The sequence below is a fragment of the Rhodovulum steppense genome, from assembly GCF_004339675.1.
Taxonomy (GTDB): domain Bacteria; phylum Pseudomonadota; class Alphaproteobacteria; order Rhodobacterales; family Rhodobacteraceae; genus Rhodovulum; species Rhodovulum steppense.
In genome coordinates this window covers 1-53,895 of record NZ_SLVM01000001.1, presented here as the reverse complement: position 1 = coordinate 53,895, position 53,895 = coordinate 1, and the positions used below count along the sequence as shown (strand labels likewise).

Sequence of the window (53,895 nt, the reverse complement as noted above, 5' to 3'; positions counted from 1 at the left end):
GCCTGACAGGACGGCCCCGGCGGCGGCGACGCTGCGTCAGATGCAGGCTTGCCATTGCATCCCCGCCCCGGCGGGGATCACATGCACCGGACCCGGCCGACAGGAGTGCCCGCGACATGCTCAGCCTCGATCACCTCGCCATCTCGGCCGAGACGCTTGAGGCGGGCATGGCCGCCGTCGAGGAACGCCTGGAGGTGCGGCTTTCGCCCGGGGGGCGGCATGCCGCGATGGGCACCCATAACCGGCTGTTGCGGCTCGGCCCCGGCCTCTATCTCGAAGTCATCGCCATCGACCCCGCGGCGCCCGCGCCCGGTCGCCCGCGCTGGTTCGACCTGGACCGTTTCGCCGGGCCGCCGCGGCTGACCAACTGGATCGCGCGCTGCGACGATCTGGATGCGGCGCTTGCCCGCGCGCCCTCGGGCAGCGGCAGGCCGATCGAGCTTGCCCGCGGCGACCTGCGCTGGCGCATGGCCGTGCCCGAGGATGGGCGGCTGCCCTTTGACGGGCTGTTCCCCGCGCTGATCGACTGGCAGGGGGCGGCGCATCCCGCCGGGCTTCTGCCCGAAACGGGTTGCCGTCTGGCCGCGCTGGAACTGCACCATCCGCGCGCCGACGACCTGCGCCTTGCGCTGCGCGGCCTGATCGACGACCCGCGGATCGCGCTGCACCAGGCGCCCGCGCCCGCGCTGCGCGCGCTGATCGACACGCCGTCCGGGCGGCGCGCGCTGGAATGACGATCCGCCCGGCCACGGCCCGGGATGCCGCCGCGCTTGTCGCGATCTGGAACCCGATCATCCGCGACACGACGATCATCTTTCATTCCGCCCGGAAGACGCCCGAAGGCGTTGCCGAGATGATCGAGACCCGCACCGCTGCGGGCCAGGGCTTTTTCGTCGCCGACGAGGGGGGCGCGATCCTCGGGCTGGCCACCTATGGCCCGTTCCGCCCCGGCGACGGCTATGCCCGCACGATGGAGCACACGATCCTCCTGGCGCCGGGCGGGCAGGGCAGGGGGCTTGGCCGGGCGCTGATGGGCGCGCTGGAAACCCATGCCGCCGATGCGGGGGTGCATGCGATGATCGCGGCTGTCAGCGCCGACAACCCCGGCGGCATCGCCTTTCACGCCGCGCTGGGCTATGCCGAGGTCGGCCGCCTGCCCCAGGTGGGGGTCAAGGCCGGGCGCTTTCTCGATCTTGTGCTGATGCAGAAGATGCTTTCGGTCGCACCTGACACTGGCCCCGCCACGGGGTAATCTCGCGGCCATGTCGCTGTGGTCCCGCATCTCTGCCGCCGTCTCTGCGCTTGCCAAGGGGGAAAGCCTTGCCACGGTCTTCGACCGCCTGCGCACCCCGCCCGAACGGACGGTGGCCTTCACCATCGCGGTGATCGCGCTGGGCGCCAAGATGGCCAAGGCCGACGGGCAGGTGACGCGCCGCGAGGTCGCGGCCTTCCGCGAGGTCTTTACCATCCCGCCGTCCGAGGAGGCCAATGCCGCGCGCGTCTTTGACCTGGCCCGTCAGGACGTGGCCGGGTTCGAGGAATATGCCCGCCGCATCCGCCGCATGTTCCGCGGCCGCAAGGAACCGCTTTGCGACCTGATGGAGGGGCTGTTCTTCATCGCGCTGGCCGATGGCGAGTATCATCCTGCCGAGGATGCGTTCCTTGCCCGCGTCGCCGCCGCCTTCGGCCTCAGCGAGGGGCAGTTCCGCACGCTGCGCGCCCGCTTCGTGCCGGATGCCGCGCCCGATCCCTATACCGTGCTGGGCGTCGATCCCGGCGACGATCTTGAAGCCATCCGCAAGGTCTGGCGCAAGGAGGTGCGCGAGACCCATCCCGACCGGATGCATGCCCGCGGCGTGCCCGAAGAGGCGATCCACCTTGCCGAGCGGCGGCTGATCGCGGTCAACGCCGCCTGGGAACAGATCCTTCAGGACCGCGCGGCGTGAGGATCGCCACCTATAACGTCGAATGGTTCAATGCCCTGTTCGACGATCTCGGTAATCTTCTGGACGATGACCAGCCCTCCGCCCGCACGGGCGTCACCCGTCATCAGCAGATCGAGGCGCTGGGCATCGTCTTTACCGCGCTGGACGCCGATGCGGTTCTGGTGGTCGAGGCGCCCGACGATACCGGCCGCCGCTCGACCGTCACGGCGCTTGAGAATTTCGCGCAGGTGATGGGCTTGCGCGCGCGGCGCGTGCTGATCGGCTTCACCTCCGACAGCCAGCAGGAAATCGCGCTGCTCTACGATCCCGACCGGATCGGCGCGCGCCATGACCCGCGGGGCGATCCGACCGGCAAGAAGGGTTCGGCCGAGGCGCCGCGCTTTGACGGCGTGTTCCGCTGGGATCTGGACGTGGATGCCGCGGCCGAGCTGATCCGCTTTTCCAAGCCGCCGCTGGAACTGGCGGTGCGAAGTGCGGCGGGTTTTACCTTTCGGATGATCGGGGTGCATGTGAAATCCAAGGCCCCCTATGGCGCCTCGACCCCCGATGAGGTGATGCGCATCTCGATCCAGAACCGGCGCAAGCAGCAGGCGCAGTGTATCTGGCTGCGCCAGCGGATCGAGGCGCATCTGGCGGCGGGGGAGTCGCTGATCGTGCTGGGCGATTTCAACGATGGTCCGGGGCTCGACGAATACGAAAAGCTGTTCGGCCGGTCCGGGGTCGAGATCGTGATGGGGCTGGACGTGCCGCGCGAGATGCGGCTTTACGATCCCCATGCGCGACAGGCGCAACAGGGCCGATCCGCCGCCCAGCCCGCCACAGCACGGTTCTACATCCATTCCGAGCGGCACTTTCTCTCGGCGCTGCTGGACTATGTGATGATCTCGTCCGACCTGCGCGCGCGCCGCCCGGCCTGGCGGATCTGGCACCCGTTCGACGACCCGGACCTCTACCGCGTGCCCGAACTGCGTGAGGCTCTGCTGGCGGCCTCTGACCATTTCCCGGTCAGCCTCGACATCGAGCTTTGACCCGCCCTTGCCCGCGCCTATACTCAGCCCATGAGCCGGATCGCCGCCCTGTGCCTTGGAATGCTGCTCGCGTTCGGTCCTGCCGCCGCGCAGGAGGCCGAACCCTTGCCGGACGCGAAGATGCGCGAGGGGATGGACCTGCTTGGTCAGGGCATGAGGCTGTTGTTCAAGGGGCTCGGGGACGAGCTGGAACCCGCGCTTCGCGATCTGGCCGAGACGATGCAGCCCGCGCTGCGTCGACTGGTCGAGATCGTGGACGATTTCGACGCCTACCAGATGCCCGAGCGGCTGCCCAATGGCGACATCCTGATCCGCCGCAAGCCCGACGCGCCGCCCTTGCCCCCACCCGACGATATCGAGATCTAGGCCCTAGGCCCGACGGATCCGCACGCCCGTCTCGACCCCCAGCGCCTTGGCCAGCGAGGCGAACCGCGCCTCGGCCACTTCGCCGAACAGCGGCTCGGCGCGGGCGTCCAGCACCAGTTCCAGCCGCTTCTTCTTGGGGAAATGGCGCAGTTCGGCCAGCGTGTCGGGCGTGTCCGACGAAAACATCGCGCCAAAGCGCAGCGCCTTGCCCAGGACTTCGGCCTGTTGCATCTGGATCGGGTCCAGCAGGCCGAACAGCGGTTCGAACCGGCTGCCTGCGCGGCTGTTCTTGTAGCGGTGCAGCAGCGACACGCCGAGGAACACCCGCTCCCAATGCTCCAGCCCGCCCAGATTGGCCTGGGTCGCGGTGTCGAAACAGACCTCGTGGCGATAGTCGGGATGCGCGCGCCAGGCGGTGTCATGCAGGTGGCAGGCCGCCTTGATCAGCCGCCGCTTCTCGGGTCCCGCCGCGCCGAACAGCGGCAACACGAAATTGTAGAGCCGCTTGCCGAAGCCGGGGAAGCGGGCGGAACTCGCCTCGACGAAACGGCAGGCCTCGACCAGCGGATCGCGGGCGCGCAGCTCGGCCGGCATCTGTTCGTACAAGAGTCCCTCGCGGATGCCATAGCCCGACACGGCGATCTCGCGCGGCTTCAGACGGGCGACCAGCCGTTTCAGCACCTGCACCGCGATCGGCACCAGCGAGAGCCGCTCGATCGAGATGCCGGTGCGGGCGCGCAGCGCGTCGACCCCGGTGATCTCGATCCAGTCGATCGTGGCGGCCAGCGATTTCCGCGTCATCCGGTATTCGTGCAGCACCGTCAGCGGATAGCCGCGCCGCTCCATGTCGAGCCGGGCGATCGCGCGCCACGACCCGCCCACCAGGAACAACCGGCCCCGCGAACAATCCATGCCGCGGGCCAGCGTCTCGACCTCCTGGGCGATGAACTGGGTCAGCCCCTTCTTGCCGCCCTTGACGTCCTGCAGTTTCAGCGGACCCAGCGGCGAGGTGCGCCGCTTGCCGACCCGGCCGCCGTCCAGTTCGGCCAGTTCGACCGACGAGCCGCCCATGTCGCAGACGATCCCCTCGGCGCCGGGCCAGCCCAGCAGCACGCCCTGCGCCGACAGCCGCGCCTCCTCGGCGCCGTCGATCACCCAGGGCCTCAGCCCGGTCTCGCGCTCGATCTGGCGGCGGAAATCGGGGCCGTCCTCGGCATCGCGCATCGCGGCCGTGGCAACCACCGTCAGGGGGGCCGCCCCCATCGCCTCACCCAGAAGGGCGAACCGCTTCAGCGCCGCCAGCGCGCGCCGACGCCCCTCGGGCGACAGCCGCCCGGTCTGGCCCAGACCCGCGCCCAGCCCGCACATCACCTTTTCGTTGAAGAAATAGGCCGGGCTGCGGGCCGCGCCGTCGAACACGACCATCCGCACCGAGTTCGACCCGATATCCACGACCCCCACGCGAGAAAGCGCCCGCGCCTCGGGGCCGCCGAACAGGGGGCGGCCAAAGGGTTCCCATGCTTCTGGGCGGTCGTCGCCGCTGCCGTCCATCTGCTGCCTTTCGCCCCTGGCGTGCCGGGACTCTGCCAAGCCCGTCCGCCGTCGTCAATCGGCGACGTTCGCCAGCCGGGGCACATCGGCCGCCCCCGCGGTGCCGCGGCCCGACAGCGACGGGTTTTCCATGAAGAACCTGTGGCAGTTGAACGCGTCCGGTCCCGCCTTGGCCCGCACGAAGCTGCCATCGGGCTGCATGACCCAGCTTTGCGCCTCGTCGGCCAGATTCGCGGACATGACCTGGTCCACGATCTGCGCCTTGACCGTGGGGTTGGTGCATTCGACCAGCGTTTCCACCCGGCGGTTCAGGTTGCGGCCCATCCAGTCGGCCGACGAGATATAGACCCGCGCCCTGGGCGAGGGCAGGCCATAGCCGTTGCCGAAGCAGACGATGCGGGAATGTTCCAGGAAGCGGCCGATGATCGACTTGACGCGGATATTCTCGGACAGCCCCTTGATGCCGGGCCGGATGCCGCAGATCCCGCGCACGACAAGGTCGATCTTCACCCCCGCATTGGACGCGGCATAGAGCGCGTCGATCACGTCGGGCTCGATCAGCGAGTTCATCTTGGCCCAGATCCGCGCGGGCCGCCCGGCGCGGGCATGCCCAGCCTCTTCGGCGATGCGCTGCAACAGCGTGGATTTCAGCGACAGGGGCGAGATCGACAGGTTCTCCAGCCCGTCGGGCTCGGCATAGCCGCCGATATAGTTGAACACCTTGGTCGCATCCCGTCCCAGCGCCGCGTCGCAGGTGAACAGCGACAGGTCGGTATAGATGCGCGCGGTGATCGGGTGGTAGTTGCCGGTGCCGAAATGGGTATAGGTCACCAGGTTCTCGCCCTCGCGGCGGACCACGGTGCTGATCTTGGCATGGGTCTTGTAGTTGATGAAACCATAGACCACATGCGCGCCCGAGCGTTCGAGCCGCCGCGACTGGCGGATATTGGCGGCCTCGTCGAAGCGGGCCTTGAGTTCCACCAGCGCGGTGACCGACTTGCCATCCTCGGCCGCCTCGCACAGCGCCTCGACGATGGGCGAGTTCTTGGAGGTGCGGTAGAGCGTCTGCTTGATCGCGACCACATCGGGATCGCGCGCGGCCTGCTGCACGAACCGCACCACCATGTCGAAGGTCTCGTAGGGGTGGTGCAGCAGCATGTCCTTGTGCCGGATCGCGGCGAACATGTCGCCCTCATGGTCCTGCACCCGTTCCGGCACGCGGGGGGTGAAGCTTTTCCACAGCAGGTCCGGGCGGTCGTCGATCACCAGTTCCGACAGGTCCGCCAGCCCGATCAGGCCGCGCACCTCGATCGCGTCCTCCTCGGTGATGTGCAATTCGCGGATGATGACGGAACGCAATTCCTCGGGCGCGCCCGAGGACATCTTCATGCGCACCACCTCGCCCCGGCGGCGGCGCTTCAGCGCGACCTCGAATTCGCGCACCAGATCCTCGGCCTCTTCTTCCACCTCCAGATCGCTGTCGCGCAGCACCCGGAAGGTGCAACTGCCCACCGCCCGATAGCCCGGGAACAGCAGGTGCAGATGCATCAGCAACGATTCCTCAAGCGGCAGGAACCGCGCCTGCCCCTCGCGGGCGGGCAGGCGGATGAAGCGGTTGATCTGGTGCGGGATCGGCAGCAGCGCCTGCAAGGGTTGGCCGTCCTTCTCGCGTTCCAGCTGCAAGGCCAGGCAGAAGCCGGTATTCGGGATGAAGGGGAAGGGATGCGCCGGGTCGATCGCCAGAGGCGAGAGCACGGGAAACACCTGTTGCAGGAAATGCTCGCCCAGATGCACCCGGTCGGCCTTGGTCAGGCGCGAGCGGGTCAGCAGGTGGATCTCCGCCTCTTCCATCAATTTCTTCAGCCGGTTCCAGCTTGCCTGCTGCGCCTGCAGCAGCCGCCGCGCATCGCGGTCGATCAGCACCAGCTGTTCGGCCGACGTCAGGCCATCATCGGCGGGTGTGGTATTGCCCTTCCTCGCCAGTTCGCGCAGGCCCGCCACGCGGACGGTGTAGAACTCGTCCAGGTTGGTGGCCGAGATCGACACGAAGCGCACCCGCTCCAGCAGCGGCACGCGCGGATTGTCGGCCTCTTCCAGGACGCGCCAGTTGAAGCCCAGCCAGCTGAGTTCGCGGTTGAAGAACCGCTTCGGCCCCGTGCGCTGGGCCTCGGGTATCTCGACGGGCGCGGGAAAGGGGGCTTTGAGAAAGTCGGCCTGGGTCATGCTTGTGCTTATGATTTCAGGGTGTGACGGCTGAGTGACAGTTATCGGGCCTCGGGCAGGGTCTTGTCCAGCACCGTGCGGGCCAGGCGGATGCCCGGCCGGTGGCCGGTGGCCAGCGCCTCGCGGTCGATGGCGGCGACCGTTTCTGCGGCGGCGGCGAAGGAGCGTTCCATCCGGTCCACGAGATAGCCGATCAGATCGGGCTTCACCGCCAGTTGACGGTCGGCGAACAGCTTCACCAGCACCGCGGCCAGCAGCGCGTCGTCGGGCGGGTTCAGATGCGCCGTTGCGGCGGCCTGCATCCGGCTGGCCAGATCGGGCAGCCCCAGCCCCCAGTCCCGCGCCGGGCCGCGCGCGGTGACCAGCAGCGCGCCGCCCGATGCGGCCAGCAGGTTGTGCAGGTGAAACAGCGCCGTCTCGGCTGCCCGGTCGCCGCCGATCCGTTCGGCATCCTCGACGGCCACAGCACCCGTTCCGGCCAGCGCGGGCAGATCCGCGACCGCGAGATCGGCGGCATAACGGACGGGGGCGCTGGTCAGTTCCGCCCAGACATGGACAAGATGGGTCTTGCCCGATCCCTCCGGGCCGATCAGCACCAGCTTGCCGCCCGGCCAGCCGCGCCAATCCTCGATCTGCGCCACGGCGATCTCGTTCGCGGGCGCCACGAAGAAGGCCGCGCGCCCCCGCGCTGGCCGCACGGGCAGGTCAAGGATCAACTGGCGGGCCATGTCAGGCGGCGTCCTCGTCCTTCCCGGATCCGTCGCGCGCGTCTTCCAGGGCCGCAAGGCCGCGGTAAAGGCGACTCTCCTTGTATCGCGCGATCCCGAAACGCGCCATCACCCCCAGAACCGCCGCCACCGGCACCGCGACCAACATGCCGACAAAGCCGAAGACCGAGCCGAAGGCCGCCAGCGCGAAGATCAGCCAGACCGGGTGCAGCCCGACCGACCCGCCCACCAGCTTGGGCGTCAGCACATTGCCCTCGATCATCTGGCCCGCCACGAAGATCGCCGCCGCGCCCGCGATGAACCACCATTCGCCCCAGAACTGGAACAACGCCAGCCCGATCGCCAGCGCGCCGCCCACGATGGCGCCGACATAGGGAATGAACGAGATGATCCCCGCGGTGAATCCCACGACCAGCCCGTATTTCAGCCCCAGCAGGCTCAGCGCCGCGGCGTAGTAGATGCCGAGGATCAGGCAGACCGTGCCCTGGCCGCGGATGAAGCCTGCCAGCGTGCGGTCGATCTCGCCGGCCAGTCGGCGCACCTGCGGCGCGTGGTCCAGCGGCAGCAGCCGGTCCACCTGGGCCACCATCCGGTCCCAGTCCAGCAGCAGGTAGAAGGTGATCACCGGCACCAGCACCAGCAGGACGACCACGTTCACGATGCTGGCCAGAGAGGCGATCACCCCGTTCAGCACCTCGCCGCCCTTCGATTGCACCGTGTCGCCGATTCCGGCCAGTGTCCGGGAGATCGGCGAGCCGTTGTCGTTCAGCGTGGGAAAGCGCTCGACCAGGAAGGCCTGGACCTGGCGCGCGATCTCGGGGGCGGCATTGACCAGGCTGATCGCCTGCTGGATCAGCGTGGGCAGCACCAGCAGCGCCACCGCCACGAAAATCACCACCGCGCCCGCCGTGATCGCCACCGTCGCCCCCGCCCGCGACAGCCCCAGCCGTTCCAGCCGGTCGGCCACGGGATCGAGGAAATAGGCCACCGCCATGCCGATCACGAAGGGGGTGATCACATTGCCGAGAAACCACAACAGCCCCAGGAAGACCGCCGCCGCGATCCCCCAATAGGTCACCTGTTCGCGCACCGGCAATGCCATCCAACCCTCCTGACTGCGCACCCATTCCGACGGCCCCGACATGTCGCGCCCGCATGCGCGGCGCTTGTCTGGTCCTGCGCGATGACATAAGGGGTCGGGGACGCGAATTCACGAGGAAAAGGTCGAAAATGCGCCTGTCCCGCTACTTCCTGCCGGTGCTCAAGGAAACCCCCGCCGAGGCGCAGATCGCCAGCCACCGCCTGATGTTGCGCGCGGGCATGATCAAGCAGGCCTCCGCGGGCATCTACTCGTGGCTTCCCATGGGCTTCAAGGTGCTGAAACGGATCGAGCAGATCGTCCACGAGGAACAGATCCGCGCGGGCCATATCCCGATGCTGATGCCGACCCTGCAATCGGCCGATCTGTGGCGCGAGTCGGGCCGCTACGACGATTACGGCGAGGAGATGCTGCGCATCAAGGACCGCCATGGCCGCGACATGCTTTACGGCCCGACCAACGAGGAACTCATCACCGACATCTTTCGCGCCCATGTCGGCAGCTACAAGGACCTGCCGCTGACGCTCTACCATATCCAGTGGAAGTTCCGCGACGAGATCCGCCCCCGTTTCGGCGTGATGCGCGGCCGCGAGTTCTACATGAAGGACGGCTACAATTTCGACATCGACTACGATGCGGCCATCCACGCCTACAACCGCCACATGGTCAGCTACCTGCGCACCTACGAACGGATGGGGCTGAAGGCGATCCCGATGCGCGCCGATAGCGGGCCCATCGGCGGCGAGGATACCCACGAATTCCTCGTGCTGGCCGAGACCGGCGAGTCCGAGGTGTTCTATGACAGCGCGATCCTCGATCTGACGCTGGGCGACCGGGCCGTGAACTACGACGACCGCGCGGAATGCGCGGCCATCGTGCGCGAATGGACCACGCCCTATGCCCGCACCGACGAAACCCATGACGCAGCGATCTATGGCCAGATCCCCGAGGCGCGGCGCAAATCCTCGCGCGGGATCGAGGTCGGCCAGATCTTCTATTTCGGCACCAAGTATTCCGAGCCGATGGGCGCGGTGGTGACCAACGACCGGGGCGAGCGGGTGCCCGTCCACATGGGCAGCCACGGCATCGGCGTGTCGCGTCTGGTCGGCGCGCTGATCGAGGCGAACCACGACGAGAACGGCATCATCTGGCCCGAGGGCGTGACCCCCTTCCATTGCGGCATCGTCAACCTGAAACAGGGCGATGCCGAGGCCGACGCCGCCTGCGCCGGGCTTTACAAGGCGCTGGCCGAAAAGGGGCTGGAGCCGCTCTATGACGACCGCGAGGAACGCGCGGGCGCGAAATTCGCCACGATGGACCTGATCGGCCTGCCCTGGCGGATCACCGTCGGGCCGCGGGGCCTGAAATCGGGCGTGGTCGAACTGACCTGCCGCCGCACCGGCACCAGCGAGGAGATGTCCCCCGAGGCGGCCGTGGCGCGCGTGGCCGAGATCTACGCCCCCCACACCGCCCCCCATTGGGAGCCGATGGCGAAATCCAGTTTCCACACCTGGCTCTGAGCGGCGCTTCTGCCTTCTTCTGGCCGGAAATATCCCGGGGGTCCGGGGGCAGCGCCCCCGGCCCTGCCTTTCGGCGTCACCCGCGCCGATGTCGGCCCGGCCCGCGATCTTGCCCATTGATTTTCGTCCGCGTTGCTTCACTCTCGCCTGTTGCGCGCGCCGCCACGCGCTGACGCAAGTCACCTTCGACATCCCGGCTGGCGGCCCGGCCCTTCAGAAGGAAACAGGCGCATGATGACAGTGCGCTGCTACCTCGCCCCGTCCGAGATCGAAGGACTCGGCGTCTTCTGCCGTGACGACATACGCAAGGGTCAGAATGTCTGGCGCTTCGACCCTGTGCTGGACATCCGATATCCCGCAAGCATCCTCGACAGCGTCGAGCCGCATGTGCGCGAGTTCCTCGAACGCTATTCCTATCCCGACTGGACCGACCCGACCCGGATCATCCTCGAATGCGACGAGGGGCGGTTCATGAACCATGCCGACGACCCGAACCTGGATTTCTCCGATCAGGTTCACGGCTTCGCGCGCTGGGACATTCCGGCGGGCACCGAACTGACCTGTCATTACGCGACCTTCACGCTGGGCGAGATCCAGATGCAGCCGCCGCGCCATCAGGTCCGGGCCTCGGCCAGCGCGGCCTGACCCGCCAGACACGACCTCGGCCGCCGGGACCCGCTGGCGGCCGATGCGCGGCGAGGGGGACCGTTTTGCCGCTTGACGCTGCCGCGACGGCCGACCACTGTCCGCCCGCGCAACCGACAGGATACCCCCCTTGGCCAACGGCACCGCCCCCTTCGCCCCCTTCGAATGGATGATCGCCTGGCGCTACCTGCGCGCCCGCCGCGCCGAGGGCGGCGTGTCCGTGATGACCTGGATCAGCCTGATCGGCATCACGCTGGCCGTCTTTGCGCTGATCGCCACGCTGGCGGTCCGTGCGGGCTTTCGCGCCGAGTTCGTCGACACGATCCTGGGCGCGAATGCCCATGTGACCGTCTATTCCTCGACCCGCGTGGACGAGCAGGGCGTGGCCAGCCGCACCATCCCCGATTACGAGGCGATGGCCGAACGGCTGCGCGCGGTGCCCGGCGTGACCCGCGTGGCGCCGCTGGTCCGCGGGCAGGTCATGGCGGCCTCCGGGTCGGGCAATTCCGGGGTCGAGGTCTATGGCATCGCGCCCGAAGACCTTGCCACGATCCCGCGCATCGCCGATCCCGAAACCGCGCTGGGCGACATCGCGCGCTTCCCCGAGGGCATCGCCATCGGCACGGGCGTCGCGCGCGAACTGGGCGTGGGCGTGGGCGACCGGATCCGGCTGATCTCGCCCGAGGGGGTCAAGACCCCCTTCGGCACCAGCCCCCGCGTGAATGCCTATGAAATCGTCTATGTCTTCTCGGCGGGCCGCTACGACATCGACCGCAGCCGCGTCTACATGCCCTTCGCCGAGGCGCAGGGCTATTTCAACCGCGAGGGCGTGGCCGACGAACTGGAAGTCATGGTCGCCGATCCCGAAAGGATCGACGAACTGACCCTGCCCTTGCTGCGTGCAGGGGGCGAGCGGGTTCTGCTCTGGACCTGGCGCGACGCCTCGGGGGCGTTCCTGCGCGCGCTCGATATCGAGGACAACGTGATGTTCATCATCCTGTCGATCCTCGTTCTGATCGCGGCGATGAACATCGTTTCGGGGCTGATCATGCTGGTCAAGAACAAGGGGCGCGACATCGGCATCCTGCGCACCATGGGCCTGACCGAAGGCGCGGTGCTGCGCGTCTTCTTCATCTGCGGCGCCTTCGTGGGGCTGATCGGCACCTTCTTCGGGGTGATCCTCGGCTGCCTGTTCGCGATCTGGATCGACCCGATCTTTTCGGCGGTGAACTATGTCGCGGGGGGCGGGGTCTGGGATCCCTCGATCCGCGGCATCTACGAACTGCCCGCCAAGCTTCAGGCCCGCGACGTCGCCTCGGCGGTGATCCTGTCGCTGGGCCTGTCCTTCGTCGTCACGATCTTCCCCGCCCGCCGCGCGGCGCGCATGAACCCGGTGGAGGCGCTGCGCTATGAGTGATCCGGCGCTGGCGCTTGATGGCGTCGAGAAAAGCTACAATCCCGGCAGCCCCGGCGAGGTGCGGGTGCTGTCGGGGGCCTCGCTTTCCGTCGCGCCGGGCGAGGTGGTGGCGCTTGTCGCCCCTTCGGGCGCGGGCAAGTCCACCTTGCTGCATATCGCGGGGCTTCTGGACACGCCCGATGCGGGCGCGGTGCGGATCGCCGGGCAGGACATGGCGCGCGCCTCGGATCGAAAGCGCACCGCCGCGCGGCGTGCCGATATCGGCTTCGTCTACCAGTTCCACCACCTGCTGCCCGAATTCACCGCGGCCGAGAACGTGGTGCTGCCCCAACTCGCCGCCGGCCGCCCCCGCGCCGAGGCCGAGGCCCGGGCGCAGGAGCTTCTGGACCGGATGGGGGTGGGCGCGCGCGCCGATCACCGCCCCGCGGCGCTGTCAGGGGGTGAACAGCAGCGCGTCGCGGTCTGCCGGGCGCTGGCCAACCGCCCGCGGCTGTTGCTGGCGGACGAGCCGACGGGAAATCTCGACCCCGCCACCTCGGACCGGGTCTTTGCCGCGCTGATGGACCTGGTGCGCGGCACTGGACTGGCGGCGCTGATCGCGACCCACAACCTTGAACTTGCCGCGCGCATGGACCGCGTGTTGCACCTGCAGGAGGGGCGTCTGGTCTGAGCCCCGGCCCGCAACCCCCGCCGGGTCATGGGGTTGATCCCGGTCAAGGCGTCGCGGCCGGTGCGGGGCTTAGGCTGACCATCGACGCCAAGGAGGCCGCCCATGCGCATTCCGACCGCCGCGCTTGCCCTTTGCCTGGCCGCTGCGCCGCTCCGGGCCGAACCGCTTTCGGGGGGTGCCCTGTTCCGTGCCCATTGCGCGACCTGCCACGGGCTGGGGGCGCGTGGCGACGGGCCGATGGCCTCGATCCTGACGGTGGCGATGCCCGATCTGACCCTGCTGGCCGCGGGCGCAGGGAATGCCTTTCCGCTGGCACGGGTGATCGCCGTCATCGACGGGCGGACCGAACTTGCCGCCCATGGCGGGCCGATGCCGATCTTCGGCTTCTCGATGCGGGGCCAGGCGGTCGCGCTGACCGCCCCCACGGGCGAGGAGATCCGCACCAGCGCCGAGATCGCCGCCATCGCGCGCTGGCTGGACAGCATCCAGCGCTAGGCCGCCGCGGGGCCGGCCACCTGCCGCCGGATCGCCGGGCTCATCGCGACCAGCACCAGCGCGATCGAGAACAGGCACCACACGGCGGGCATCTCGTTGGGATTGTCGGTCAGCAGGTTCGCAAGAACCGGCCCGAACAGCGCGTGAAAGATCACGAAGCGCCACGAGCCATAGATCAGCGGCAAGACGAAGGCGGCGAACAGGTAGGTCGGGAAATTCGCCGAAAAGCCCAGCCAGTCCGACAGCGGCGTGAACAGCCCGTTCAGCGGCACCTGCCAGCCGATATGCCAATTGCCCGAGATCGTGCACAGCCCCGGCCCGCACAGCACCTCGCCCGGTCTGCATTGCCCCAGCGCCTCGACCGGCACCAACTGGAACACCATCACCGCCGCCGAGGCCGCGCAGATCGCCCAGACCGCGCGGCGGGTGCGCGCGGGCACCGCATGGGCCACCAGCGCCATCGCGAAGGCATTGATGAAAAAGGGCTGGATCGCAATATGCAGATAGGACAGCAGCGTTACCGTCCGGTTCGCCGGGTCGCCGCACTGGTCGACCACCCCGTAGCCTACGGCCTGCAACCCCTCCATCGCGGTGAAGAAGCCCAGCGTCGCCCAGATCGCCGTGGGCTCGCCCCGCCGCGCCGCGATCACCGTGGCCGCGGCCCCGATCCCCACCATCGCGACGGTCACTCCGGCATTCCAGCACATGCGCGCCCCCTGGCATTTTGCCGGAGTTTGAGCGTGCGAAAGGCCGTTTGGCAAGGGAAAGCAGGACCGCGCGGGGTCGTGCAGCCGCCGTGCCGGTGCCCTGCCGCTGCGCGGTTTCAGGTCACCGGCGGGGCAAAGCCGCCATCCCGGCGATCAGCCGGAATGGCAGCAAGGACGCATCACGTCTCGTCGTCGTCATCCGCGGACATGTCGGTCAGATCGTCCAGCGACACGCTGTCGTCATCGTCGTCCAGCACATCATCGCCCAGATCGACATCGGTGGACTCGTCGTCGTCGTCGATCACGGCATCATCGGCTTCGAGATCGTCATCGACAACGGCCTTGGCCGGGGTCGCCTTCTCGGCCAGCAGCGTCCGGCTCTTGCCTGCCATAAGGCTTTCCAGCGAGAAGCTGTTGGCGCAGGCGGGGCAAGTCATCGGATTGCGCTGAAGGTCGTAGAAGCGGGTCGCGCAACTCGGGCAAACGCGCTTTACGCCCCATTCATCCTTTGGCATGGAGGTCCTCTCGGGGGTGATGTCTTTGCGGTTGCAGCCACCTGCCACAAGTCCCCCGACGTGTCAAAGCCCTTTTGGGATGGTATTGAAGCGGGAAATCGGACGAGGCAGAGATGGACAGCACGCGCCTTCCCGGCGATCCTCCGCTCGAGGTCGCGCTGCGCCGGTCGGCGCGGGCGCGGCGCTATTCGCTGCGCGTCTCGCAGCTTGACGGGCGGGTGACGCTGACCCTGCCCCGGCGCGCGCCGATCGCCGAGGGGCTGGCCTTCCTGCGCGAGAAGGAGGGCTGGATCCGCGGCCACCTGGCGGCGCGGCCCGAGGATCATGCCGTTGCGCTTGGCGGAACCGTGCCGTTCCGTGGCCGCGCCCTGCCCATCGTCGCCGGAACCGGCCGCGCGCCGCGGCTGATCGACGAGGCGCTGGCCGTGCCCGGCCCCGCGGCGGGCGTGGCGGGCCGGGTGCAGGCCTTCCTGCGGAGCGAGGCGCGCGCGGCGCTGGTCGAGGCGGTCGCGCGCCATGCCGCGGCGCTGGGACGGCCTCATGGGCGGATCACGCTGCGCGACACCCGCTCGCGCTGGGGATCCTGCACGTCGCGGGGGGATCTGATGTTTTCCTGGCGGCTTATCATGGCGCCGGCGCAGGTGCTGGATTACGTCGCCGCGCATGAGGTCGCGCATCTGGCCGAGATGAATCATTCCCCGGCCTACTGGGCCGTGGTGCGTCGGCTGATGCCCGACTATGCCGCGCCGCGGTCCTGGCTGCGCGCGAACGGGGCGGCGCTGCATCGGGTGCGCTTCGGCGATTGACGTTTGACGCGCCCGTGATCACAGTCGGTCCATGCTGATCCAGACCCGGCCGGGCGAGACGGGCACCGCGGCCCATGACCGGCTCTACCGCACGCTCAGAACCCAGATCATGCACGGGGAACTGACCCCGGGGGCCGCGCTGACCTTGCGCGGCATCGGGCGGCAATTCGGCGTCTCGATGACGCCTGCGCGCGAGGCGGTGCGCCGACTGGTGGCCGAGGGGGCGCTGACGCTGTCCTCCTCGGGGCGGGTCGCGACGCCGGAACTGTCGAACGAGCGGATCGAGGAACTGGCCGCCCTGCGCGCCCTGCTGGAGCCGGAACTGGCCAGCCGCGCCCTGCCGCGCGCGCATATGGCACTGATCGAGCGGATGCAGAAGATCAATGCCGAGATCGGCGAGGTGGTGGCGCGCGGCGATGCGGTGGGATTCATCCGCACCAATCTGGAGTTTCACCGCGCGCTCTATCTGCGTGCGCAGGCGCCCGCCATGCTGGCCATGGCCGAAACCGTCTGGCTGCAACTCGGCCCCACCATGCGCGCGCTTTACGGGCGGCTCGGCCGGACCGAGCCGCCGCAGCACCACCGGATGATCCTGGCGGCGCTGCGGGCGGGCGATGAACCCGCGCTACGGCTGGCGATCCGGACCGATGTGACCCAGGGGCTGCGGATGCTGGCCGCCTGAGCGCGGCCTAGCTGTGGATCGCCCCGTCGCCGCAGGCCAGCGCCGCCTCGCGCACCGCTTCGGAACAGGTGGGGTGGGCGTGGCAGGTGCGGGCGAGGTCTTCGGCGGAGGCGCCGAATTCCATCGCGACGCAGATCTCGTGGATCAGGTCGCCCGCATTGGGGCCGAGGATATGGGCGCCGAGGATGCGGTCGGTTTCCGCATCCGCCAGGATCTTCACGAAGCCGTCGGCGGCGAACATCGCCTTGGCCCGGCCATTGCCCATGAAGGAGAACTTGCCGACCTTGTAGGCGCGGCCTGCTTCCTTCAGGCTTTCCTCGGTCGCGCCGACCGCCGCCACCTCGGGCGCGGTATAGATCACGCCGGGGATAACCCCATAATTCACATGGCCTTTCTGGCCCGCAAGGATCTCGGCCACGGCCATCCCCTCATCCTCGGCCTTGTGGGCGAGCATGGGGCCCTCGATCGCGTCGCCGATGGCGTAAAGGCCACTCACCGAGGTCTTGTACTGGCCATCCGTCGCGATCTGTCCGTGTTGGGTCAGCGCCACCCCCAGCGCGTCGAGGCCGAGGCCCTGGGTGAAGGGTTTGCGCCCCGTCGCGACGAGGACCACATCGGCATCCAGCTGGTGTTCGCTGTCATCCTTGCGGAGCCTGTAGGTCACCTTGGCCTTGGTCTTCAGCGCCTCGGCGGACTGGACAGCGGCGCCGGTGATGATCTCAAGCCCTTGTTTCTTCAGGATGGATCGGAAGCTGCGGGCGATCTCGGCATCCAGGCCGGGGGTGATCTGGTCGAGATATTCCAGCACCGTCACCTGCGTGCCGAGACGGGCATAGACGGAGCCCAGTTCCAGCCCGATCACGCCTGCGCCGATCACGACCAGTTTCTTCGGGATCTTCGGCAAGCTGAGCGCGCCGGTCGAGGAGACGATGATCTTTTCGTCGATCTCGATCCCCGGAAGGGTGGCGGGTTCGGAACCCGTTGCGATCACGATGTTTTTCGCCTTGTGGGTCTCGTCGCCGACCTGCACGAGGCCGGGTTCGGGGATCGTGGCCCAGCCCTTGATCCAGTCGATCTTGTTCTTCTTGAACAGGAATTCGATGCCCTTGGTGTTCTGGGCGATGACCTCGTCCTTGTAGGCGAGCATCTGGGTCCAGTCCACCTTGGGGGCCGCGCCCTTCAGCCCCATCTTCTCGAAATTGTGTTGGGATTCATGGAGTTGGTGGGAGGCGTGCAGCAGCGCCTTGGAGGGGATGCAGCCCACGTTGAGGCAGGTGCCGCCCAAGGTCTCGCGGCCTTCGACGCAGGCGGTTTTCAGGCCCAGTTGGGCGCAGCGGATGGCGCAGACATAGCCGCCGGGGCCGGCGCCGATGATGATCACGTCATAGCTTGCCATTGGGGTCTCCCTTGCCGGATCTGGCTATCTGAATTCCATATGAAACCCATATGAAACCCATATGAATTCCATATGGTCTTTTGCGGGCCGGGGCAGGGGGGCTGTCTGCCCCCCGCCGCGCCTGCGGCGCGGCCCCCCCCGAGGGTATTTCCGCCAAGAAGAAGTTCACAGCAGCGCCGCGAGCGTCATCAGGAGCGTGGCGAAGAACCCCACGGCCCAGAGGATCGACCGGCCGGGCACCCAGCCCCGGATATAGGCCGGGACATAGAGGAGGCGGGCGCCGAGATAGGTGAAGGCGCAGATCGCGGTGAAGAGCGAGGACTGGCCCGAGAGCGTGACCAGCGCGGTGGCGGCGGTGAAGAGGATCAGCGCCTCGAAATGGTTGTTCAGCGCGCGTTGCAGCCGGGCGGTGCGCGGCGAGAGCGGCCGTTCGGGCGGCGTGTCGCGCGGGCCCGCGGTGTAGTTGGCGCCCAGCTCCATATTGGCGGGGATCGCCAGAAGGACGAGCTGGACGGCCTGGAGCAGGATGGCGAGGGCGAGGGCGGTGAGTTCGGGGGTCATTCCGTCGCGTCCCGGGCTTGACCCGGGACCTCTTGGGGTTGGGTGCGGGCGAGGCCCCGGATCAGGTCCGGGGCGGGGTTGGGGTTGAGAGAGTTCAAATCAAAGATTACCCGCCGAGTTTGGCCCGCAATGCGGCTAGCTCATCAAGTATGGCCTTGTCTGGCTTGCTCGCTATCCAGATCAGGGAGAAATAATTGACCACGGGAATGAGAAGCAAAACGACGTATGTATTTGCCAGCCCTTTCCGCCTAAGCATTGGCCACCCGAAGGCAACAAAAATGACAGTTAATAGGATTATAGGTAGGAATGAGGCGAACGTTTCCATTATTTTACTCCCCTTTTTACAAATCCATCAACAGCCTTCTCGGATCCTCCAGCGCCTCCTTCACGCGCACGAGGAAGGTCACCGCGCCCTTGCCGTCCACGATGCGGTGGTCGTAGCTGAGCGCGAGATACATCATCGGGCGGATGACGATCTGGCCTGCGACGACCACGGGGCGGTCCTGGATCTTGTGCATGCCGAGGATGCCCGATTGCGGCGGGTTCAGGATCGGCGAGGACATCAGCGAGCCGTATACCCCGCCATTCGAGATGGTGAAGGTGCCGCCCTGCATCTCGGCCATGGACAGTTTCCCGTCGCGGGCGCGGATGCCGAGTTCGGCGATGCGTTTCTCGATCTCGGCGAAGCCCATGGCGTGGGCATTGCGCAGCACCGGCACGACGAGGCCCGAGGGTGTGCCGACGGCGATGCCCATATGGACGAATTGCTTGTAGACGATGTCGGTGCCGTCGATCTCGGCATTGACCTCGGGCACTTCGGCGAGCGCGTGGCAGCAGGCCTTGGTGAAGAAGGACATGAAGCCGAGTTTGACGCCGTGCTTCTTTTCGAAGAGATCCTTGTATTCCTTGCGCAGCGCCATGACGCCGGACATGTCGATCTCGTTATAGGTGGTCAGCATCGCCGCGCTGTTCTGCGCGTCCTTGAGACGGCGCGCGATGGTCTGGCGCAGGCGGGTCATGCGCACCCGTTCCTCGCGCGCGGCATCCTCGGCCGGGATGGGGGCGCGGGCGGCGTCGGGGGCGGGTTTGGGCGGTTCGGCGGCGGGGCGGGGCGCGGGTTTCGGGGCCTCGGCGGCGCGCATGACATCCTCTTTCATGATGCGGCCGTCGCGGCCGGAGCCGGTCACGGCATCGGGGGAGAGGCCCTTTTCGGCCATCAGTTTCTTTGCCGAGGGGGCGTGTTCGATATCCTTGCCGGTCGTCGGGGCGGGCGCCGCGGCGGGTTTGGGCGTGGGGGATGCGGCGACGCCTTCGCCCGCGACCAGCGTGGCCAGCTGGCCGCCCGCGGCGACCGTGGTGCCCTCGGCGGCGAGGATCGCGCCAAGGGTTCCGGCGGCAGGCGCGGGCACCTCGACCGAGACCTTGTCGGTTTCCAGCTCGCACAGGATCTCGTCGCGCTCGACATGGTCGCCCTGGGCCTTGAACCAGGTCGAGACGGTCGCCTCGGCCACGCTTTCGCCGAGGGTGGGGACCATGACGGCGATGTCCTGCGCGGCCTGGGGGGCGGCGTCGGGCCGGGCGGCCTTGGCCTTGCCCGCGGCGGGTTTCGCGGCGCCCTCGGTGATGGTGGCGAGCAGCGCGTCGACCGAGACGGTCTCGCCCTCGGGGGCGACGATCTCGCCCAGCGTTCCGGCGGCGGGGGCGGGCACCTCGACCGTCACCTTGTCGGTTTCCAGCTCGCACAGCATCTCGTCGGCGGCGACGGTGTCGCCGGGCTGCTTGAACCAGGTGGCGACGGTGGCTTCGGTGACGCTTTCGCCCAGGGTGGGCACGCGGACTTCGGTGGACATGGGATCACCCTTCGATGGTGAGCGCGTCGTTGACGAGCGCGGCTTGTTGGGCCTTGTGCTGGCTGGCGAGCCCGGTGGCGGGCGAGGCGGCGGCGGGGCGGCCGACATAATGCGGGCGGTGGTGGCGGGCGTTGATGCGGGTCAGCACCCATTCGAGATTGGGCTCGATGAAGGACCAGGCGCCCTGGTTCTTGGGCTCTTCCTGGCACCAGACCACTTCGGCGTCGTGGAAGCGTTCAAGCTCCTTCACCAGGCTGAGGGCCGGGAAGGGGTAGAACTGTTCGATCCGCAGCAGGTAGACATCGTCCAGCCCGCGGGCGTCGCGTTCTTCCAGAAGGTCGTAATAGACCTTGCCGGAGCAGAGCACGACGCGGCGGATCTCGGCGTCGGGTTTCAGCTTGAAGTCCGAGGCGCGGTGGGTTTCGGCGTCGTCCCAGAGCACCCGGTGGAAGGAGGAGCCGGTCAGGAAGGCCTTGGCCTCGGACACGGCCAGCCGGTGGCGCAAAAGCGATTTCGGCGTCATCAGGATCAGCGGCTTGCGGAAGCTGCGGTGCAACTGGCGGCGCAGGATGTGGAAATAGTTGGCGGGCGTCGAGCAATTGGCGACGATCCAGTTGTCCTCGGCCGACATCTGCAGGAAGCGTTCGAGGCGGGCGGAACTGTGTTCCGGGCCCTGACCCTCGAAGCCATGGGGCAGCAGGACGACAAGGCCCGACATGCGCAGCCACTTGCGTTCGCCCGAGGAAATGAACTGGTCGAACATGATCTGCGCGCCATTGGCGAAATCGCCGAATTGCGCCTCCCACATGACCAGGGCGTTGGGTTCGGCGAGGCTGTAGCCGTATTCGAAGCCCAGCACGGCATATTCCGACAGCATCGAGTCGATGACGTCGTATTTCGCCTGGCCCTTGCGGATATGGTTCAGCGGGAAATAGCGTTCCTCGGTGTTCTGGTCGATCAGCGCGGAATGGCGCTGGGAAAAGGTGCCGCGGATCGAGTCCTGGCCTGCCAGACGCACGGGGTAGCCCTCGGTCAGCAGGCTGCCGAAGGCCAGCGCCTCGGCGGTGGCCCAGTCGAAGCCCTTGCCGGAGCTGAACATCTCGCGCTTGGCGTCGAGCAACCGGCCGACCGTCTTGTGCAGGTCGACGCCCTCGGGCACGGTGGTCAGGCCCTGGCCGATCTCCTGCATCGTCTCTTCGGAGATCGCGGTCTCGCCGCGCTGGTAATCGTCGCCGCCGCCGCGCTTGATATGGGACCAGCGGCCGTCCAGCCAGTCGGCCTTGTTCGGCTTGTACTCCTTGCCGGCCTCGAATTCCTCGTTCAGATGCGACTGGAATGCGGCCTTCATGTCCTCGATCTCGCCCTCGGGGATCAGCCCGTCGGCGACCAGACGTTCGGTATAGAGTTGCAGCGTCGTCTTGTGCTTCTTGATCTTCTGATACATCAGGGGGTTGGTGAACATCGGTTCATCCCCCTCGTTATGGCCGAAGCGGCGATAGCAGAACATGTCGATCACCACGTCCTTGCCGAATTTCTGGCGGAACTCGATGGCGACCTTGGCGGCATGGGTCACCGCCTCGGGGTCGTCGCCATTGACGTGGAAGATCGGCGCCTCGACCATCAGCGCGATATCGGTGGGATAGGGGCTGGACCGGCTGAAATGCGGCGCGGTGGTAAAGCCGATCTGGTTGTTCACGACGATATGGATCGTGCCGCCGGTGCGATGGCCGACCAGACCCGACATGCCGAAACATTCCGCCACGACGCCCTGACCGGCAAAGGCCGCATCGCCATGCAGCAGCAGCGGCAGGACGGTCTTGCGTTCGCGGTCATTCGCCTGTTCCTGCTTGGCGCGCGTCTTGCCCAGCACCACGGGGTTCACGGCCTCCAGGTGGCTGGGATTCGCGGTCAGCGACAGGTGCACCACGTTGCCGTCGAATTCCCGGTCGCTTGACGCGCCAAGGTGGTATTTCACGTCGCCCGAACCGTCCACATCCTCGGGCTTGAAGCTGCCGCCCTGGAATTCGTGGAAGATCGCGCGATAGGGTTTGCCCATCACATTGGCCAGAACCGACAGGCGGCCCCGGTGCGGCATGCCGATGGCGATTTCCCGGACCCCCAGCGCGCCGCCGCGCTTGATGATCTGTTCCATCGCCGGGATCAGCGCCTCGCCGCCGTCAAGGCCGAACCGCTTGGTGCCCATGTATTTCACATGCAGGAACTTCTCGAAGCCCTCGGCCTCGACCAGCTTGTTCAGGATCGCGCGGCGGCCTTCGCGGGTGAACTTGATTTCCTTGCCGTAGCCCTCGATCCGTTCCTTGAGCCAGGCGGATTGCTCGGGGTCGGAGATGTGCATGTATTGCAGCGCGAAGGTGCCGCAATAGGTGCGTTTCACGATGGCGAGGATCTCGCGCAGCGCGGCGACCTGAAGCCCCAGCACGTTGTCGATGAAGATGGGCCGGTCCATGTCGGCATCGGTGAAGCCGTAGGAGGCGGGGTCAAGCTCGGGATGGGGGGTGTCGTTCCTGAGGCCCAGCGGGTCCAGATCGGCGACCAGATGGCCGCGGATCCGGTAGGCCCGGATCAGCATCAGCGCCCGGATCGAGTCGAGCACCGCGCGCTTGATCTCGTCATCGGTGACCTTGACGCCCTGTGCCTCGGCCTTTTCGCGGATCTTGTCCTCGGCGGCGCGGGCCTCGCTGACCGGGGGCAGGCCGGGCCATTGGCCATCCAGCGCGGCGGTCAGGTCGTCATTGGGCGCGGGCGGCCAGTCGCGGCGCGCCCAGCTTGGCCCCGCCGCCTCGCGCTTGACCGAGACCTCGTCATCGCCCAGGTCCGCGAAGAAGCGGCGCCATTGCTCGTCGACAGTGTCGGGGTCGTTGGCGTAGCGGGCGTAAAGCTGTTCCACATACTCGGCATTATGCCCTTGCAGGAAGGACGAGGCGTGGAAGGTCGAATTGGGGCTCTGCTCGGTCATGGGGTCCTCCCTCGGGGGTCGTGCGGCGTCTGGCCGGGGGGTTCCCGCCCCGCGGCCGGACGCAGGTCGTCAGATCATGCCTTCATGGCGGCCAGCACCGCCTCGCCAAGGCGGGCGGGGCTGTCGGCCACGATGACACCGGCGGATTTCATCGCGTCGATCTTGTCCTCGGCGCCGCCCTTGCCGCCGGCGACGATGGCGCCGGCATGGCCCATCCGCCGACCCGGAGGCGCGGTGCGGCCCGCGATGAAGCCCGCGACGGGTTTCCTGCGGCCCTTCTTTGCCTCGTCGCGCAGGAACTGGGCGGCTTCTTCCTCGGCCGAGCCGCCGATCTCGCCGATCATGATGATCGCTTGGGTTTCGTCATCGGCGAGGAACCATTCGAGGACGTCGATATGCTCGGTCCCCTTGATCGGGTCGCCGCCGATGCCGACGCAGGTGGACTGGCCGAGGCCCACATCGGTGGTCTGCTTGACCGCCTCGTAGGTCAGCGTGCCCGAGCGCGAGACGACGCCGACGGAGCCGCGGCGGTGGATATGGCCGGGCATGATGCCGATCTTGCAGGCCTCGGGCGTGATGACGCCGGGGCAGTTCGGCCCGATCAGCACCGAATCCGACCCTTCGAGCGCGCGCTTGACGGTCATCATGTCCAGCACGGGGATGCCCTCGGTGATGCAGACGATCAGCGGGATCCTGGCGTCGATGGCTTCGAGGATCGAGTCGGCGGCGAAGGGCGGCGGGACGTAGATCACCGTGGCATTCGCCCCGGTCTTGGCCACCGCCTCGTGGCAGGAATCGAAGACCGGCAGGTCGAGATGCTTCTGCCCGCCCTTGCCCGGCGTGACGCCGCCGACCATCCGCGTGCCATAGGCGATCGCCTGTTCGGAGTGGAAGGTGCCCTGCGAGCCGGTGAAGCCCTGGCAGATCACCTTGGTGTTTTCGTCGACGAGAACGGCCATCTTTGTTCCTTCGTTGTCAAGTTGGGCCGGACACGGTCATCCGGGCGGTGCCATCCTCGACACAGGCGCCCGGCTGGTCGGCGCTGTCGAAGCTGAGCCACATGGCGCTGTGTTCGGAAAACGGCATGAGATATCCCGCGCAGGGATTGTCGGGGTTGTGGGTGTCGCGCTCGAATCCGCCGGGACCGGCGTAGCGTTGCGTGACGAAGGCGCCCACGAAGGGGATCGCTTCGTTCAGGCCCATGTGGCGGGTCTGTGCGATGCAACTGCCGGATCCGAACCGTTCATCGTGGATTTCCGTCACCACCGTATCGGCCGGCGCAAGAAAGATCGGGACGGGGCCATATTCGGGATGCACCCGTTGCGAGGGGATGAACCCGGCGGTCTGGAAGGCGGCGGCCCATTCAAGCGCATCGCTGCCCTGGATGCAGATCTCCAGCACCAGCGCCAGATTGGCGCGCACGGCCTCCTCATAGCTTTGCGCCACGGCCGGAGAGCCGACCAGGGCCGCCGCCAGAAGTGCGGCGCAAGGCGAAACCTGACTGCCCCGGCCCCGCATCGGTCTAGACTCCGGCCATCGCGATCACCGGGGCGGTGAGGAGTGGGGGGATGAGTTTGGTGTTTTCGTCGATGAGAATGGCCATCCGCCTTACCCCTTCACCGCCTTCACGATCTTCTCGGCCGCATCCGACAGGTCGTCCGCCGCGATCACGTCGAGGCCGGAGCTGTTGAGGATCTCCTTGCCCTTCTCGACATTGGTGCCTTCGAGGCGGACCACCAGCGGCACTTTCAGGCCGACCTCGCGGACGGCTTCGACCACGCCTTCGGCGATCACGTCGCAGCGCATGATGCCGCCGAAGATGTTCACGAGGATCCCCTTCACGTTCGGGTCGGAGGTGATGATCTTGAACGCCTCGGTCACCTTTTCCTTGGTCGCGCCGCCGCCCACGTCGAGGAAATTGGCGGGCTCCGCGCCGTAGAGCTTGATGATGTCCATGGTCGCCATCGCCAGCCCGGCGCCATTGACCATGCAGCCGATCTCGCCATCGAGCGCGATGTAGTTCAGGTCGTATTTCGAGGCGGCGAGTTCCTTGGGGTCCTCCTCGGTCTCGTCGCGGAGCGACAGGACGTCCTCCTGCCGGTAGAGCGCGTTGGAATCGAAGGCGAACTTGGCGTCGAGGCATTTCAGGTCGCCGGTATCGGTGACGATCAGGGGGTTGATCTCGATCATCTCGCAGTCGCGTTCCAGGAACAGCTTGTAAAGCTGGCCCAGCAGCGTCGAGCATTGCCGGATCTGCTTGCCTTCGAGGCCGAGGGCAAAGGCGACGCGGCGGCCATGCCAGGGCTGGTAGCCGGTCACGGGGTCGATGGTGAAGGACAGGATGCGGTCGGGGGTCCTGGCCGCCACCTCCTCGATATCCATGCCGCCCTCGGTCGAGCAGACGAAGGCGATGCGCGAGGATTGCCGGTCGATCAGCATGGCGAGATAGAGTTCGCGCGCGATGTCCGAACCCGCCTCGATATAGACGCGGCTGACCTGCTTGCCCGCGGGGCCGGTCTGGTGGGTGACCAGCGTGCGGCCCAGCATCTTGCGGGCCTCTTCCGCGGCCTCGCCGACCGAGCGGGCCAGCCGGACGCCGCCCTTTTCGCCCGCCTCGGGTTCGAGGAAATGGCCCTTGCCGCGGCCACCCGCGTGGATCTGCGCCTTGACCACCCAGAGCGGGCCGTCAACCTCGCCCGCGATGGTCTTGGCCTCTTCGGCGCGGGTGACGACATGGCCCTTGGACACCGGCGCGCCATAGCTGCGCAGGAGGGCCTTGGCCTGATATTCGTGGATGTTCATCACGCTGTCCCATGCTTGTCGATTTCCAGATCTCTAAGCATGGAACAGGGTGCGACGAAATGGTTTTCGGCCGGGATCGGCGGGATTTCGCGAAGTTTTCGGTGTTTGTGATCACACCTTGGAAAGGTGTGATCACAAACCGTTTTCCGCCCGGCCGTCAGGCCAGCGTGGGGTCGATTCCCTGGCAGGCCTCGACCAGTCCGCGCACCGCGGCGACCGAGTTGTCGAACATCTCCTGTTCGGCCTTGTCCAGCCGGATGTCCACGATCCGCTCGATGCCGTCCGCGCCGATGATCGTGGGCACGCCGACATACATCCCCTTGAGCCCATAGGCGCCATTGACCCAAGCCGCGCAGGGCAGCAGGCGCTTCTGGTCCTTGAGATAGGCCTCGGCCATCTCGATGGCGGAGGTGGCGGGGGCGTAATAGGCCGAGCCGGTCTTGAGCAGGCCGACGATCTCGGCGCCGCCGTCGCGGGTGCGCTGCACGATCGCGTCCAGCTTCTCTTTCGTGGTCCAGCCCATGTCCACCAGATCGGGCAGCGGCACCCCGCCGACGGTGGAATAGCGCACCAGCGGCACCATCGTGTCGCCATGGCCGCCCAGCACGAAGGCGGTGACATCCTTCATGCTGACGTCGAATTCCAGGCTGAGGAAATGGCGGAAGCGCGCGCTGTCCAGAACGCCGGCCATGCCCACGACCTTTTCGTGCGGCAGGCCGGAATATTCGCGCAGCGCCCAGACCATCGCGTCCAGCGGGTTGGTGATGCAGATCACGAAGGCGTCGGGGGCGTTGTCGCGGATGCCCTCGCCCACGGCTTTCATCACCTTGAGGTTGATCCCCAGCAGGTCGTCCCGGCTCATCCCCGGCTTGCGCGGAACGCCCGCAGTGACGATGCAGACATCGGCGCCTGCGATGTCGGCATAGTCATTGGTGCCCTTGAGCCGCGCATCGAACCCTTCGGAGGGGCCGGATTCGGCGATGTCGAGCGCCTTGCCCTGCGGCACGCCCTCGGCGATATCGAAAAGCACGACGTCGCCCAGTTCCTTGATCGCGGCGAGATGGGCGAGCGTGCCCCCGATCTGCCCCGCACCGATCAATGCGATCTTGGGTCTGGCCATGTGTCTGTTCCCCGTCTGTTGGTTTCGGCGCGATGGGTAAGCCTTTGCCGTCCATCGCGCAAGGCCGCCGCGGCGCGGCGCACCGGGCGGGCAGGGGGCGGATGGGGGAAAGGGTGCTGCGCCAAGGCGTTGCGGGCGGGGAGTGCGCCCTGCGGGGCGGGGCCTGCGGCGGCGTGCCGGGGCTGTCCGGCGGGGGGCGCGACCCCCGGACGGGGCCGCGCGCGCTGATTCTGGGGCTCAGGCGCCTTCGCCCTGGATCAGGCTTTCGGCCAGCGCCTGCCAGGCCTCGCCGCTGGCGATCAGGCAGCTCACGCCCGAGGGCAGGGTGCCGGTGATCGTCCAGCTGCCGGTCTCGGGATTGGCGAAGATCTCGACCACCGCGTTGTTGGCGGCCAGTCCCAGGGCCTGGCGCGACTCGCCGTAGCGGTCGGCCAGAAGCGCGATCAGCGCCTCGCGTGGGGCGCATTGGCGGGCATTTTCGGCCTGGGCCTGAAGCGGGAGGGGCAGGGCGAGCAGAAGCGCGGCAAGCGCGAGGGGGCGGGTCATGGCGAAGGCTCCGTTCGGGGTGGCTGTCGCGCCGAGCCTGAAGGGGAATGCGCAACAAAGCCTGATGGCAGCGCGCGCTGCTCTGCGTCGCAGCGCAAGATTTTTCTGCGATGCGGCATGAAAGGGGTTGCGGAATATGTCCCGCCTATGGTGATTGGCGCAACAAAATGACCCAAGGGGAGAATCAATGGACCCGCGTGCCCGCCCGTTCCGTTCCGTTCTCTATATTCCGGCCTCCAAGGCGCGGGCGCTGGACAAGGCCCGGACGCTGCCCGCCGATGCGATCATCTTCGATCTGGAGGATGCCGTCGCCCCCGAGGAAAAGCGCGCCGCGCGCGACCTGCTGGCCGCGGCGCTGCGCGAGGGCGGCTTCGGGCCGCGCTTCCTGATCGTGCGGGTCAACGGGCTGGATACCGAATGGGGCGCCGATGACGTGACCGCGATGCGCGGGACCGGCGCGCAGGCGATGCTGCTGCCCAAGGTCGAGACCACGGCGCAACTGGATGCGCTGGGCGATGCGATCCCAGGGGTGGAGGTCTGGGCGATGATGGAGACCCCGCGCGGCGTGCTGAACGCGGATGCGCTGGCCACGCATCCCCGGGTCGGGGGCTTCGTGATGGGCACCAACGACCTGATCAAGGAATTGCGCTGCCGCCCGCGCGCCGACCGCCTGCCGCTGGTCACCAGCCTCAGCCAGTGCCTGCTGGCGGCGCGCGCGCATGGGATCGTCGCCATCGACGGGGTCTACAACGCCTTTCAGGATGAGGAGGGTCTGCGCGCGGAATGCGCGCAGGGCCGCGACCTGGGCTTTGACGGCAAGAGCCTGATCCACCCCGGACAGATCGCCGCGGCCAATGCGGTCTTTGCGCCGACCATGGCCGAGATCGAACTGTCGCGCCGCCATATCGCCGCCTTCGACGAGGCGCGGCGCAACGGGATGGGGATCGCCGTTGTGGATGGCCGCATCGTCGAGAATCTGCATATCGTCACGGCACGACAAACGCTCGCCAAGGCGGCGGCGATCGCGCAACTGGAGGCCGTGACATGACCCTGCTTATCCTCGGTGTTCTGCTCTGGAGCTTTGCCCATCTGTTCAAGCGGCTGTTCCCCGGCCCGCGCGCGGCGCTGGACGACCGCTTCGGCGCGGCGTCCAAGGCGTTCTTTGCGGTGCCGCTGGTGCTGTCGGTGGTGCTGATGGTGATGGGCTATCGCGGCAATACCGCGCCCGAGATCTACCAGACGCCCGGGTTCATGGTGCATCTGAACAACACGCTGATGCTGCTGGCGGTGGTGTTCTTTGGCCTTGGCAATTCCAAGAGCCGGGCGCGGCAGCTTTTCCGCCACCCGATGCTTTACGGCGTGATGACCTGGTCGGTGGCGCATCTGCTGGTGAATGGCGATCTGGCGTCCATCGTGCTGTTCGGCGGGTTGCTGCTCTGGGCGATTGCCGAAGTGGTGCTGATCAACGCGAAGGAGCCGGTGACGACCTGGCGGGGCGGCAGCCTGGCGGGGGACATCAAGCTGGGGGTGATTTCCGTGGTGCTGTATCTGGTGATCCTTGGCGTTCACATGTGGCTGGGCGTCTGGCCCCTGCCGGCGCCGGGTGCGGCCTGATGCGGGCCTATCGTCTGCTGACCGACGAGGATACCGCCGCCTTCTGCCACAAGGTCACCGAGGCGCTGGCCAGGGGGTGGGAACTGTATGGCTCGCCCGCTTATGCGCATGACCCCGCAACGGGCAGGATGCGCTGCGCGCAGGCGGTGGTGAAGGATGTGCCGGGGCTTTACGCCCCGGACCTGAAGCTGGGAGAGTTGTAAGGTCATGGTGAAGACCAACCCGGGGCGTTTCTTCGAGGATTACCATGTCGGGCAGGTGATCGCGCATGCGGTGCCGCGCACCCTGTCGGGCGGCGAGCGGGCGCTTTACCACGCGCTGTATCCTGCGCGGCACGCGGTTTATTCCTCGGACGCCTTCGCGCAATCCTGCGGGCTGCCGGGCGCGCCGATGGATGACCTGATCGCGTTCCATACCGTGTTCGGCAAGACCGTGCCCGATATCAGCCTGAACGCCATCGCCAATCTGGGCTATGCCGAGGGGCGCTGGCACCGGCCGGTCTGGCCCGGCGACACGCTGCGGTCCGAATCCGAGGTGATCGGGCTGAAGGAGAACTCGAACGGCAAGTCGGGTGTCGTCTGGGTGCGCACGCGGGGGCTGAACCAGCGCGGCGAACTGGTCATGGACTATGTGCGCTGGGTGATGGTCCGCAAGCGCGATGCCGCGGCGCCCGCGCCCGAAACCGTGGTGCCCGCGCTGGCCGACAGCGTGGCGCCGCGCGATCTGGTGCTGCCCGAGGGGCTGGATTTCACGCGCTACGATTTCACGCTGGCGGGCGAGCCGCATCGCTGGGGCGATTACGCGGTGGGCGAGGTGATCGACCATGTCGACCGCGTGACGGTCGAGGAGGCCGAGCACATGCTGGCCACGCGGCTGTGGCAGAACACCTCCAAGGTGCATTTCGACGCCACCCTGCGCGAGGATGGTCGGCGGCTGATCTATGGCGGCCATGTCATCAGCCTGGCGCGCACGCTGTCCTTCAACGGGCTGGCGAATGCGCAGATGATCGTCGGGCTGAACGCGGGCGCGCATGCCAATCCCTGTTTCGCGGGCGATACGGTTTCGGCCTGGTCCGAGGTGCTGGACAAGGCCGAGACGGCCGCGCCCGGGGTCGGCGCGCTGCGGCTGCGGCTGGTGGCGGTCAAGCCGGGGGCGGTGCCGGGTGCGCTGCGCGGCGAGGACGGGAAATATCGGGGCGATGTGCTGCTGGACCTCGACTACTGGGCGCTGATCCCGCTGTAAGACGGTCCGCCGGGTTGTGATCACATGCCGCGCTGGCGTGATCACAAAACCCGGTTTTTTCGTCCGGCCGACGAAAAATCACGCCCGAAGCGCGGCGCAAGCCGTGACAAGAGCGCAGAAACCGTTATCAGATCGGGCGATAGCTGCGCCCAGACAAGAGGCTCGCCATGGCTCATTTCAACCGCGGTAACCGGCCGCTTTCGCCGCATCTTCAGGTCTATCGCCCGCAGATCACGTCCGTCACCTCGATCCTGACCCGGGTCACGGGGAATGCGCTGATCGTGGCGGTGATCCTGATCGTCTGGTGGTTCCTGGCCGCGGCCAACGGTCCCGAGGCCTTTGCCCGCGCCGATTGGGTGCTGACCTCGTGGTTCGGCGATCTGGTGCTGACCCTGTCGCTCTGGGCGCTGTGGTATCACACGCTGGCGGGCCTGCGGCACCTGCTGTGGGATACCGGCCGCGGGCTGGAGCTGAAGACGGCCGAGGCGCTGGGCTGGGCGGTGATCGGCGGCTCGGCGGTGCTGACGCTGCTGACCGTGCTGGTCGTCTGAGGGGGGAAGCCATGCGTTATCTGACCGACCGCAAGCGCGCGCTGGGCCTTGGCGCCGCCAAGAGCGGGACCGAACATCACTGGATCCTGATCGTGACCGGCGTGGCGCTGGCGGGGCTGATCCCGGCCTTCGTACTGGTCTTCGGCCGCACGCTGGGCGGCAGCCATGAAGAGGTGGTCGCCACCTTCTCGCGCCCGTTTCCGGCGCTGGTGGCGCTGTTGACCTTGTGGGTGGGGATCTACCATTTCCGCAAGGGCGCGCAGACGGCCATCGAGGATTACACCCGCGGCATCCGCCGCACGGTGCTGCTGATCGCGATGATCTGCGTCAGCTACACGGCCATGGCGGCCGGTCTTTACGCGGTCATCCGCATCGCGCTGTAAGTTCTTCGAGGGACCAAGATGGCCGCTTACGAATACGAGACGCATGAATATGACGTTGTGGTGGTCGGCGCCGGTGGCGCGGGGCTGCGCGCGACGCTGGGCATGGCCGAACAGGGCTTGCGCACGGCCTGCATCACCAAGGTCTTTCCGACCCGCTCGCACACGGTGGCAGCCCAGGGCGGCATCGCGGCCAGCCTTGGCAACATGGGGCCGGACCATTGGCAGTGGCACATGTATGACACGGTCAAGGGGTCGGACTGGCTGGGCGACACGGATGCCATGGAATACCTCGCGCGCGAGGCGCCCAAGGCGGTCTACGAGCTGGAACATTACGGCGTGCCGTTTTCCCGCACCGAGAAGGGCCGCATCTACCAGCGCCCCTTCGGCGGCCACACCACCGAGTTCGGCGAGGGCCCGCCGGTGCAGCGCACCTGTGCCGCGGCGGACCGCACGGGTCACGCGATCCTGCACACGCTTTATGGCCAGTCGCTGAAACAGAAGGCGGAATTCTTCATCGAGTATTTCGCCATCGACCTGATCATGTCCGAGGACGGGCAGTGCCAGGGCGTCGTGGCGTGGAAGCTCGACGACGGCACGATCCATGTCTTCGCCGCCAAGATGGTGGTGCTGGCCACGGGCGGCTATGGCCGGGCCTATTTCAGCGCGACCTCGGCGCATACCTGCACCGGCGATGGCGGCGGCATGGTGGCGCGCGCGGGGCTGCCGCTTCAGGACATGGAATTCGTGCAGTTCCACCCCACCGGCATCTATGGCGCGGGCTGTCTCATCACCGAGGGCGCGCGCGGCGAGGGCGGCTATCTGACCAATTCGGAAGGCGAGCGGTTCATGGAACGCTATGCGCCGACCTACAAGGATCTGGCCTCACGCGACGTGGTCAGCCGCTGCATGACCATCGAGATCCGCGAGGGCCGTGGCGTCGGGCCGAACAAGGACCATATCCACCTGAACCTGTCCCACCTGCCGCCCGAGGTTCTGGCCGAACGCCTGCCCGGCATTTCCGAAAGCGCCAAGATCTTTGCCGGTGTCGACGTGACGCGCGAGCCGATCCCGGTTCTGCCGACCGTGCATTACAACATGGGCGGCATCCCCACGAACTATTGGGGCGAGGTGCTGAACCCGACCGCGGACAATCCCGACAACATCGCGCCCGGCCTGATGGCGGTGGGCGAGGCGGGCTGTGCCTCGGTGCATGGGGCGAACCGGCTGGGCTCCAACTCGCTGATCGACCTGGTGGTGTTCGGCCGCGCCGCCGCGATCCGGGCCAGGGACGTGGTCGATCCGAACACGGCGGTGCCCAGCCCGAACGGGGCCTCGATCGACGCGGCGCTCTCCCGCTTCGACGGGCTGCGCCATGCCAGGGGCAACCTGACCACTGCCGAATTGCGGCTGGAGATGCAGAAGACGATGCAGGCCGATGCCGCGGTCTTCCGCACCGACAGGACGCTGGCCGAGGGCTGCGAAAAGATGGCCGCCGTCGCGGGCAAGATGGACGACATCAAGGTCACCGACCGGTCGCTGATCTGGAACTCGGACCTGATGGAGACGCTGGAACTGACCAACCTGATGCCCAACGCGCTGGCCACCGTGGTCGCCGCCGAGGCGCGCAAGGAAAGCCGCGGCGCGCATGCCCACGAGGATTACCCCGACCGCGACGACACCAACTGGCGCAAGCATTCGCTGGCCTGGGTCGAGGGGCCGACCGTGCGCCTGGCCTATCGCCCGGTCAAGCTGGAGCCGCTGACCACCCTCGACGAGGGCGGCATCGACCCGAAGAAGATCGCGCCCAAGGCGCGGGTCTATTGAGGAGACGGAGATGGTTGAACTGACGCTCCCCAAGAACTCGGTGATCCGCAGCGGCAAGACCTGGCCGAAACCGGCGGCGGCCACCAATCTGCGCGAGTTCCGCATCTATCGCTGGGATCCCGACAGCGGCGAGAACCCGCGCGTGGATACCTATTTCGTCGATCTCGATACCTGCGGGCCGATGGTGCTGGACGCGCTGATCAAGATCAAGAACGAGATCGACCCGACGCTGACCTTCCGCCGCTCCTGCCGCGAGGGGATCTGCGGCTCTTGTGCCATGAATATCGACGGGATCAACACGCTGGCCTGCACCTACGGCATGGACGAGATCAAGGGCGTGGTGAAGATCTACCCGCTGCCGCACATGCCGGTGGTCAAGGATCTGGTCCCGGACCTGACCCATTTCTACGCCCAGCATGCCTCGATCATGCCCTGGCTGGAGACCGAGACCAACGAGCCGGTCAAGGAATGGCGCCAGTCGCCCGCGGACCGCAGGAAGCTGGACGGGCTTTACGAATGCATCATGTGCGCGTCCTGCTCGACCGCCTGTCCGTCCTACTGGTGGAACGGCGACAAGTATCTGGGACCGGCCGCGCTGCTGCATGCCTATCGCTGGATCATCGACAGTCGCGACGAGGCCACGGGCGAGCGGCTGGACCAGCTTGAGGATCCGTTCAAGCTCTATCGTTGCCACACGATCATGAACTGCACCAAGACCTGCCCCAAGGGCCTGAACCCGGCCAAGGCGATTGCCGAGATCAAGAAGATGATGGTCGAGCGCGCGATCTGAGGCGACGCGCCTCAGTCCAGCGCCGTTGCCGCCAGCGTCGCGTAGTCGATCGACCAGCGCTGCGCGCGGCTGGGGCAGCAACGCGGATCGTCCGGGCCGGGCATCGAGGTGGTCAGTTCCATCCGCTCGGCATGGAAGACCGGCGCGCGCGGCTCGGTGCCGAAAAGCCCCGAGACCGGCCCGGCATAGCGCAACCCCTCCGCGTCGCGGGCATAAAGCCCGGCATGGATCGTGAAGCCGCTGGCCGAGCCGGAGATATGGGCATAGAGCACCGCCAGCGCGCGGGTCGCCTCTGCCGGATCGGCATGGTCGGGCATCCAGTAGCTGCCGAGGCTCTCGCCGCCGGGGGCCAGGTCGCGGATCAGGGCACTGTCCAGATCGCCCCAGTCCTGCGCGCAGGCGGGACCGGCCAATGCGATCAGGCAGCAGGCAAGCAGGGTCTTCATGGCCGCGCTCCTCCGGTGTTAGGAAAAGGGTGTCGGCGCGACCGCGCCCTGTCAAGCCTTGCCCCGGAGGACCGATGCCCGAAACGCCCCCCGATGCCGCCGCCCGCCGCGCCGCGCCCCCGGTGATCTGCTACCCGCCCGACACGCTGCCCGCGCCCGATCTGGCGCTTTACGCCCGCGCGCGCGACGGCGCGGCAAAGACCGCCGAATTGCTGGTGCCCCCGCGCGCGGCGCGCTGTTTCCGGGTGGCGGCGGGGCAGGTCCTGCGCATCTCCTGCCCGGACGGGTCGCAGGTGGGCGATCTGAACCTGTGGGCGGCGGACGATCTGTCCGAACGGTTCTATTCGGGCAAGACCCGGGCGCTGCATGGCACGCATCTGGGCGTGGGCGACCGGCTGTGGTCCTGCCTGCCCTTCCTGCGGCCGATGGCGACGATCATCGCCGACAGCCTGGGCTGGTACGGGGTCGATGCCGACGGGGCGGGGGTGCATGACGTGATCGGCACGCGCTGCGATCCCTATACGAACGCGCTGCTGACCGGCGGGCAGTATCACCACCATTGCCATTCCAACCTGGTCCGCGCGCTGGCCGCCGAAACCGGCCTGACCCCGGATGCGGCCGAGCCGCATGTCCATGACGTGCTGAACCTGTTCATGTGCACGGGATTCACCCGCGACAGCCAACGCTATTTCACCAAGGCCAGCCCCGCGCGCGCGGGCGATCATGTCGAGGTCTTCGCCGAGATCGACCTTCTGGGCGCGCTCTCGGCCTGCCCCTGGGGCGATTGCGGCACCAACAGCCCCATGACCGCCACCTGCCACCCGCTGCTGGTCGAGATCCTCGCGCCCGCCCCCGGCGCGCTGGCGGGATGGCGCCCGCCCGAACCCGCCCCCTATGACCGCAGTCACGGGCTCTGACATTCGGGGTTTCTTCTTGGCAAAAATACCCATGTCGCGCGGTCTCAACAGGCGCTGCGCTCAGGCGAAGGCGGCCTCCAGCGCAATCTCGACCATGTCCGCGAAACCCTGTTCGCGGGCCTCGGGCGGCAGGGCGGCGCCGCTCGGCAGATGGTCGGATACGGTCAGCACCGCCAGGGCCCGTGCCCCATGCCGGGCGGCCAGGATATAAAGCTCGGCCGCCTCCATCTCGACCGCCAGAACCCCGTGGCGGGTCATCTGGTCGTTCAGGTCGGGGCGTTCGTCATAGAACACGTCCGACGAATAGATGCCGCCCACATGGGCCGCGATGCCGCGGGCGGTGGCGGCGGCATGGGCGGCCGACAGCAGGCCGAAATCGGCGCAGGGGGCATAGTTCAACTCGCGAAAGACGCCGCGCGAGGGCGTCGACAGCGTCGAGGCCGTCATCGCCAGCACGATGTCGCGCAAGCCCACATGGGCCTGCATCGAACCGGCCGATCCGATGCGGATCAGCGTCTTCGCGCCGTAATCGCGGATCAGTTCGTTGGCATAGATCGACAGCGAGGGCATGCCCATGCCGCTGCCATGGATCGTCACGCGGTTGCCGCGCCAGAAACCGGTAAAGCCCAGCATGCCGCGCACGCGATTGATGCAGACCGGATCGCTCAGAAAGGTCTCGGCCGCCCATTGCGCGCGCATCGGATCGCCGGGCAGCAGCACGGTCTCGGCGATCTCGCCGGGTTTCGCGCCGATATGAATGGTCATGGGGCCTCCGTTCCGGTCGGCGCAGGCTAGCGCGGGCGCGGGCCTGCGGCAATCGGCACGGCGCCCCTGGGCCGACAGCGAACGGGCGGTCTACCCGGCGGGCCAGCCTTCGGCCCGGAGCCGGACACAGGCATTCGGCCCCTTGGGATCGAGCAGGTAGAGGTTCGGCCGCTTGCCCAGATAGCCGCGCCAGGTCTTTTCGGGCTGGCTGCCGATCCGGACGCCATGGAGCTTGTGCAATTCGGCCGAAAGCCGGGTGATTTCCATCATTCCCTTCTCTGGGGCCGCAAGGATCGTCTCGCGGATCTTGCGGTCGAACGGGCCGATTGCCGGACCGGTCGGCATCGGTTCGGTCTTTGCGGGCGCGGGTGCGGGCACGCCGTTCGATGTCTTCACGACAGGGGGCGAGGCGGCGTCCAGTTCGATGAATTCGGAACAGGCCGACCGGAAGGCCGACGCGGAATTGGTCAGGCCCGCGCAGAAGAAGCGGAAGCCGGGCACCTCCTGCCAGGGCGTCAGGTTCTGCGCCTGTCCGTAGGTTCGCAGGACATGCGGCTCGCCCCATTCGCGGGCGGCGGTCAGGATTGCGGGCGCATGAGGGGCCGGGACATTGTCGCCATCGACGAAGACCGCCACGCGGCCGATTGCTGACCCCTGAAACATCGCCCGGTTCCCAAATGAATTTCCCCCGTGCCAGGTGCGGAATGGGACGAAAATTGGGCGCGTTACCGCACCAGCGGCTCCAGCGGGTCGTAGATCACGCCGCTGCCCCAGGCGGCCCGGGGCAGGCTGTCGGGCTTGTAGCGGATGGCGGTCATCTCGTCCCGGGTGAAGAAGCGGCGTTCGGTCACCCCGCCATCGGGGTCGCGCCAGTCGGCATCCAGCCTGCCGCCGGTGATGGTGCAGCGGAAATAGATGTCGACCTGGTGGAACGGGCGGCCGGGGTCGTGGAACTCGTTCACCAGGCAGGGCGCGCCGATGGCGACGCTGAGCCCGGTTTCCTCATGCACCTCGCGGGCGAGGTTGTCGGGCAGGGAACTGCCGCGCTCGACCCCGCCGCCCGGCGCGCACCACAGGTCGCTGACCCCGCCGGGCCAGGCATTGACCAGCAACAGCCGGTTTTCGTGCAGGATCAGCGCGCGGACGGCAAGGCGGGGCGTGGGGGCGGTCATGGCGCGAGACTGCCCGGCCCGCGCCCCGGCCGCAAGCGCCCCCTCGAAACCGCGCCCGCCTGCGCCTAGATCCGTGGGATGCTTCGTCTTGCGCTGATCCTGCTGATCGTCCTTGCCGCCCCGGCGCGGTCCGATTGCGTCGTGCTGCTGCACGGTCTGGCACGCAGCCCCGACTCGCTGTTCCTGATGGAGCGGGCGCTGGAACGGCAGGGTTTTCGCGTGGTGAATGCGGGCTATCCCTCGACCGAGGCGCCGATCGAGGATCTGGCGCGCATGCTGCCGCGCGCCTTTGCCGAATGCGGGCCGGTGGCGCATGTGCATGTCGTCACCCATTCGATGGGCGGCATCCTGCTTCGCCTCTGGCTGACGGACCACCGGCCCGCCAATCTGGGCCGCGTGGTGATGCTGGGCCCGCCCAATGCGGGCTCGGAACTGGTCGATGCGCTGGGCGCGCTGGAGCCGTTCGAATGGATCAACGGCCCGGCGGGGCTGCAACTGGGCACCGGGCCGCAGAGCCTGCCCAACCGGCTGGGACCGGTCGATTTCCCGCTGGGGGTGATCGCGGGCGCCCGCAGCCTGAACCCGCTTTATTCCGCGCTGATCCCCGGGGCCGATGACGGCAAGGTGTCGGTCGCCTCGACAAGGGTGCAGGGGATGGCGGCGCATCTGGTGCTGCCGGTGAGCCATACGTTCATGATGAACGACCCCCGCGTGATCGCGCAGACGCTGGCCTTCCTGCATACGGGCCGGTTCCAGCCCGATCTGGGTGTGGCCGGGGCGCTGGCGCGGCTACTTGAGTGATGCAGGCCCCAGCCAGCGGTTGACATGCCCCATCTTGCGGCCCGGCCGCGCCTCGGCCTTGCCGTAAAGATGGAGCGCCACGGCAGGATCGCGGGCCAGCGCGGGAACCCTGTCGATATCGTCGCCGATCAGGTTCTCCATCTCGATATCTGAATGGCGCGCGCCGTCGCCCAGCGGCCAGCCTGCAATGGCGCGGATATGCTGCTCGAACTGGTCGATCATGCAGCCATCCTGGGTCCAGTGACCGGAATTGTGCACCCTGGGCGCGATCTCGTTGACCAGCAGGCCATCGGGGGTGACGAACAGTTCCACCCCCATCACGCCGACATAATCGAGCGCGTTCAAAAGCCTGCCCGCCAGCAGGACGGCATCGGTGCGCTGCGCGGTCGTCAGCGGCGCGGGCACCCGGGTCGTGTGCAGGATGCCGTCGCGATGCACGTTCAGGCCGGGATCGTAGCACGCCACCTCGCCCGTCAGCCCGCGGGCGGCAATCACCGAGATCTCGCGGGTGAAGGACACGAAGCCTTCCAGGATCGCGGGGGCCCCGTCCATTGCGGCAAGGGCGGCGGGCGCATCCTCGGGCCGGTTGATCCGCGCCTGGCCCTTGCCGTCATAGCCCAGGCGGCGGGTCTTGAGGATGGCGGGCAGCCCGATCTCGGCCATGGCCTCGGCCAGGTCCACCTCGTCATCCACGGCGGCGAAGGGCGCGGTCTTCAGGCCCAGTTCGGTGACAAAGGCCTTTTCGGTCAGCCGGTCCTGCGACACGGCCAGCGTGCGCCGGTTCGGCCGGATCGCCACCTGCGCCTCGATCGCGTTCAGCGCGGCGGTGGGGATGTTCTCGAATTCGTAGGTGACGACATCGACCGAAGCGGCAAAGGCCGCCAGCGCCTCGGTATCCTCGTAAGGGGCGGTCGTCACCCGGTCGGCGACATGGCCCGCAGGCGGTTCGGGGGCGGGGTCGTAGACATGGCAGCGAAAGCCCAGACGCGCGGCCGCGACCGACAGCATCCGGCCCAACTGGCCGCCGCCAAGGATGCCGATGGTGGCGCCGGGCGCAAGCGGCTCAGTCATCGGCAGGCTCCTCGGGGATCGAGGCCGAGAGATCGGACCGCCAGCGGTCGAGCCGTTCGGCCAGCGCCGGATCGCCCAGCGCGAGGATCTGCGCGGCCATCAGCCCGGCATTGGCCGCGCCCGCAGCCCCGATCGCCATGGTGGCGACCGGAAAGCCCTTGGGCATCTGGACGATGGAATAGAGGCTGTCCACCCCGTTCAACGCGCGGGTCTGGACCGGCACGCCGATCACCGGCACGCGGGTCTTGGACGCCATCATGCCGGGCAGATGCGCCGCCCCGCCCGCGCCCGCGATGATGACCTGAAGGCCGCGGCCGACGGCCGCCCGGCCATACTCCCACAGCCGGTCGGGGGTGCGATGGGCCGAGACGATGCGCGATTCATGCGCGACGCCAAGCTCGTCGAGGATCGCGGCGGCCTCCTTCATGGTGGGCCAGTCCGACTGGCTGCCCATGATGATGCCCACTTTCACGTCCGCCATGCACGGCCCTCCCGGATTCGCGAGCGGGCACTATAGACGGGTGCGGGTGTTACGCAATGATGTCGGGGGTCAACTGGTCCTCGATCAGCGCGATGCGGTCCTTGAGGGCGAGTTTCTGCTTTTTCAGCCGCATCAACGTGAAGCTGTCGCCGGTCCCGGTGTCCTGAAGGGCGCGGATCGCGTCGTCGAGGTCGCGATGCTCGCGCCGAAGGACCTCGAGCTTCACGCGCAGGACTTCTTCGGAGTTCATCTCGCTGGCGATGTTCATCGACATTCCCGGGGCTGAGTCGCTGCATTCCCTTACCCCGCCAAGGTATCGCGTTTGTCCCGCGGCGGGAAGCCGGACTTGCGGCGCGCGCGCGCCATCCCCATATCCCGTCCACGCCGCCGCGGATGCGGGGCGGATCGCACTTCAGGTCGCTTGTTCAAGGACTTGCCCATATGTCGAAACTGACTCTCGGCTCGCATCCCTTCCTGCTGGGATTCGAGCAGCTCGAACGCCTCGTGGAACGGACCGCCAAGACCGGAAACGAGGGCTATCCCCCCTTCAACATCGAACAGACCTCGGACACGGGCTATCGCATCACGCTGGCGGTGGCCGGCTTTCGCGAGGAGGATCTGGCGATCACCGTCGAGGACCGGCAACTGGTGATCCGCGGCCGCCAGGCCGAGGATGGCGCCGACCGGGTGTTCCTGCATCGCGGCATCGCGGCCCGCCAGTTCCAGCGCAGCTTCGTGCTGGCCGACGGCGTCGAGGTGACGGGCGCGACCATGGAAAACGGGCTGCTGCATGTCGATCTGGAGCGCCTGGTGCCCGAAAGCGTGGTGCAGACGATCCGCATCCGGACCGCGTGAGGGAGGCAGGGGGCATGGACAGGAAACACGAGGTCTTTCCCGAGGGGGGCGAGCGGATCGTCTATGTGCGGCCCGTGAAGCTGGCCGAGCTGCCCGAGGAGGTGCAGCGCGAGGCCGGGGGGCTGGACGGGCTTTACGCGCTGCATGCGGCCAGCGGCGAGCGGCTGGCCCTGGTGCGCGACCGTGCGCTGGCCTTCGCGCTGGCGCGGCAGAACGACCTGGCCCCGGTCAACGTGCATTGAGCCGGGGCGCGGGGGGGCGCTCCCGCCCCCGTCCGGCGCAGGGCTGACGCCCTGCTTGTCCGGGGTTGGGCGTGGCGCGGCCTTGCGGCCGCGCGCCTCCGGCGGGGGTATTTCAGCCAAGAAGAAGCAGGCGGGGCGGGTCAGTTGCCCGCGATCAGCCCCATCTGTTCGAGTTTCAGGATCACCTGATGGGCGCAATTGTCGACATCGACGCCGGTGGTGTCGACGCTGAGTTCGGGCGCGGTGGGGGCCTCGTAGGGGTCGGAGATGCCGGTGAACTCCTTGATCTTGCCCTCGCGCGCGAGCCGGTAGAGGCCCTTGCGGTCGCGTTTCTCGCATTCCTCGATGGGCGTGGCGACATGGACCTCGCAGAAGGCGCCATAGGCCTCGATCATCTCGCGCACGGCGCGGCGCGTGGCGGTATAGGGCGCGATGGGCGCGCAGATCGCGATGCCGCCATTCTTGGTGATCTCGGAGGCGACATAGCCGATGCGGCGGATGTTGATGTCGCGATGTTCCTTGGAGAAGCCGAGTTCCGAGGACAGGTGCTTGCGCACCACGTCGCCATCCAGAAGCGTCACCGGGCGGCCGCCCATCTCCATGAGTTTCACCATCAGCGCGTTGGCGATGGTGGACTTGCCCGAGCCGGACAGGCCGGTGAAGAACACGGTGAAGCCCTGGCTTGCGCGCGGCGGCGAGGTGCGGCGCAGTTCGCTGACCACTTCGGGGAAGGAGAACCAGTCGGGGATATCCAGCCCCTCGCGCAGGCGGCGGCGCAGTTCGGTGCCCGAGATGTCCAGCACGGTCGCCCCTTCGGGCACCTCGTCCACGGGGAAATACTGCGCCTTTTCCTGCACATAGACCATCTGTTTGAAATCGACCATCTCGATGCCGATTTCGTCAGCATATTGCTTGAACAGATCCTGCGCGTCGTAGGGGCCGTAGAAATCCTGGCCCGCGCTGTTCTTGCCGGGCCCCGCATGGTCGCGGCCGACGATGAAATGGGTGCAGCCGTGGTTCTTGCGGATCAGCCCGTGCCAGACCGCCTCGCGCGGGCCGGCCATGCGCATGGCGAGGTTCAGCAGGCTCATCGTGGTGGTGGCGGCGGGATACTTGTCCAGCACCGCCTCGTAGCAGCGCACGCGGGTGAAATGGTCGACATCGCCCGGTTTCGTCATGCCGACGACCGGGTGGATCAGCAGGTTGGCCTGCGCCTCGCGCGCGGCGCGGAAGGTCAGTTCCTGATGCGCGCGGTGCAGCGGGTTGCGGGTCTGGAAGGCGACGATGCGATTCCAGCCCAGCTTGCGGAAATAGGCGCGCAGCTCGTTCGGCGTGTCGCGGCGGCCGCGGAAATCGTAATGCACCGGCTGCTGGATGCCGGTCACGGGGCCGCCCAGATAGACCTTTCCGGCGCTGTGGTGCAGGTAGTTGACGCCCGGATGGGCGAGGTCGTCGGCGCCGAAGACCTTTTCGGCCTCGCGCGCCTTGTTCGGCGTCCAGCGGTCGGTGACCGACAGGATCGCAAGGATCACGCCCTCCTGGTCGCGCAGCGCGATGTCCTGGCCGGGTTCGATCCCCGCGGCGAAGTCTTCGGAGACGTCGAGCGTGATCGGCATCGGCCAGAGCGTGCCGTCGGCCAGCCGCATCGTCTCGACCACGCTGTCGTAATCGGCCTGGGACAGGAACCCCTTGAGCGGGCTGAACCCGCCATTCATCAGCAGTTCCAGGTCGCAGATCTGGCGCGGCGTCAGATCCCAGCTGGGCAACTCGCCCGCCTCCAGCTTCAGCTTCTGCGCGCTTTCGGGCGAGACATAGAGTTCGGGGATCGGGGTGAGGTTGGAAAGGGACATGGGAAAACCTGATTTCCTGGGCGCAAGGGGAGAACGGCCGGGCCATGCCGACGTCGCGGGCGCCATAGCGTGCAACTGCGGCACAGTTCAAGCGGAACCCGGGCGGGACCGTGAATAAGGGCCGGTATCGTCAATTGCGCATCACTTCGCGGACGATTGTCCGGCCCATCCCTTGCGCGGCGGGCCGGACGTTCCGTCCCTAGCCGGTGGCGGTCGCGACCGGGGGTGCGTCACCCTCTGCCACGCCCTGTTCGGCGAGGAAGCGTTCGGCCTCCAGCGCGGCCATGCAGCCCATGCCCGCCGAGGTGACGGCCTGGCGATACTTGTGGTCCGTCAGGTCGCCCGCGGCAAACACGCCGGGGATCGAGGTCGCGGTCGAGTCGGGCTGGGTCACGACATAGCCGCCCATATGGGTGTCCAGCTGGCCCAGCACCAGTTCCGAGGCGGGCGCGTGGCCGATCGCGATGAAGACGCCCTTGCAGGGGATCTCGGTCACCGCGCCGGTATGGACATGGCGCACGCGGATCCCCTCGACGCCGGGCGGGGCGTCGGTGCCGGTCACCTCGTCCAGCGAATGGTCCCACAGGATCTCGACCTTGGGATTGTTGAACAGCCGGTGCTGCAACACCTTTTCGGCGCGCAGCTCGTCGCGGCGATGCACCAGCGTCACCTTCGACGCAAACCGCGTCAGGAACAGCGCCTCTTCGACCGCCGCGTTGCCGCCGCCGATCACCGCCACGTCCTGCCCGCGATAGAAGAACCCGTCGCAGGTGGCGCAGGCCGAGACGCCGAAGCCCTTGAACTTCTCCTCGGACGGCAGGCCCAGCCATTTCGCCTGGGCCCCCGTGGCAAGGATCAGCGCGTCGCAGCTATAGGTGGTGCCGCTGTCGCCCTGCGCGGTGAAGGGTCGTTTCGACAGGTCCAGCGCGGTGATGATGTCGGCCACGATCTCGGTGCCCATCGCCCTGGCATGGGCCTCCATCTTCTGCATCAGCTCGGGGCCCTGGATCTCGACCTCGCCGGGCCAGTTCTCGACCTCGGTGGTGATGGTCAGCTGGCCGCCGGGCTGGATGCCCTGGATCAGCAGGGGCTCCAGCATCGCGCGGCTGGCATAGACGGCGGCGGTATAGCCCGCCGGCCCCGAGCCGATGATGAGAACCTTGCTATGTCTGCTGGCGGTCATGGCACTATCCTGTCTTTCGCGATCCGGACGCGATATGGTGGCGGCACGGGGGCGGGCGAAGGCCCCGTTTTCAGGTTCGTTATGCCCCGTGCGCCCGGCGGGGAAAAGGTGCGACGATGAAACGATTGCTTGGTGCCGCTCTTGTCACGCTCTGGCCCGCGATGGCCCCTGCCGAAGAGGTGGCGATGCCCGAGGGCTGCGAGGTGCTGGACGCCTCGGACGTGATCCGGGTCCTGGTCTGCGCCGGGCCGCTCGACCAGGCGACGCTGGTGCAGGCGGGCCGGGCGGCCTGCGGCGACGTCTTGCCCTGCGGCGCGTGGATCTGGGCGGATGCGGCGGACGCGCCGGTCACGGCCCCGGCAAACCACGACGGGCTGACCCAGGCGCAGGTGACATCCGCGCGCGGGGTCTGGGTTGCCGAGACCCAGCAGTTCATCACCATCGACTCCGTCAAGGAGTAACCGCGTCACGCAAAAAGGCCCGCGCGCGGCGCGGGCCTTTTCCTGTCTTCTGCCGAACCGATCAGGCGGCGGTCATCTGCCGACGACGCATGAAGGCAAAGGCGCCGATCACGCCCAGCATCAGCGGCAGGCCCGCGGGCAGCGGAACCACGTTCGGGTCGCCGCCGGTGTCGATGACGGTCTTTCTGACCTTTGTCAGGATCGCGGTTTCGAAGGCGGCGAAGCTCGGAACATCGATCACGAAGCAGTTTTCCGTGACATTCTGAAGGGACGCCGCGTCGGTGGTGATGCCGCATCCGCCGATGCCGCCGCTGTCAAACCCGATCCCGGCGAGGAAGTTCAGATTGCTCTGAGAGAATCCCCCGATCGCCTCGAAGCTGAGCGAATCCCATCCATTGTCATTGTAAAGCGCATTCGCCCGGGCCGTCGGGTTGCCGCCCGAATTCCACCCGCCATCCGTCGCCATGTTCAGGATCGAGTTGTCGCCAAGGCTTCCGAAGCTCGAAATGAAGGCGTTGTGGATCGCGTCGAATGCTGCGACATAGTTGGTCGCGTTCGTGATGCCGCCGGGCAGGCCGTATTGCCGGGTTCCCCCGTCGATGGAGTTGGGCACCGCCTCGTCCAGCAGCGCGGCAAGCACGGCGTTCTTGTTGGCCGCCGAATCGAACACCACCGGGGCGGCGACAACATCGGCCCCATTTCCGAACGAGACGACGCCGACGCGATAGGTCACGTTGGCATCCGCCAGCGGGATCTGCTCGAGAGCGGCCCGCAGCGCCAGGATCGAGCTCTGATAGTTCGCCTGACCGACCGAGCCGGACTCGTCGATGATGAAGCCCAGATCGACGATGGTCGATGCCGAGACCCCCGGTGCGGCGCCCATTGCGGCCGCGACAGCCAGCGCCGAGGCACTGGCGAGGTTCTTGATGTTCATGTCTTCCCCCACAAAATTCTTGGATCACCAATTCAGGAACGCAATTGTGATGTGTCCCCGAAATGATCCTGTCCGACCGGATCCGTTCCCGCAACATAATTCTGCCGCAATCATTAACGCGGGCCGGGGCGGGCGCTTGACGCCCCGGCGGTCGAGGTCTGCAATCGTTAAAATCTTGCGCGAACGTGAAACAATATTGCGCAGGGCGCGCCCCGAACCTATGATCCGCAAAAATTCCGAGGGAAGCAGGATGCCCGGCGCAAAGCTCGACGCGATCGACCGCATGATTCTGGCCGAGTTGCAGGCCGATGGGCGCATGACCAATGTGGAACTGGCCCGCCGCGTCGGAATCTCGGCGCCGCCCTGCCTGCGCCGGGTGCGCACGCTGGAAGAGGCGGGCTTCATCCGCGGCTATCACGCCGATGTGGACAGCCGGGCGCTGGGCTTCGAAGTGCAGGTCTTTGCGATGGTCGGGCTGCAAAGCCAGGCCGAGGCGGACCTGACGAAGTTCGAGAACCGCTGCCGGGCTTGGCCGCTGGTGCGCGAGTGCCACATGCTGAATGGCGAGGTGGATTTCATCCTGAAATGCGTCGCCCCCGACCTCTCGACCTTCCAGAGCTTCCTGACCGAGGAACTGACGGCGGCCGAGAATGTCGCCTCGGTCAAGACCTCGCTGGTGATCCGCGGCGCCAAGGACGATCCCGGCGTGCCCTTCGACGTGCTTGAGGAACGCCTTGCCCGCCAGGCCTGAGACGGCGGGTCAGGCGGCGCGCATCCGCTCCATCTCGAAGGCGGTCAGTCGGGGCAGGGACATCGGCCCGAACCCCTCGAACCCGTACAGATGCGGGAACAGCGCCAGGAATCGCAGCCGCGCGGCCGGGTCCATCAGGTCGGCGGCGTTCTCGCCGGGGTGATAGCTCTCGACCTCGACGCCATTGGCCAGCAGGATGTGCTGCGCCTCCAGCGCCAGGTGGAACACCCGGGTCGGGCGCGTCACCCGCAGCCCGATCAGCGCCACGCCATCGACAAGGGCCGAGGCCGGTCCGAATGCCGCGCCGGTGCCCAGGATGTCGTGGCAGCCGGGATGGCGGAACAGCATCCGCGCGCGTGGCCCCAGGATCAGGTCGGGCATCGGCCGACCCAGGCCCAGGCTGTCCGCCGTCAGCCGGGTCAGCATCGGCGGCACCGGGCGCAGCGCATCCGTCATCGGCATCAGCACGGTGGACCCCACCCAGATCAGTCGCCGCGCCCCGGCATCGGCCGTGCTCAGCATCATGCCGGGATGCAGATCCTCGACCGCGACCGGCCCGCCGGGCGTGGCGATCAGCGTGCCATGGGCAAAGGCGCAGAAGGCCTCGTCGATATGGGGCTCGGCGGGCAGGGCGCGGACGAAGTGCTGCGGGTAGCCGTCCGGGCAAAGCCCGCTCACCTCGTAGCGGCGCCTGGGCATGGGCTCGTCGCCCGGCCCCGCATGCAACGGACGGATCTGCCACGGGCTCGGGGGCACAAGGCGGTCGTGGGTTCCCATGCGATCAGTCCTTCCGGTCCGGTCACATCTGCAAGGGCCCCCACCCGGATGCAGAAAGACAGGACGACCCTGCCGCGATCCCGCCCGACCTGTCAAAGTTTCGCGATTCATTGTGCCGGTGCATCCGGGCAATGCAGGGGCGCGGGCCGGGGATTGTTCGCCGCGGGGGAACGGTGCCGCGCAAACCGGGGCGCGGGCTCGAATCGGGGAACGCTCAGAACTCGACCCGGCTGCCCAGCACCAGGCCCGACGCGCTGCTGCCGTCCAGCCCGACGATGGCGCCCAGGCTGATCCAGCCGCGCCTGCCCACGCGCCGGGCGATGGCGGGGACAAGGCGCAGGCTGTCCGCGCCCTCGGCCGGATCCTCGAAGCGCATCTCGAGGCTGACCTGCATCCGCTCGGACAGGTTCAGTCCCAGCGTCAGGTCCAGCTTGTAGCCCTCGGTCAGCGCCATCGGCAGGCCCGCGACCGAGGGCGGCGCGGTCTCGGAGGCGGCGGCCAGGTGAAAGATGCCCTTCGCGTCCAGATTGACCCAGGCCCAGCCCAGCCCGGTCTGGAAACTGTTGCCCCAGCTCAGCCCCGATTGCAGGACGCCCTCGGCGCCGCCCTCGGCGTCGCCCTCGGCGCCGCCCTCGGCCGCGCCCGCCGCGCCAAGGCCCAGCTCGGCGGCGACGCGGCCCGGCAGCCATTCGAATTCGCGCCCCATGCGCAGGAAGACCACCGCCTTCCAGTCCTCGGCCGCCTCGCCCTTGCCCGCGTCCAAGCCCAGCGTCATCCGCGCATTCAGCCCGTATTCGGCATAGACCGAGCTGTAATTCGCGCCCGACCCGGCGATCTCCTGCGAAAAGGCCAGCATCCCCGCGCCGTCCTCGCGCAGCCAGGCCCCCGCCTGCGCCAGGGGCGCGGCGAGCGGCCAGAATGTCAGCGCCAGCAGGGCGGTCCATCGCATCGCGTATTCCCCCGTGGGGCGAGCCTTCGGGCAGAATAATCCACCTTTCGTTGCGGGATAGCCTCCGGCGGCATTTCCCCCGCGCGCGCGGTGCCGCGGCCACAGGGCGGGGGCCGTTTTGGGGCTGGGCAAGGCGGGCCGCGCGCCTTATGCTGCGCCGCAGCAGAACGCTGGAGGCGCATAAGGGTGCAGCGGGCATGACCGGCACGATCATCACCATCGCGCAGCAGAAGGGCGGCTCGGGCAAGACGACGCTCGCGGCCAATCTGGCCGTGGAATTCGCGCGCCAGGGGCTGGGCGTCGCGCTGATCGACACCGATCCGCAGGGCAGCCTCGGCCGCTGGTTCATGGCCCGCCTCGAGGGGCGCGAGACGCCGGACATGGAGTTTTCCACCGCCTCGGCCTGGGGCGTTGAATATGAATGCGCGAAACTCGCCCGCGACCATGATGTCGTGCTGATCGACACGCCCCCCAAGGCCGACAGCGACCTGCGCCCCGCCCTGCGCGCCGCCGATCTGGTGCTGGTGCCCGTGGCGGTCAGCCATGTCGACCTGTGGGCGACCGAGGGCGTGCTGGATCTGGCCCGGCGCGAGGACAAGATGGCGCTGGTGGTGCTGAACCGGATCAAGGCGGGCACAAGGCTGGCCGCCGAGGTCGCCGAGACCGCCGCCGGTCTTGCCGCTACGCTGGCGGTTGCCCGGCTGGCCAACCGCGTCGCCTATGCCGAGACGCTGGGCCATGGCCAGGGCGTGCAGGAGGCCGCGCGGCGCGGCCCGGCCGCCGCCGAGATCGCCGCGCTGGCCGACGAGGTGCTGGCCTTCGCGCGGGCATGACCTGGGTCAAGGTTGCATCTTCCCGGCTTTGCCATTCTAGATGCAGCGAGGGAGGGCAGACCCCATGTACAACAACATTCTCGTTCCCGTCGCCGTCGATCACGGGCCCCAGCTCGACGACGTGATCGCGCTGGCCCGCAAGCTGCGCGCCGAGGGTGGCAGCATCACCGTGCTGACCGTGGCCGAGGCGATCCCGCCATATGTGGCGCAATATCTCGCCGCCGATCAGGAGGCGCAGACCCGCGAGGCGATCCGCGCCGACCTGGCCGGCGATCTTCAGGACGCCCCCGATGTCGAGATCCGCGTGGTCACCGGCCATGCCGGGATCACCATCGTCGATTATGCCGAGACGCATGACATCGACTGCATCGTGATGCAGTCGCACCGGCCGGGGCTGAAGGATTACTTCCTCGGCTCGACCGCCGCCCGGGTGGTGCGCCACGCGCCCTGCTCGGTGCATGTGCTGCGTTAGTTCCACGAGACCCAAGCGGAGGTTCCCATGCCCACCATATCGCGCAGCGCCGAGTTGCAGACGGTCATCACCACCTTCGAGGTGACCCCCGGCACTTGCCAGGACCTGCTGGACGAATTGCAGGACGCCTATCGCAACTTCATCTCGCGCCAGCCCGGCTTCATCGGCGCGGGGCTGCATGTCAACGACGCCCAGACCCGGATCGCCAATTATTCGCAATGGCAGCGGCGCGACGATTTCCAGGCGATGCTGCGCTCCGACGAGATGCGCGCGCGCAACCGCCGCTTTGCCGAGCTGTGCAAGAATTTCGAGCCGGTGATGTACGAGGTCTTCGACAGTTTCAACTGACCCGGCCTTGACCGGCGTCAATGCGCGCCCGTCCCTGCCGGACCACACAGGACCAGACCCGGAGGTGCCACCGATGCCGTCGCTTGCCCGTTCCGCATTTCTTGCCGCCGCGCTGGCGCTTGCCCCCGTCGCGGCCCAGGCGCAGCAGCTTGTCGGGGAATATGTGGCCGTCATCGGCCCGCAGGATCTCTACAATTCGCGCGGCGAGCGGTTGCGCGAGCCCTGGCAGATCCTGCGACAGGACCGTGCCAATTTCCACCGTTTCGGGCGGCGCGACCCGGGCGACGAGGGCGATCCGTTCTTTGGCGACGCGAACAACCGCGCCGCGATGGAACGCATGCTGATGGGCGGCCGGATCGACCCGGTCGCCGCGCGCAACATCCTCGCAGGTGGCGCGACGGTCGTGGTGCGGATCTGGGGGCAGGGCGGTCGTGGCGATTACGTCACGGTCGATGTCTGGCGCTGAGCGCCGCGACCAGCGCCGCCGCCTCGCGCAGCACCAGCCAGGCATGGCGATGCGGCCGTCCGATGCCGTGGCGCGGCGCGGCCCCGGCCGCCCGCAGCCCCGCGCGCGCCGCCAGCAGACGCGCCCGCGGCAGGTGGTAGTAATCCGTCACCAGCGTCACCTGCGCGATGCCCCGCGCGGCCAGGATCGGGGCCGAAAGCGCGATGTTCTGCGCGGTGTTGCGCGCCGCACACTCCAGCAGCAGGCGGTCTTCGGGCACGCCCTCGGCCCGGCAGATCGCCCCGATCGCCTCGGCCTCGCCATGCGCGCCGCTGGCCAGAACCACCGCGCCGGGCGCCGCGCGCCACAGCGCCGCGCCATGCCGGGCCCGCCGCACCAGCGCCGCGCCAGGCGTGCCGTCGGGCCGCATCGCCGCGCCCAGGATCAGGATCGCATGTCGCACAGGCCAAGCGTGGCGTGGCCCCGCGGCCGGGTCAACCGGCCTGCCTACTGGATCATGCTCCAGCACTGGAACACCGCGTCGATGGCCACCCGCGACCCGCTGAGCGAGAACCGCGCAAAGGGCCGCGACAGGCCCTGTTCATAGACCGCGACCGCGTTGCCCGCCTGCAATTCGCGCAGGAAACGCCGCGTCGCGACATCCTCGCCGAAGAAGAACGAGATCGCGGTTCCGCCCGCGGTCGCCTCGACCGTCCAGCGCGAGCGGTCGATATCGACGAAGATCGGGAAATAGACATGCCCGCCGAAATCCCATCCATCGTCCATGATATACATGGCCGCCGCCCCGTCCGCGAACAGCGTGATGTCGAAGGAGGTGCCGTCGCGGTTCACCGTCGCCGCCTCGCACCAATCCTCGCCGGTAAAGGTGTTGCGCACATAGGACACATGCCACGCGCCCTGGCGCAGCAGGACCTGTTCGGCGAATTGCGCCGCGGCGGGCGTGGCCACAAGACAGGTGGCCACGATTGCGGCACTCAGGCGGAAAGACATCTTGCACCCCTCTGCGGATCGACCGGCATTCCCCGGGGGCGCAGGCGCACCCCCGGGGATGGTGCCAGAATCCGGCATCGCGGCATTGACCAAGGTCAATCGCGACCGCGCGGGCGCGCGCCCTCAGGTCGGCTGGGCGCCGACCACCTGGGCGCATTCCTCGACGAGATAGGCGAAATAATCCTTCTCGAAATGCGGCGCGCTCATCAGCAGGGCCACCATGAATTTCAGTTTGGTCGAGGCGGCCCGCGCATGTGTTGGCCGCGTTTCCAGAATCGTGTGCTCCAGTTCCTGCATCTGGTATTTCAGCAGCATGATCCGGCTTTCGATGGCATCAAGGTCGCGCAGATCGGCCTCTGACCCGTTCAGCACGACGCTCTTGCCGCGCAACGGCAGCGCGGTGCCCAGGGCGTTGCGCGCCAGCATGCTGCGCTGGGCGATCCGGGCGGGGGTTGGCGGCCCGTCGTCCCGGGGCGCGGCCTCGGCCACGCCCGTGATCGGTCGGGTTTCCGGTCCGGCGTTCTGGCTGGCGGCGGCGCGGCGCGCGATCCTCCGGCACAGGTCGGCCTGCTCCTCGATCGCCTCGGCGCACAGTTTCTCGAAATATTCGTAATCGAGGATCAGGGACTGAAGACCCCGCGTCCCTTCGACAGATCCCGGGTGACCCTGCAACAGACCCTCCCGGTCGACCGGACTCGCGTTCTGCGCAGACATGCCAACCCCTTTTCGTGTTCTGTCCCGTCACGGCGCCAAGCCCGGCCGCCCGATCTGAGCCGATTTCCGCCTATATGATCGCGTTAGGGGTGACTCAACCTGTCCTTTTCGGCACTTCTGGTTGTTAATATTTATGAACTCCAATGATTTGAGGCCTGTCAAGAAACAATGTCGGAGTCGACGACGGTCCGGGGCAAGAGACTCGCCGCCCTTCTGTGGTCGGAAAGTCACAGTTCGTGCCCCGCGCGCGGCCCCGCCGACAGCGCCCCGCCGCACCATCCCCCCCGCGCCCGGGTCCGATGAAAACCCGATGCGGGTCTGATCGCCGCAGCCCTGAAAAACAAGGCCGTTCCCCGCGATTCGACCGACGGCACGGAATCCGCCCCTCCGCCACGCGCCGCCGCTTGACCGGCCCACGAAAGCGCCGCATATCCCGGCCATGACCGATCTCGCACAAATCCGCAACTTCTCCATCGTGGCCCATATCGACCACGGCAAATCCACCCTCGCCGACCGGCTGATCCAGCTGACCGGCACCGTCGCCGAGCGCGACATGAAGGAGCAGTTGCTCGACTCGATGGATATCGAGCGCGAGCGCGGCATCACGATCAAGGCCAACACCGTCCGCATCGAATACCCGGCGAAGGACGGCAAGACCTATGTGCTGAACCTGATCGACACCCCCGGCCATGTCGACTTCGCCTATGAGGTCAGCCGCTCGATGCGCGCGGTCGAGGGCTCGCTGCTGGTGGTGGACGCGACGCAAGGGGTCGAGGCGCAGACGCTGGCCAATGTCTACACCGCGCTCGATGCCGACCACGAGATCGTGCCGGTGCTGAACAAGATCGACCTTCCGGCGGCCGAGCCCGAGCGCATCGCCGCCCAGATCGAGGACGTGATCGGCATCGACGCCAGCAACGCCATCCAGATCAGCGCCAAGACCGGCCTCGGCATCCCCGACGTGCTGGAAGCCATCGTCACCCGACTGCCCCCCCCGCATGAGGGCGATCCCGCCAAACCCCTCAAGGCGCTGCTGGTGGACAGCTATTACGACGCCTATCTCGGCGTCGTCGTGCTGGTGCGCATCATCGACGGCGTGCTGAAAAAGGGCGATCGCATCAGGATGATGAAGACCGGCGGCACCTATCAGGTCGACCGCATCGGCGTCTTCCGCCCCGCCATGCAGGACATCGCGGAACTCGGCCCGGGCGAGATCGGCTTCCTGACCGCCTCGATCAAGCAGGTCCGCGACACCCGCGTCGGCGACACCATCACCACCGAGAAGAAGGGCATCGAGACGCCGCTGCCGGGCTTCAAGCCCTCGATCCCGGTGGTGTTCTGCGGCCTCTTCCCGGTCGATGCGAACGAGTTCGAGGATCTGCGCGACGCGATCGAGAAACTCGCGCTCAACGACGCCTCCTTCACCTACGAGATGGAAACCTCGGCCGCGCTGGGCTTCGGCTTCCGCTGCGGGTTCCTGGGCTTGCTGCATCTCGAAGTGGTGCGCGACCGGCTGGAACGCGAATACGGCATCGACCTGATCACCACCGCGCCCAGCGTGATCTACCATATCTACATGCGCGACGGCACGATGCGGGAATTGCACAACCCCGCCGACATGCCCGACCTGACCCTGGTCGACCATATCGAGGAGCCGCGCATCAAGGCCACGATCATGGTGCCCGACGAATATCTGGGCGACGTGCTGAAACTCTGCCAGGACCGGCGCGGCGAACAGCTCGACCTGACCTATGCCGGCCAGCGCGCCATGGTGGTCTATGACCTGCCGCTGAACGAGGTGGTCTTCGATTTCTACGACCGCCTGAAATCGGTGACCAAGGGCTATGCCAGCTTCGATTACCAGATGGCGGGCTATCGCCAGGATTACCTGGTCAAGATGCAGATCCTGGTCAATGACGAACCCGTGGACGCGCTGTCGGTCATGGTCCATCGCGACCGCGCCGAAACCCGCGGCCGCGTGATGTGCGAAAAGCTCAAGGAACTGATCCCGCGCCACATGTTCAAGATCCCCGTCCAGGCCGCCATCGGCGGCCGCGTCATCGCCCGCGAGACCATCGCGGCGCTCAGGAAGGACGTGACCGCGAAATGCTATGGCGGCGACGCGACGCGCAAGCGCAAGCTGCTGGACAAGCAGAAGGCGGGCAAGAAGAAGATGCGCCAGTTCGGCAAGGTCGAGATCCCGCAGCAGGCGTTCATCAATGCGTTGAAGATGGATGGTTAGACCCTAGCCTAAATCTCGTCGCTCACTAGGCTCAGGACTCGTTCTTGATCATAGCCAGAACAAGACGGTTGCGGCGAGCATGATCGCAGAGAAGAACGTTTCCGGGCACCGATCGTATCGT

Annotated in this window: 62 protein-coding genes (1 of these 62 only partly in view); 32 read left to right on the top strand and 30 right to left on the bottom strand. The window is 67.5% G+C overall.

Annotated features, from left to right (window positions below):
• The 6 genes from scpA to EV216_RS00285 form a co-directional block, all read left to right on the top strand.
• Positions 1-6 carry the 3' end of a methylmalonyl-CoA mutase gene (gene scpA / locus EV216_RS00310; protein ID WP_132693067.1) on the top strand. It extends 2,127 nt beyond the left edge of the window, so the window shows 6 of its 2,133 coding nt (coding positions 2,128-2,133); its start codon lies beyond the left edge, outside the window; its stop codon occupies positions 4-6.
• A 110-nt stretch (positions 7-116) separates the two neighbouring features.
• Complete coding sequence (locus EV216_RS00305) at positions 117-734, top strand: VOC family protein (RefSeq protein ID WP_132693066.1); 618 nt, start codon at positions 117-119, stop codon at positions 732-734.
• Positions 731-1,252, top strand: a complete 522-nt coding sequence (locus tag EV216_RS00300) for a GNAT family N-acetyltransferase (protein ID WP_132693065.1) — start codon at positions 731-733, stop codon at positions 1,250-1,252. Before EV216_RS00305 ends, EV216_RS00300 begins: the two co-directional genes overlap by 4 nt.
• Before the next feature lie 10 nt (positions 1,253-1,262).
• On the top strand, positions 1,263-1,946 hold the full coding sequence (locus EV216_RS00295; RefSeq protein WP_132693064.1) for a TerB family tellurite resistance protein: 684 nt from the start codon (positions 1,263-1,265) through the stop codon (positions 1,944-1,946).
• Positions 1,943-2,974: an endonuclease/exonuclease/phosphatase family protein gene (locus EV216_RS00290; protein WP_132693063.1), complete on the top strand. Its 1,032-nt coding sequence runs from the start codon at positions 1,943-1,945 to the stop codon at positions 2,972-2,974. The genes EV216_RS00295 and EV216_RS00290 overlap by 4 nt, the downstream gene beginning before the upstream one ends.
• Positions 2,975-3,004: 30 nt before the next feature.
• Positions 3,005-3,340 (top strand): AAA+ family ATPase, encoded by a 336-nt coding sequence (locus EV216_RS00285; protein WP_132693062.1) that lies wholly within the window; start codon positions 3,005-3,007, stop codon positions 3,338-3,340.
• A gap of 3 nt (positions 3,341-3,343) precedes the next feature.
• Here EV216_RS00285 and EV216_RS00280 read toward each other — a convergent pair whose 3' ends face one another.
• Genes EV216_RS00280 through EV216_RS00265 form a run of 4 tightly spaced genes read right to left on the bottom strand, consistent with a single transcriptional unit; the run spans position 3,344 to position 8,944 of the window.
• On the bottom strand, positions 3,344-4,891 hold the full coding sequence (locus EV216_RS00280) for a Ppx/GppA family phosphatase (protein ID WP_132693212.1): 1,548 nt from the start codon (positions 4,889-4,891) through the stop codon (positions 3,344-3,346).
• A 54-nt stretch (positions 4,892-4,945) separates the two neighbouring features.
• Entirely contained in the window at positions 4,946-7,114 is a 2,169-nt protein-coding gene (locus EV216_RS00275) for an RNA degradosome polyphosphate kinase (RefSeq protein ID WP_132693061.1), read from the bottom strand.
• A 41-nt stretch (positions 7,115-7,155) separates the two neighbouring features.
• Complete coding sequence (locus EV216_RS00270) at positions 7,156-7,842, bottom strand: P-loop NTPase family protein (protein WP_132693060.1); 687 nt, start codon at positions 7,840-7,842, stop codon at positions 7,156-7,158.
• A 1-nt stretch (position 7,843) separates the two neighbouring features.
• Positions 7,844-8,944: an AI-2E family transporter gene (locus EV216_RS00265; RefSeq protein WP_132693059.1), complete on the bottom strand. Its 1,101-nt coding sequence runs from the start codon at positions 8,942-8,944 to the stop codon at positions 7,844-7,846.
• Between the two features lie 128 nt (positions 8,945-9,072).
• On the opposite strand from EV216_RS00265, the gene proS reads away from it, so the two are divergent.
• The 5 genes from proS to EV216_RS00240 all read left to right on the top strand — a co-directional run bounded on the left by proS (position 9,073) and on the right by EV216_RS00240 (position 13,688).
• The gene (gene proS / locus EV216_RS00260) at positions 9,073-10,461 is read left to right on the top strand and encodes a proline--tRNA ligase (protein WP_132693058.1); all 1,389 of its coding nucleotides are present in this window, start codon (positions 9,073-9,075) and stop codon (positions 10,459-10,461) included.
• Between the two features lie 231 nt (positions 10,462-10,692).
• Complete coding sequence (locus EV216_RS00255; RefSeq protein WP_132693057.1) at positions 10,693-11,106, top strand: SET domain-containing protein; 414 nt, start codon at positions 10,693-10,695, stop codon at positions 11,104-11,106.
• A 169-nt stretch (positions 11,107-11,275) separates the two neighbouring features.
• Entirely contained in the window at positions 11,276-12,523 is a 1,248-nt protein-coding gene (locus EV216_RS00250) for a lipoprotein-releasing ABC transporter permease subunit (protein WP_132693211.1), read from the top strand.
• Positions 12,516-13,193, top strand: coding sequence for an ABC transporter ATP-binding protein (locus EV216_RS00245; protein ID WP_132693056.1), 678 nt, complete (start codon positions 12,516-12,518; stop codon positions 13,191-13,193). Before EV216_RS00250 ends, EV216_RS00245 begins: the two co-directional genes overlap by 8 nt.
• A gap of 102 nt (positions 13,194-13,295) precedes the next feature.
• On the top strand, positions 13,296-13,688 hold the full coding sequence (locus tag EV216_RS00240; protein WP_132693055.1) for a c-type cytochrome: 393 nt from the start codon (positions 13,296-13,298) through the stop codon (positions 13,686-13,688).
• On the opposite strand, the gene EV216_RS00235 is transcribed toward EV216_RS00240, so the two are convergent.
• Together EV216_RS00235 and EV216_RS00230 are read right to left on the bottom strand one after the other, a co-directional pair.
• On the bottom strand, positions 13,685-14,395 hold the full coding sequence (locus EV216_RS00235; RefSeq protein ID WP_165899096.1) for a DUF5765 domain-containing protein: 711 nt from the start codon (positions 14,393-14,395) through the stop codon (positions 13,685-13,687). The two genes, EV216_RS00240 and EV216_RS00235, sit on opposite strands and share 4 nt — an antisense overlap.
• Before the next feature lie 179 nt (positions 14,396-14,574).
• The gene (locus tag EV216_RS00230) at positions 14,575-14,910 is read right to left on the bottom strand and encodes a TIGR02300 family protein (RefSeq protein ID WP_132693054.1); all 336 of its coding nucleotides are present in this window, start codon (positions 14,908-14,910) and stop codon (positions 14,575-14,577) included.
• A 113-nt stretch (positions 14,911-15,023) separates the two neighbouring features.
• Here EV216_RS00230 and EV216_RS00225 point away from each other — a divergent pair, with 113 nt between their 5' ends.
• Together EV216_RS00225 and EV216_RS00220 are read left to right on the top strand one after the other, a co-directional pair.
• Complete coding sequence (locus EV216_RS00225) at positions 15,024-15,716, top strand: M48 family metallopeptidase (protein WP_132693053.1); 693 nt, start codon at positions 15,024-15,026, stop codon at positions 15,714-15,716.
• Positions 15,717-15,747: 31 nt separating this feature from the next.
• Complete coding sequence (locus tag EV216_RS00220; protein ID WP_132693052.1) at positions 15,748-16,398, top strand: GntR family transcriptional regulator; 651 nt, start codon at positions 15,748-15,750, stop codon at positions 16,396-16,398.
• A gap of 7 nt (positions 16,399-16,405) precedes the next feature.
• Here EV216_RS00220 and lpdA read toward each other — a convergent pair whose 3' ends face one another.
• The 9 genes from lpdA to EV216_RS00175 all read right to left on the bottom strand — a co-directional run bounded on the left by lpdA (position 16,406) and on the right by EV216_RS00175 (position 27,650).
• Entirely contained in the window at positions 16,406-17,794 is a 1,389-nt protein-coding gene (lpdA, locus tag EV216_RS00215; RefSeq protein ID WP_132693051.1) for a dihydrolipoyl dehydrogenase, read from the bottom strand.
• A gap of 165 nt (positions 17,795-17,959) precedes the next feature.
• Positions 17,960-18,355, bottom strand: coding sequence for an MAPEG family protein (locus tag EV216_RS00210; protein WP_132693050.1), 396 nt, complete (start codon positions 18,353-18,355; stop codon positions 17,960-17,962).
• Positions 18,356-18,696: 341 nt separating this feature from the next.
• Entirely contained in the window at positions 18,697-20,205 is a 1,509-nt protein-coding gene (odhB, locus tag EV216_RS00205) for a 2-oxoglutarate dehydrogenase complex dihydrolipoyllysine-residue succinyltransferase (RefSeq protein WP_132693049.1), read from the bottom strand.
• Positions 20,206-20,209: 4 nt separating this feature from the next.
• Positions 20,210-23,182 (bottom strand): 2-oxoglutarate dehydrogenase E1 component, encoded by a 2,973-nt coding sequence (locus EV216_RS00200; RefSeq protein ID WP_132693048.1) that lies wholly within the window; start codon positions 23,180-23,182, stop codon positions 20,210-20,212.
• Between the two features lie 74 nt (positions 23,183-23,256).
• The gene (gene sucD, locus EV216_RS00195) at positions 23,257-24,141 is read right to left on the bottom strand and encodes a succinate--CoA ligase subunit alpha (protein ID WP_132693047.1); all 885 of its coding nucleotides are present in this window, start codon (positions 24,139-24,141) and stop codon (positions 23,257-23,259) included.
• A 16-nt stretch (positions 24,142-24,157) separates the two neighbouring features.
• On the bottom strand, positions 24,158-24,700 hold the full coding sequence (locus EV216_RS00190) for a hypothetical protein (RefSeq protein ID WP_132693046.1): 543 nt from the start codon (positions 24,698-24,700) through the stop codon (positions 24,158-24,160).
• A 90-nt stretch (positions 24,701-24,790) separates the two neighbouring features.
• Positions 24,791-25,984, bottom strand: a complete 1,194-nt coding sequence (gene sucC / locus EV216_RS00185) for an ADP-forming succinate--CoA ligase subunit beta (protein ID WP_132693045.1) — start codon at positions 25,982-25,984, stop codon at positions 24,791-24,793.
• A gap of 157 nt (positions 25,985-26,141) precedes the next feature.
• Positions 26,142-27,104: a malate dehydrogenase gene (mdh, locus tag EV216_RS00180; protein WP_132693044.1), complete on the bottom strand. Its 963-nt coding sequence runs from the start codon at positions 27,102-27,104 to the stop codon at positions 26,142-26,144.
• A 237-nt stretch (positions 27,105-27,341) separates the two neighbouring features.
• Positions 27,342-27,650, bottom strand: coding sequence for a hypothetical protein (locus EV216_RS00175; protein WP_132693043.1), 309 nt, complete (start codon positions 27,648-27,650; stop codon positions 27,342-27,344).
• A 187-nt stretch (positions 27,651-27,837) separates the two neighbouring features.
• Here EV216_RS00175 and EV216_RS00170 point away from each other — a divergent pair, with 187 nt between their 5' ends.
• The 8 genes from EV216_RS00170 (at position 27,838) to EV216_RS00135 (ending at position 34,054) form a co-directional block, all read left to right on the top strand.
• A complete protein-coding gene (locus tag EV216_RS00170) occupies positions 27,838-28,698 on the top strand; it encodes an HpcH/HpaI aldolase/citrate lyase family protein (RefSeq protein WP_132693042.1) in 861 nt (286 codons plus the stop codon).
• On the top strand, positions 28,695-29,264 hold the full coding sequence (locus EV216_RS00165; RefSeq protein WP_132693041.1) for an NnrU family protein: 570 nt from the start codon (positions 28,695-28,697) through the stop codon (positions 29,262-29,264). The genes EV216_RS00170 and EV216_RS00165 overlap by 4 nt, the downstream gene beginning before the upstream one ends.
• Entirely contained in the window at positions 29,264-29,467 is a 204-nt protein-coding gene (locus tag EV216_RS00160) for a DUF1737 domain-containing protein (protein WP_132693040.1), read from the top strand. The genes EV216_RS00165 and EV216_RS00160 overlap by 1 nt, the downstream gene beginning before the upstream one ends.
• A gap of 4 nt (positions 29,468-29,471) precedes the next feature.
• Positions 29,472-30,506, top strand: a complete 1,035-nt coding sequence (locus tag EV216_RS00155) for a MaoC family dehydratase (RefSeq protein ID WP_132693039.1) — start codon at positions 29,472-29,474, stop codon at positions 30,504-30,506.
• A gap of 167 nt (positions 30,507-30,673) precedes the next feature.
• A complete protein-coding gene (sdhC, locus tag EV216_RS00150) occupies positions 30,674-31,057 on the top strand; it encodes a succinate dehydrogenase, cytochrome b556 subunit (protein ID WP_132693038.1) in 384 nt (127 codons plus the stop codon).
• A gap of 11 nt (positions 31,058-31,068) precedes the next feature.
• Positions 31,069-31,440 (top strand): succinate dehydrogenase, hydrophobic membrane anchor protein, encoded by a 372-nt coding sequence (gene sdhD, locus EV216_RS00145; protein WP_132693037.1) that lies wholly within the window; start codon positions 31,069-31,071, stop codon positions 31,438-31,440.
• Positions 31,441-31,458: 18 nt separating this feature from the next.
• Positions 31,459-33,264 (top strand): succinate dehydrogenase flavoprotein subunit, encoded by a 1,806-nt coding sequence (sdhA, locus tag EV216_RS00140; protein ID WP_132693036.1) that lies wholly within the window; start codon positions 31,459-31,461, stop codon positions 33,262-33,264.
• A gap of 10 nt (positions 33,265-33,274) precedes the next feature.
• A complete protein-coding gene (locus EV216_RS00135) occupies positions 33,275-34,054 on the top strand; it encodes a succinate dehydrogenase iron-sulfur subunit (protein WP_132693035.1) in 780 nt (259 codons plus the stop codon).
• Positions 34,055-34,065: 11 nt separating this feature from the next.
• Here EV216_RS00135 and EV216_RS00130 read toward each other — a convergent pair whose 3' ends face one another.
• Complete coding sequence (locus tag EV216_RS00130; protein WP_132693034.1) at positions 34,066-34,500, bottom strand: hypothetical protein; 435 nt, start codon at positions 34,498-34,500, stop codon at positions 34,066-34,068.
• Between the two features lie 74 nt (positions 34,501-34,574).
• On the opposite strand from EV216_RS00130, the gene EV216_RS00125 reads away from it, so the two are divergent.
• Positions 34,575-35,417: an urea carboxylase-associated family protein gene (locus tag EV216_RS00125; protein WP_132693033.1), complete on the top strand. Its 843-nt coding sequence runs from the start codon at positions 34,575-34,577 to the stop codon at positions 35,415-35,417.
• A 60-nt stretch (positions 35,418-35,477) separates the two neighbouring features.
• Here EV216_RS00125 and deoD read toward each other — a convergent pair whose 3' ends face one another.
• The 3 genes from deoD to EV216_RS00110 form a co-directional block, all read right to left on the bottom strand.
• Complete coding sequence (deoD, locus tag EV216_RS00120; RefSeq protein WP_132693032.1) at positions 35,478-36,182, bottom strand: purine-nucleoside phosphorylase; 705 nt, start codon at positions 36,180-36,182, stop codon at positions 35,478-35,480.
• A 90-nt stretch (positions 36,183-36,272) separates the two neighbouring features.
• Complete coding sequence (locus tag EV216_RS00115) at positions 36,273-36,845, bottom strand: PIN domain-containing protein (RefSeq protein WP_132693031.1); 573 nt, start codon at positions 36,843-36,845, stop codon at positions 36,273-36,275.
• A gap of 62 nt (positions 36,846-36,907) precedes the next feature.
• Positions 36,908-37,354 carry an NUDIX domain-containing protein gene (locus EV216_RS00110; protein WP_132693030.1) on the bottom strand — a complete coding sequence of 149 codons (447 nt, stop codon included), beginning with the start codon at positions 37,352-37,354 and terminating at the stop codon, positions 36,908-36,910.
• Positions 37,355-37,432: 78 nt separating this feature from the next.
• On the opposite strand from EV216_RS00110, the gene EV216_RS00105 reads away from it, so the two are divergent.
• Entirely contained in the window at positions 37,433-38,155 is a 723-nt protein-coding gene (locus EV216_RS00105) for an alpha/beta fold hydrolase (protein ID WP_132693029.1), read from the top strand.
• Here the strand turns inward: EV216_RS00105 and EV216_RS00100 are convergent.
• The 3 genes from EV216_RS00100 to EV216_RS00090 are packed head-to-tail and all read right to left on the bottom strand — an operon-like array spanning position 38,144 to position 39,975.
• Positions 38,144-39,226 carry a 5-(carboxyamino)imidazole ribonucleotide synthase gene (locus tag EV216_RS00100; protein ID WP_132693028.1) on the bottom strand — a complete coding sequence of 361 codons (1,083 nt, stop codon included), beginning with the start codon at positions 39,224-39,226 and terminating at the stop codon, positions 38,144-38,146. The genes EV216_RS00105 and EV216_RS00100 overlap by 12 nt on opposite strands.
• Positions 39,219-39,707, bottom strand: a complete 489-nt coding sequence (purE, locus tag EV216_RS00095) for a 5-(carboxyamino)imidazole ribonucleotide mutase (RefSeq protein WP_132693027.1) — start codon at positions 39,705-39,707, stop codon at positions 39,219-39,221. The genes EV216_RS00100 and purE overlap by 8 nt, the downstream gene beginning before the upstream one ends.
• Before the next feature lie 49 nt (positions 39,708-39,756).
• Positions 39,757-39,975: a YdcH family protein gene (locus EV216_RS00090; RefSeq protein WP_132693209.1), complete on the bottom strand. Its 219-nt coding sequence runs from the start codon at positions 39,973-39,975 to the stop codon at positions 39,757-39,759.
• 173 nt (positions 39,976-40,148) lie between these two features.
• Between EV216_RS00090 and EV216_RS00085 the strand changes: the two genes are divergently transcribed.
• Together EV216_RS00085 and EV216_RS00080 are read left to right on the top strand one after the other, a co-directional pair.
• Positions 40,149-40,562, top strand: a complete 414-nt coding sequence (locus tag EV216_RS00085; protein WP_132693026.1) for an Hsp20 family protein — start codon at positions 40,149-40,151, stop codon at positions 40,560-40,562.
• 14 nt (positions 40,563-40,576) lie between these two features.
• Positions 40,577-40,804, top strand: coding sequence for a DUF1150 family protein (locus EV216_RS00080; RefSeq protein WP_132693025.1), 228 nt, complete (start codon positions 40,577-40,579; stop codon positions 40,802-40,804).
• 140 nt (positions 40,805-40,944) lie between these two features.
• On the opposite strand, the gene EV216_RS00075 is transcribed toward EV216_RS00080, so the two are convergent.
• Both EV216_RS00075 and trxB read right to left on the bottom strand, forming a co-directional pair.
• Positions 40,945-42,654, bottom strand: coding sequence for a bifunctional sulfate adenylyltransferase/adenylylsulfate kinase (locus tag EV216_RS00075; RefSeq protein ID WP_132693024.1), 1,710 nt, complete (start codon positions 42,652-42,654; stop codon positions 40,945-40,947).
• Between the two features lie 199 nt (positions 42,655-42,853).
• On the bottom strand, positions 42,854-43,837 hold the full coding sequence (gene trxB, locus EV216_RS00070) for a thioredoxin-disulfide reductase (RefSeq protein WP_132693023.1): 984 nt from the start codon (positions 43,835-43,837) through the stop codon (positions 42,854-42,856).
• A gap of 116 nt (positions 43,838-43,953) precedes the next feature.
• Here trxB and EV216_RS00065 point away from each other — a divergent pair, with 116 nt between their 5' ends.
• Positions 43,954-44,298 carry a hypothetical protein gene (locus EV216_RS00065; RefSeq protein ID WP_132693022.1) on the top strand — a complete coding sequence of 115 codons (345 nt, stop codon included), beginning with the start codon at positions 43,954-43,956 and terminating at the stop codon, positions 44,296-44,298.
• 61 nt (positions 44,299-44,359) lie between these two features.
• Here EV216_RS00065 and EV216_RS00060 read toward each other — a convergent pair whose 3' ends face one another.
• A complete protein-coding gene (locus EV216_RS00060) occupies positions 44,360-45,232 on the bottom strand; it encodes a VPLPA-CTERM sorting domain-containing protein (protein WP_132693021.1) in 873 nt (290 codons plus the stop codon).
• Between the two features lie 250 nt (positions 45,233-45,482).
• Between EV216_RS00060 and EV216_RS00055 the strand changes: the two genes are divergently transcribed.
• Positions 45,483-45,983, top strand: a complete 501-nt coding sequence (locus tag EV216_RS00055; RefSeq protein WP_132693020.1) for an Lrp/AsnC family transcriptional regulator — start codon at positions 45,483-45,485, stop codon at positions 45,981-45,983.
• Between the two features lie 9 nt (positions 45,984-45,992).
• Here the strand turns inward: EV216_RS00055 and EV216_RS00050 are convergent, their stop codons facing one another.
• On the bottom strand, positions 45,993-46,760 hold the full coding sequence (locus EV216_RS00050; protein WP_165899095.1) for a Hint domain-containing protein: 768 nt from the start codon (positions 46,758-46,760) through the stop codon (positions 45,993-45,995).
• A 214-nt stretch (positions 46,761-46,974) separates the two neighbouring features.
• Positions 46,975-47,709 carry a hypothetical protein gene (locus EV216_RS00045; RefSeq protein WP_132693018.1) on the bottom strand — a complete coding sequence of 245 codons (735 nt, stop codon included), beginning with the start codon at positions 47,707-47,709 and terminating at the stop codon, positions 46,975-46,977.
• Between the two features lie 197 nt (positions 47,710-47,906).
• Here EV216_RS00045 and parA point away from each other — a divergent pair, with 197 nt between their 5' ends.
• The 4 genes from parA (at position 47,907) to EV216_RS00025 (ending at position 49,828) form a co-directional block, all read left to right on the top strand.
• Entirely contained in the window at positions 47,907-48,542 is a 636-nt protein-coding gene (parA, locus tag EV216_RS00040) for a ParA family partition ATPase (protein WP_132693017.1), read from the top strand.
• A gap of 64 nt (positions 48,543-48,606) precedes the next feature.
• On the top strand, positions 48,607-49,014 hold the full coding sequence (locus EV216_RS00035) for a universal stress protein (protein WP_132693016.1): 408 nt from the start codon (positions 48,607-48,609) through the stop codon (positions 49,012-49,014).
• A gap of 27 nt (positions 49,015-49,041) precedes the next feature.
• Positions 49,042-49,362, top strand: coding sequence for an antibiotic biosynthesis monooxygenase family protein (locus EV216_RS00030; protein WP_132693015.1), 321 nt, complete (start codon positions 49,042-49,044; stop codon positions 49,360-49,362).
• A 73-nt stretch (positions 49,363-49,435) separates the two neighbouring features.
• Positions 49,436-49,828 (top strand): hypothetical protein, encoded by a 393-nt coding sequence (locus EV216_RS00025; protein ID WP_132693014.1) that lies wholly within the window; start codon positions 49,436-49,438, stop codon positions 49,826-49,828.
• Here EV216_RS00025 and EV216_RS00020 read toward each other — a convergent pair.
• The 3 genes from EV216_RS00020 to EV216_RS00010 form a co-directional block, all read right to left on the bottom strand.
• Entirely contained in the window at positions 49,806-50,270 is a 465-nt protein-coding gene (locus EV216_RS00020; RefSeq protein WP_132693013.1) for a YdcF family protein, read from the bottom strand. The genes EV216_RS00025 and EV216_RS00020 overlap by 23 nt on opposite strands.
• A gap of 44 nt (positions 50,271-50,314) precedes the next feature.
• A complete protein-coding gene (locus EV216_RS00015) occupies positions 50,315-50,818 on the bottom strand; it encodes a hypothetical protein (protein ID WP_132693012.1) in 504 nt (167 codons plus the stop codon).
• Positions 50,819-50,941: 123 nt separating this feature from the next.
• The gene (locus EV216_RS00010) at positions 50,942-51,532 is read right to left on the bottom strand and encodes a hypothetical protein (RefSeq protein ID WP_132693011.1); all 591 of its coding nucleotides are present in this window, start codon (positions 51,530-51,532) and stop codon (positions 50,942-50,944) included.
• Between the two features lie 439 nt (positions 51,533-51,971).
• Here EV216_RS00010 and lepA point away from each other — a divergent pair, with 439 nt between their 5' ends.
• Complete coding sequence (gene lepA / locus EV216_RS00005) at positions 51,972-53,774, top strand: translation elongation factor 4 (RefSeq protein ID WP_165899094.1); 1,803 nt, start codon at positions 51,972-51,974, stop codon at positions 53,772-53,774.
• Positions 53,775-53,895: the final 121 nt, after the last annotated feature.

Coding starts and splice junctions, on each gene's coding strand:
- EV216_RS00305 (WP_132693066.1), top strand. CDS start 117: ATGCTCAGCCTCGATCACCTCGCCATCTCGGCCGAGACGCTTGAGGCG.
- EV216_RS00300 (WP_132693065.1), top strand. CDS start 731: ATGACGATCCGCCCGGCCACGGCCCGGGATGCCGCCGCGCTTGTCGCG.
- EV216_RS00295 (WP_132693064.1), top strand. CDS start 1,263: ATGTCGCTGTGGTCCCGCATCTCTGCCGCCGTCTCTGCGCTTGCCAAG.
- EV216_RS00285 (WP_132693062.1), top strand. CDS start 3,005: ATGAGCCGGATCGCCGCCCTGTGCCTTGGAATGCTGCTCGCGTTCGGT.
- EV216_RS00280 (WP_132693212.1), bottom strand. CDS start 4,891: ATGGACGGCAGCGGCGACGACCGCCCAGAAGCATGGGAACCCTTTGGC.
- EV216_RS00275 (WP_132693061.1), bottom strand. CDS start 7,114: ATGACCCAGGCCGACTTTCTCAAAGCCCCCTTTCCCGCGCCCGTCGAG.
- EV216_RS00270 (WP_132693060.1), bottom strand. CDS start 7,842: ATGGCCCGCCAGTTGATCCTTGACCTGCCCGTGCGGCCAGCGCGGGGG.
- EV216_RS00265 (WP_132693059.1), bottom strand. CDS start 8,944: ATGGCATTGCCGGTGCGCGAACAGGTGACCTATTGGGGGATCGCGGCG.
- proS (WP_132693058.1), top strand. CDS start 9,073: ATGCGCCTGTCCCGCTACTTCCTGCCGGTGCTCAAGGAAACCCCCGCC.
- EV216_RS00255 (WP_132693057.1), top strand. CDS start 10,693: ATGATGACAGTGCGCTGCTACCTCGCCCCGTCCGAGATCGAAGGACTC.
- EV216_RS00250 (WP_132693211.1), top strand. CDS start 11,276: ATGATCGCCTGGCGCTACCTGCGCGCCCGCCGCGCCGAGGGCGGCGTG.
- EV216_RS00245 (WP_132693056.1), top strand. CDS start 12,516: ATGAGTGATCCGGCGCTGGCGCTTGATGGCGTCGAGAAAAGCTACAAT.
- EV216_RS00240 (WP_132693055.1), top strand. CDS start 13,296: ATGCGCATTCCGACCGCCGCGCTTGCCCTTTGCCTGGCCGCTGCGCCG.
- EV216_RS00235 (WP_165899096.1), bottom strand. CDS start 14,395: ATGTGCTGGAATGCCGGAGTGACCGTCGCGATGGTGGGGATCGGGGCC.
- EV216_RS00230 (WP_132693054.1), bottom strand. CDS start 14,910: ATGCCAAAGGATGAATGGGGCGTAAAGCGCGTTTGCCCGAGTTGCGCG.
- EV216_RS00225 (WP_132693053.1), top strand. CDS start 15,024: ATGGACAGCACGCGCCTTCCCGGCGATCCTCCGCTCGAGGTCGCGCTG.
- EV216_RS00220 (WP_132693052.1), top strand. CDS start 15,748: ATGCTGATCCAGACCCGGCCGGGCGAGACGGGCACCGCGGCCCATGAC.
- lpdA (WP_132693051.1), bottom strand. CDS start 17,794: ATGGCAAGCTATGACGTGATCATCATCGGCGCCGGCCCCGGCGGCTAT.
- EV216_RS00210 (WP_132693050.1), bottom strand. CDS start 18,355: ATGACCCCCGAACTCACCGCCCTCGCCCTCGCCATCCTGCTCCAGGCC.
- odhB (WP_132693049.1), bottom strand. CDS start 20,205: ATGTCCACCGAAGTCCGCGTGCCCACCCTGGGCGAAAGCGTCACCGAA.
- EV216_RS00200 (WP_132693048.1), bottom strand. CDS start 23,182: ATGACCGAGCAGAGCCCCAATTCGACCTTCCACGCCTCGTCCTTCCTG.
- sucD (WP_132693047.1), bottom strand. CDS start 24,141: ATGGCCGTTCTCGTCGACGAAAACACCAAGGTGATCTGCCAGGGCTTC.
- EV216_RS00190 (WP_132693046.1), bottom strand. CDS start 24,700: ATGCGGGGCCGGGGCAGTCAGGTTTCGCCTTGCGCCGCACTTCTGGCG.
- sucC (WP_132693045.1), bottom strand. CDS start 25,984: ATGAACATCCACGAATATCAGGCCAAGGCCCTCCTGCGCAGCTATGGC.
- mdh (WP_132693044.1), bottom strand. CDS start 27,104: ATGGCCAGACCCAAGATCGCATTGATCGGTGCGGGGCAGATCGGGGGC.
- EV216_RS00175 (WP_132693043.1), bottom strand. CDS start 27,650: ATGACCCGCCCCCTCGCGCTTGCCGCGCTTCTGCTCGCCCTGCCCCTC.
- EV216_RS00170 (WP_132693042.1), top strand. CDS start 27,838: ATGGACCCGCGTGCCCGCCCGTTCCGTTCCGTTCTCTATATTCCGGCC.
- EV216_RS00165 (WP_132693041.1), top strand. CDS start 28,695: ATGACCCTGCTTATCCTCGGTGTTCTGCTCTGGAGCTTTGCCCATCTG.
- EV216_RS00160 (WP_132693040.1), top strand. CDS start 29,264: ATGCGGGCCTATCGTCTGCTGACCGACGAGGATACCGCCGCCTTCTGC.
- EV216_RS00155 (WP_132693039.1), top strand. CDS start 29,472: ATGGTGAAGACCAACCCGGGGCGTTTCTTCGAGGATTACCATGTCGGG.
- sdhC (WP_132693038.1), top strand. CDS start 30,674: ATGGCTCATTTCAACCGCGGTAACCGGCCGCTTTCGCCGCATCTTCAG.
- sdhD (WP_132693037.1), top strand. CDS start 31,069: ATGCGTTATCTGACCGACCGCAAGCGCGCGCTGGGCCTTGGCGCCGCC.
- sdhA (WP_132693036.1), top strand. CDS start 31,459: ATGGCCGCTTACGAATACGAGACGCATGAATATGACGTTGTGGTGGTC.
- EV216_RS00135 (WP_132693035.1), top strand. CDS start 33,275: ATGGTTGAACTGACGCTCCCCAAGAACTCGGTGATCCGCAGCGGCAAG.
- EV216_RS00130 (WP_132693034.1), bottom strand. CDS start 34,500: ATGAAGACCCTGCTTGCCTGCTGCCTGATCGCATTGGCCGGTCCCGCC.
- EV216_RS00125 (WP_132693033.1), top strand. CDS start 34,575: ATGCCCGAAACGCCCCCCGATGCCGCCGCCCGCCGCGCCGCGCCCCCG.
- deoD (WP_132693032.1), bottom strand. CDS start 36,182: ATGACCATTCATATCGGCGCGAAACCCGGCGAGATCGCCGAGACCGTG.
- EV216_RS00115 (WP_132693031.1), bottom strand. CDS start 36,845: ATGTTTCAGGGGTCAGCAATCGGCCGCGTGGCGGTCTTCGTCGATGGC.
- EV216_RS00110 (WP_132693030.1), bottom strand. CDS start 37,354: ATGACCGCCCCCACGCCCCGCCTTGCCGTCCGCGCGCTGATCCTGCAC.
- EV216_RS00105 (WP_132693029.1), top strand. CDS start 37,433: ATGCTTCGTCTTGCGCTGATCCTGCTGATCGTCCTTGCCGCCCCGGCG.
- EV216_RS00100 (WP_132693028.1), bottom strand. CDS start 39,226: ATGACTGAGCCGCTTGCGCCCGGCGCCACCATCGGCATCCTTGGCGGC.
- purE (WP_132693027.1), bottom strand. CDS start 39,707: ATGGCGGACGTGAAAGTGGGCATCATCATGGGCAGCCAGTCGGACTGG.
- EV216_RS00090 (WP_132693209.1), bottom strand. CDS start 39,975: ATGAACATCGCCAGCGAGATGAACTCCGAAGAAGTCCTGCGCGTGAAG.
- EV216_RS00085 (WP_132693026.1), top strand. CDS start 40,149: ATGTCGAAACTGACTCTCGGCTCGCATCCCTTCCTGCTGGGATTCGAG.
- EV216_RS00080 (WP_132693025.1), top strand. CDS start 40,577: ATGGACAGGAAACACGAGGTCTTTCCCGAGGGGGGCGAGCGGATCGTC.
- EV216_RS00075 (WP_132693024.1), bottom strand. CDS start 42,654: ATGTCCCTTTCCAACCTCACCCCGATCCCCGAACTCTATGTCTCGCCC.
- trxB (WP_132693023.1), bottom strand. CDS start 43,837: ATGACCGCCAGCAGACATAGCAAGGTTCTCATCATCGGCTCGGGGCCG.
- EV216_RS00065 (WP_132693022.1), top strand. CDS start 43,954: ATGAAACGATTGCTTGGTGCCGCTCTTGTCACGCTCTGGCCCGCGATG.
- EV216_RS00060 (WP_132693021.1), bottom strand. CDS start 45,232: ATGAACATCAAGAACCTCGCCAGTGCCTCGGCGCTGGCTGTCGCGGCC.
- EV216_RS00055 (WP_132693020.1), top strand. CDS start 45,483: ATGCCCGGCGCAAAGCTCGACGCGATCGACCGCATGATTCTGGCCGAG.
- EV216_RS00050 (WP_165899095.1), bottom strand. CDS start 46,760: ATGGGAACCCACGACCGCCTTGTGCCCCCGAGCCCGTGGCAGATCCGT.
- EV216_RS00045 (WP_132693018.1), bottom strand. CDS start 47,709: ATGCGATGGACCGCCCTGCTGGCGCTGACATTCTGGCCGCTCGCCGCG.
- parA (WP_132693017.1), top strand. CDS start 47,907: ATGACCGGCACGATCATCACCATCGCGCAGCAGAAGGGCGGCTCGGGC.
- EV216_RS00035 (WP_132693016.1), top strand. CDS start 48,607: ATGTACAACAACATTCTCGTTCCCGTCGCCGTCGATCACGGGCCCCAG.
- EV216_RS00030 (WP_132693015.1), top strand. CDS start 49,042: ATGCCCACCATATCGCGCAGCGCCGAGTTGCAGACGGTCATCACCACC.
- EV216_RS00025 (WP_132693014.1), top strand. CDS start 49,436: ATGCCGTCGCTTGCCCGTTCCGCATTTCTTGCCGCCGCGCTGGCGCTT.
- EV216_RS00015 (WP_132693012.1), bottom strand. CDS start 50,818: ATGTCTTTCCGCCTGAGTGCCGCAATCGTGGCCACCTGTCTTGTGGCC.
- EV216_RS00010 (WP_132693011.1), bottom strand. CDS start 51,532: ATGTCTGCGCAGAACGCGAGTCCGGTCGACCGGGAGGGTCTGTTGCAG.
- lepA (WP_165899094.1), top strand. CDS start 51,972: ATGACCGATCTCGCACAAATCCGCAACTTCTCCATCGTGGCCCATATC.